The sequence below is a fragment of the Lentzea sp. NBRC 102530 genome (genome assembly GCF_030269365.1).
Lineage (GTDB): Bacteria > Actinomycetota > Actinomycetes > Mycobacteriales > Pseudonocardiaceae > Lentzea.
In genome coordinates this window covers 113,673-170,412 of sequence record NZ_BSTF01000010.1, presented here as the reverse complement: position 1 = coordinate 170,412, position 56,740 = coordinate 113,673, and the positions used below count along the sequence as shown (strand labels likewise).

Genomic DNA, 56,740 nt, shown 5'->3' with positions numbered 1-56,740 from the left:
GTGCGTTGCGTCATCACGACCCCGGCCACGTCGACGCCCGGTGTGGTGATCGCCAGCGCGAGCTTGATGGCCACCTCGTCGCGGGGACGGTCACCGCGCTGGACGGGCGTCGCGAACCACTTCTTCAGCTCGGCGCGGCCGTGCTCGGTGATCTCGTAGGGGCGCTGGCCCTCGCTCTCCGGCAGGGCGGTCACCAGGTCGTCGCGTTCCAGGCGGGACAACGTCGTGTAGACCTGCCCGATGTTCAACGGCCACGTGCCACCGGTGGCCGAGTCGAAGGCCGCGCGCAGCTGGTAGCCGTACATGGGTCCGCGCTTCAGCAGCGCCAGCAGACCGTGTTTGACCGACATGCCTACCGAGTATGCATACTGAGTATGTTCCTGGCAACGGTGACCGCGCCCAGGTACGTGCGGAGGGGGCTTTCATCAGGAACCCTGGACGGTGCCGGAGACGTCCGGCGGCGCTCAGGTGGACTGGGGGACGTCGTGGTCGACGCCACGGGGAAACGAACTGGGGAAGTGCACTTGCTGGGAGCATCGGGCCGGACCGGGGTCGCGCCGGGACTGCCCGCCGAGATCAGGAACTACGAACCGGCGGACGAGCCCTCGTGGCTGCGCTGCCGGGTGCTGGGCCTGCTGGAGACGAACCACTTCGACGACGTGTGGCGGTTCAAGCGCCGCACGGACCTCGAACTCGTCGCGCTGGAAGCCGGTGCGGTGACCGGAATCCTGGACGTGACGGTGCCGGCCGAGGAGGCCACGATCGAGACGGTCGTCGTGCACCCGGACCACCAGGGCACCGGGATCGCGACGGCGTTGCTGGAGGAGGCGGTGTCTCGGCTGGAGCGCTGCGGCGTGCGCACGCTCGACGCGTGGATCCTCGAGGACGGGGCCGCACTGGACTGGTTCGCGCGCAACGAGTTCGTGAAGGCCGAGGCGTACCTGCGCCTGCACGCGTCCGCCGACGAGGCCGACACGGCCGTGAGCGCCCGGTACGGGCTGGTGGTGTCCGGCGCCGTGCTGCACGCCCGGATCGAACGGGAAGCCGAGATGCGCCAACGGTTCGAGCGCGTCCACGTGTGCCGCAGGCTGGTGCGCGAGCTCAGGCTGTGATGCCGGTCAGTCGCGGGACCGTCGCCGTGCGCCCGGCGAGCAGCATGACCAGCGCCTCGATCGGCCCGCTGATCTCCGCGCCCTCGCCGGCGGACCAGTCGGTGTCGGTCGCGACGAGGCGGTGTCCGGCGAGCCGGCGCCGCGCGTGGAACGGGAACCCGATCCGCCACAGGTCGTCCGCCGAGACCCGTGCGGCGTCGATCGGCATGTGGCGTTCGATGCCCAGCGGGATCGCCATGTCCTGCGCGTGCACCATGCAGTCCATCAGGGCGTTCTTGAGGGTCTGACCGGGTGCGAGCGTGTGGTGCCCGACCGCGCCGCGCACGTTCGCGACGATCTCCGCCGTCGGTCTGCGCGCCTCGGCGCGGGCGGTCTGGTCGACCATGCGGTTGAAGCTGCCGCGAGCCCGGACGAAAGCCTTGAACGCCATGCCCACGCTGACGCGGTTCGCGAGGGAGAGGTGCCCGGCGACCTCGCGCACGGTCCACCCCTCGCACAGCGACGGGTAGGTCCACTCGACGTCCGTCAGGCCCGCGAGCAGGTCCGCCGTCGCCGTGCGCTCGGAGTCGATCGTCTCCCAGATCTGCGCCTCGTCCATGTCCCTCTCCTCTTGATTTAGTTCGATAGACTGACTACTTTAATCAGAGAATCTGACTAGAACAAGAGGAGCCAACGGGTGAACATCGGTCTGCTGCTCTTCATCCCGTCCCGCGCGGTGGAGAACCGGATCCTGACCGCGGTCGTCGAGGCGGGATTCGAGATCACCCAGGCGCAGGCGCGGGTGCTGATGCGCGTCGGCCCGGACGGAACGCGGCTGACCGAGCTCGCCGAGGCGGCGCAGGTGACCAAGCAGACCGCCGGGTTCCTGGTCGACCAGCTGGAGAAGGCCGGGTACGTGGAACGGGTGCCCGACCCCTCCGACGGCAGGGCGCGGCTGGTGCGCGTGACCGACAAGGCCCAGGAGGCCGTCCCCGTCGCGAACGCGGAGATGGCGAGGATCGAGGCGGAATGGGAACAGCACATCGGCAAGCGCCGCATGGCGCAGCTGAGAGAAGCTCTGGACATGCTCGGCGAGATCACCGATCCCTACCGCTGACCCGCGTGGTGCCGGTGGCCTTCGACCCGGTCGCGCCGACGACGGCGGCGGTCTACCGCGTGGTGTCGGCGGGGGAGACGGCGTTCGTCAAGGTCCTGCGCCGGCCGTACATCCCCGAGCAGTTCAAGGAGGCCGTCGGCGAGTTCCCCTGGCGCGACGAGGCCGAGTTCCTGCTGTCGGACTTCGAGCTGCCACCGGGGATGCGCCGGCCCCGCGTGCTGCGGGCGGACGACCTCGGCGACCGGATCGCGCTGTGGCTCGAGGACGTGCGCTGCGCCGACGCCGAGTGGGACCTGCCGCGGTACCGGCGGGCCGCACTGGCGCTCGGGAGGTGGGCGGGACGTCGCTTCGGTGGCGCGCCGGGGCGGTCGTTGCGCGCGCTGTACGAGGGCGGTCTGGTCAGGGACGCGTTCCTGCGGTCGCACCGCACGGCGCTCGCCCGCCGCGTGCCCGAGCTCGTCGAGCGGCTGGAGGCGCTGCCCCAGGCCACCGGGCACCACGACGCCTGCCCGCAGAACCTGTTGGTACCGCGGGAGGATCCCGAGACGTTCGTGGTGATCGACGTCGCCTGGCAGACCCCGAGCCCGATCGGCGCGGACCTCGGCCAGTTGCTCGTCGGGCTGACCCACACCGGGCAGACCCCGGTCTCGGCGCTGCCGCGGATCCGCGAGGTCGTCATCGACGCCTACCTCGACGGGCTGAGGCTCGAGAACCGGCGCGTGACGCGAGAAGAGGTCGTGCTGGGCTGCGACGGGATGCTCGCCGTGCGCAGCGCGTTCCACTCGGCACCCGAACTGGCCGAGTACCTCGTGGAACGCGCCCTGGCCCTCTAGGAGGCGAGCAGCTCCGACACCCTGCTGCGCACCTCGGGGGAGTCGAGGCCGCGCACCATCACGGTCGTGCGGCGGCGCAGCACGTCGTCCACTTCGGACGCCCACTCGGTGCGGCGGGCGTGCTCGACCTGCGCCCAGATGTCCGGGCCGTCCGGGTGCACCCGCTCCAGCAGCGCCGGGTTCTCCAGGCCCAGGGCGACGACCTCGTGCGACGTCGTGCCGTAGTGCGTGGCGAGGTGGCGGACCACGTCGTCGGGCAGCGCGTCGTAGGCGTGCCCGAGCACGGAGCCGACGGTGTCGGGCAGGGCAGAGCCGGGCAGCGCGACGCCGTCCAGCGGGCCCTCGAAGGTGCGGCCCAGTTCGGAGTTCACGCGGGCCAGGACGGTGGCGCCGATCTTGCGGAACGTCGTCCACTTGCCGCCGGCCACGCTGATCATGCCGCCGGAACCCGCGGTGATCACGGTCTCGCGCTTGGCGTGCGAGGTGTCGCCGGGGCCGCCGGGCAGCACGCGCAGGCCCGCGAACGTGTAGGCGATGCGCGAGCGGTCCAGGCCCGTCACCGCGACGCCCGCCTCGCCGAGGATCTGGTCGACGTCGGCGTCGGTGCAGGCCACCTTCGCCGGGTCGCCCTCGTACGCCTCGTCGGTGGTGCCGAGCAGCAGGTGGCCCTCCCACGGGATCGCGAACGACACGCGCACGTCGTCGACCGGGATCGTCAGCGCGGCCTTCCACTCGGAGTTCTGGCGCAGCACCAGGTGCGAGCCCTTGGACAGGCGGATCGACGGGTCGGCGGCCGGGTCCTCCATGCGCCGCAGCACGTCCAGCCACGGCCCGGTGGCGTTGACGACCACGCGGGCGTCCACCCCGAACTCGCCGAGTCCGTCGCGGAGGTCCACGCCCGTGACCTTCGCGCCGGTCTTGCGCAGGCCCACGACCGAGATGTGGTTGAGCAGCACGGCACCGGCCTCGGCGGCGGCGCGCGCGGCGGTGATCGCCACGCGGCTGTCGTTCATCTGGTGGTCGTAGTACATCGCGGCCCCGCGCAGACCGTCGGCGCGCAGGTCAGGCACCCACTCCACAGCCCTGCGCGCCGACAGCACCTTCCCCATGCCGTCGCCGAAACCCGACAGCGCGGAGTACAACGTGACGCCCGCTCCCAGCACGAACCGGCTGTGCGGGCCGCCCTTGTAGACGGGGACGAGGAACGGCAGCGGGCGCACCAGGTGCGGCGCGAGCCGGTCGCCCAGCGCACGGCGTTCCTTGTGGTTCTCGTGCACCATCGGCACCGCCGACGGGCCCATCGCGAGGTAGCGCAGGCCGCCGTGCACGAGCTTGGACGACGCGGACGACGTGGCGCCCGCGAAGTCGCCGCTCTCGACCAGGGCGACGCGCAGGCCGGACCGGGCCGCGGCCCAGGTCGTGGCGATGCCCAGGATGCCGCCGCCGATCACGACGACGTCGAACTTGCCGTGCTGGAGCTCTTCGCGAGCCCTGGAACGCTGTGCTGAGTCAGTCATCGTCCTCGTCCATCCACCCGACGGTCCGCTCGACCGCCTTCTTCCACTTCCGGTAGCCCTTCGCTCGAGCAGCCGGTTCCATCGACGGCTCCCACTCGGCCGCCTTGTGCCAGTTGGCCTTCAGCTCGTCGGTGCTGCTCCAGTAGCCCACCGCGAGGCCGGCCGCGTACGCCGCGCCGAGGCACGTCGTCTCGGCCACGATCGGGCGCACCACCGGCACGTCCAGCACGTCCGACAGGAACTGCATGAGCAGGTTGTTCGCCGTCATGCCGCCGTCGACGCGCAACGTCGTGAGGTCCACACCGCTGTCGGCGTTCATCGCGTCCACGACCTCGCGCGTCTGCCACGCCGATGCCTCCAGCACGGCCCGTGCCAGGTGCCCGCGCGAGATGTACCCCGTCAGGCCCGCGATGACCCCACGGGCGTCACTGCGCCAATGCGGGGCGAACAGACCGGAGAACGCGGGCACGAAGTACGCGCCGCCGTTGTCGTCGACCGTGCGGGCGAGCGTCTCGATCTCGGCGGCCGAGCTGATCAGCCCGACCTTGTCGCGGAACCACTGCACCAGCGCGCCGGTGACGGCGACGGCGCCTTCCAGCGCGTACGCGGCCGGTTCGTCGCCGATCTTGTACCCGACGGTGGTGAGCAGGCCGTTCTGGCTGTGCACCGGCTGGTCACCCGTGTTGATCAGCAGGAACGCGCCCGTGCCGTAGGTGCACTTGCCCTCGCCGGGGGCGAAGCAGGTCTGGCCGAACAGCGCGGCCTGCTGGTCGCCGAGCGCCGACGCGACGGGCACGCCCTCGTAGGTGCCGTACACCTCGGAGGAGGAACGGATCTCGGGCAGCACGGCGCGTGGCACGTCCATGGCGTCGAGGAGTTCCTGGTCCCAGTCGAGGGTCTCCAGGTTCATCAGCATGGTGCGCGAGGCGTTCGTGACATCGGTGACGTGCCGGCCGGTGAGGTTCCAGATCAGCCAGGTGTCCATGGTGCCGAACAGGACCTCGCCGCGGTCGGCCCTGCCGCGCAGGCCGTCGACGTGGTCGAGCAGCCAGCGGAGCTTCGGGCCGGAGAAGTACGTGGCCAGGGGGAGCCCGGAACGCTCGCGGAACCTGTCCTGCTCGCCCAGTCGCTTGATCACCGCGTCGGTGCGGGTGTCCTGCCAGACGATCGCGTTGTGCACGGGTTCGCCGGTCTCGCGGTCCCAGACGACCGTGGTCTCGCGCTGGTTGGTGATGCCGAACGCGGCGATGTCGGCGTACGTGAGCGACGCGTGAGAGAGGGCGTCGCGCACGACGGCCTGGACGTTCGTCCAGATCTCGGTCGCGTCGTGCTCCACCCAGCCCGGCTTCGGGAAGATCTGCCGGTGTTCGCGCTGGGCGACCGACACGATCCCGCCTGACTGGTCGAACACGATGCACCGGGACGACGTCGTGCCCTGGTCGATCGCAGCGATGTAGCTCACCTGGTCAGCACCTCTCTGTGCCGTTCGACAATGTCGAACGGTGTCAGGTTACTACCAGGAGAGGCCCCCGAGCTCCCTGGAAACGCTGCGAGCTGCCTCACGTACGTAGGAGACGAGCTCCAGGCGGGGTGGCCGGTCGGGGGAGTCGCACAGCCGCTCGACGGGCCCGGAGATGCCGATCGCGCCGACGACCACGCCCCGGCGGTCGCGCACGGGGGCGGCGACCGACGCCTCACCCTCGACCAGTTCGTGCAGGTCGTAGGCCCAGTCGCGGTCCTTGACCTCGTGCAGGGCGGACGCGAGCCGGTCTGCGTTCAGCGTGTGCCGGGTGAACGGCTGGAGGTCGTTGTTCGGCCAGTCGTCGCTGAACGCGACGAGGGCCTTGCCCAGGGCCGTCGCGTGCCACGGCAGCAACGCGCCGGAGTCGAGGGTCTGCCGGCTGTTGTCCGGCCGGAACACGTGGTGCACCACGAGCACGTGGTTGCCGTGCAGCACGCCGATGCGCACCGCCTCACGCGCGCGCATCGCCAGCGTGTCCGACCAGTTCAACGCCTTGGCGCGCAGTTCGTTGCCGTCGAGGTAGCTCGTGCCGATCTGGAACAGCGCGGCGCCCAGGCGGTACTTGCCGCCCTCGACCTCCTGCTCGACGAACCCGACCTCCTGCAACGTGCGCAGGATGCCGTGGACCGTCGGTTTCGCGAGGTCGAGGGCTCGGGAGATCTCGCCGACGCTCAGCTGGTGCGCGCCGCCGTGCGCGAGCAGCTTCAGGACCTCCGCCGCTCGCTGGATGGACTGAATGGGTCCGGGCACGCGCCCCACTCTAGCTGCGCACGTTCGACAATGTCGAACAACTGCTGGTTACGGCCGGTAGATGCCCAGGGCGGCGGCACGGGAGCGGAACTTGAAGTGGTTGGCCCGCTCGCGCACCTCGCCGTCCGTCGCGATCGAGATGGGCGGCCCGTGCACCTCGACGTTGAGCGAGGCCAGTTCGAGGTGCGTGTACATGCGCGAGTGCTCCAGGGCGCCGAGCAGGGCGCCGATGAAGAAGCGGGTCCGCGAGTACCGGCGGTCCGCCCGGACGTACCGCACGTCGAGCAGCCCGTCGTCCAGCCGCGGGCGCATGGTCGGCGCGAAGCCCTTCGGCCGGTACGGCCCGTTGCCGACGAAGAGCATCCAGACCAGGTGCTTGTCGCCGTCGATGGTCATCTTCAGCGGCTTGGCCCGTTGCAGGACGCGGAACATCGCGATCGCCGCCGCCGGCCACTTGCCCCAGCGCTTCTCGAGCTTCTCGCGGATGCGCACCATGTCGGGGTAGCCGCCGAGCGAGGCCGTGTTGACGAACCACTGGTCGTTGACCTGCGCCAGGTCGACGCGCACGCCCACGCCGTCCGCGACCGCCTGCGCCGTGTCGTGCAGGCCGGTGATGCCGACGTCGCGGGCGAAGTGGTTGAGCGTGCCGGAGGGGATGAGGACCATCGGCAGGTCGCGTTCGGCGGCCACCGCGGCCACGGCGGCCACCGTGCCGTCCCCACCGGCGACGCCGAGCGCCTTCGCGTCCGGCAGGTCGTCGAGGTCCGCGACCGACACGATCTGCGCCTTCGGCCACTCCTCGGTGATCTGCGGCGTCGGGTCCGGCCCGATGCCGGAGTTCGGGTTGACGACGACGACCAGCCCGTCGCCCTCCTGCAGCGACGTCAGGTCGGCGTGCTCGTAGGCCGACGCGGGCTCGTTCAGGCCGAGCGGCCACCACCGTCGCGTCAGGAACGCCGCGCCGACACCCACGGCCGCACCGGCCGCGACATCGGTCGGCCAATGAACGCCCGTGTGCACGCGTGAATAAGCCACGGCCGCCGCGATCGGGGCCACCACGACGCCTGCTTTGGGTGATTCCAGCGCCACCGCCGTGGCGAAAGCGGCCGCTGACGCGGAGTGACCGGACGGGAATGACGAGGACGTCGGCCGCTTCGACAGCCTGCGCGGCATCGCGAGCAGATCGGCGGCGGGCCGGCGGCGCGGGAAAAGTGACTTCCCGACCAGGTTCGCGCTGGCAGAGGCCCCGGCGATGGCCGCGACACCCCGCAGCGCACCCCGCCGGAACGGGCCTTTCCTGGCCGCCAGAATTGCCGCGATCACGAACCACAGCAGACTGTGGTTGGCGGCTTTCGAAAGCCTCTTCAAACCCCGGTCGAGCCTGCTCGGACGCAGAGCAGCCGAGGAGCTCATGAGCTTCTTGTCGAGAGCGCTGACCCGTTTCCACACCCCTCTGACACTAAACCGCAACCGGCGTGCCGCCCGAACGGATCACCCTGCTGCACCTCCACGTCGCCTACTGTTGAGGGATGCAGCGGCGGATCTTCGGCATTGAGACAGAGTTCGGGGTGACGTGCACCTTCCACGGGCAGCGTCGTCTCTCCCCGGACGAGGTCGCGCGGTACTTGTTCCGCCGGGTCGTCTCCTGGGGTCGTTCCTCGAACGTCTTCCTGCGCAACGGTTCCCGGCTCTACCTCGACGTCGGCTCCCACCCGGAGTACGCCACGGCCGAGTGCGACGACCTGGCCCAGCTCGTCACGCACGACAAGGCGGGTGAGCGGATCCTCGAGGACCTGCTCGTCGACGCCGAGCGCAGGCTCGCCGACGAGGGCATCGGCGGCGACATCTTCCTGTTCAAGAACAACACCGACTCCGCGGGCAACTCGTACGGCTGCCACGAGAACTACCTGGTCGCACGGGCCGGCGAGTTCTCCCGCATCGCCGACGTGCTGCTGCCGTTCCTCGTGACCCGCCAGCTGATCTGCGGCGCGGGCAAGGTCCTGCAGACCCCGCGCGGCGCCGTCTACTGCCTCTCGCAGCGCGCCGAGCACATCTGGGAGGGCGTCTCCTCGGCGACCACCAGGTCCCGCCCGATCATCAACACCCGCGACGAGCCGCACGCCGACGCCGAGCGCTACCGGCGCCTGCACGTCATCGTCGGCGACTCGAACATGTCCGAGGTCACGACCCTGCTGAAGGTCGGCAGCGCCAACCTCGTGCTCGAGATGATCGAGCAGGGCGTCCAGTTCCGCGACTTCTCCCTGGACAACCCGATCCGCGCGATCCGCGAGATCTCGCACGACCTCACCGGCCGCAGGACCGTGCGCCTGGCCGGCGGCAAGGAAGCCTCGGCGCTGGACATCCAGCGCGAGTACTACGAGAAGGCCGTCGAGCACGTCGCCAAGCGCTCGCCCGACCCGATGGCGCAGCGCGTCCTCGAACTGTGGGGCCGCACCCTCGACGCCGTCGAGTCGCAGGACCTGTCGAAGATCGACCGCGAGATCGACTGGGCCATCAAGAACCGCCTGATGAACAGGTACATGGCCAAGCACAACATGGATCTGTCCAACCCGCGCATCGCCCAGCTCGACCTCGCCTACCACGACATCCGGCGTGGACGTGGCGTGTTCGACCTGCTGCAGCGCAAGGGGCAGGTCGAGCGGGTGACCGACGACGGCGAGATCGAGGCCGCGAAGGACACGCCGCCGCAGACCACGCGGGCGAAGCTGCGTGGCGACTTCATCGCCGCGGCGCAGGCGGCCGGGCGGGACTTCACGGTGGACTGGGTGCACCTGAAGCTGAACGACCAGGCGCAGCGGACCGTGCTGTGCAAGGACCCGTTCCGTGCGGTGGACGAGCGCGTCGAGCGCCTCATCTCGTCGCTGTAGCGGCTGACCTTCGAGCGGGCGGGACCTCCGGGTTCCGCCCGCTCGGTCATGTCCGGGCACGGGCCGATCGGGGGTAGGAAGCGATCACCGGCTGGACGAGAGTGACCGCATGAGGATCATCGCGGCGGCGCTCGCCGCCTTCCTGTTGCTGCCGGGGGTCGCGCACGCCGACCCCTACTGGGAGCTCAAGCCGACCGGAACGGACGCGCGACTGAGAGGTCTGTCCGCCGTCAGCGGCCAGGTCGCGTGGACCAGCGGGTCCAAGGGCACCGTCCTGCGCACCATCAACGGCGGCAGGACGTGGGAGTCCGTCGGCCCTCCCGGCACGGAGGCGCTGGAGTTCCGCGACATCGAGGCCTTCGACGCGCGCAACGCGGTGGCGTTGTCGATCGGTGAAGGGGAGTCGTCGCGCATCTACCGCACGGCCGATGGCGGCAAGTCGTGGCAGGAGGAGTTCCGGAACACGGACCCGAAGGCGTTCTACGACTGCGTGGCGTTCTTCGACCGGTTCCGCGGGCTGGCGTTGAGCGATCCCGTCGACGGCAAGTTCCGGGTGTTGAGGACTTGGGACGGTGGGCGGTCGTGGCACGTGAACGACCCCAAGGGCATGCCGGACGCGCAGGCGGGCGAGTTCGCGTTCGCGGCGTCCGGGCAGTGCGTGACCACCAGCGGCAACCACGCGTGGATCGCCACCGGCGGCGGGGCGAAGGCACGGGTGTTGGAGTCGCGCGACGGTGGGCGGTCGTGGCGGGCCAGTGACGTGCCGTTGCCGTCCGGGGAGGCGGCCGGGGTGTTCGCGGTGGCGTTCAAGACGCCGTGGCGCGGGGTCGCGATCGGTGGGGACTACCTGAAGCCGACGGATCCGACGCCGGCGTTCGCCACCAACGACGGGCGTGGGTGGACGGCCGGGGAGCAGGCGCCGGTCGGGTACCGGTCCGGGATCGCCTACCGCGGCAACGGACTCGTCGCGGTCGGGCCGTCGGGGACGGACGTCTCGCAGGACGGCAGGAGCTGGAAGGTCGCGGACACCGGGAGCTTCGACACCGTCGACTGCGCCGGGTTCACCTGCTGGGCGGCGGGAGAGAAGGGGCGGGTCGGCATTCACCGCTGAGTCCGTCCCGCGTGGATTCGCATTGGGCCCGGTTGTGTTCAACCGGGCCCTTGTGCTGTCCGGGACCGCGTTACCGTCCAGGGCAGGCGGTGCCTGCTGGGGCTGGTGAATCGTCGTTTTCAGGCTGTCCTCCGGAGGTGAAGAAACCTGTCCGTGAAAAGGGGGATGGCAGTGAAAAGCAAGGTTGTGGCGTCAATCGTGGCAGTGTTGTCGGTGCTCGTGGCGGCACCTGCACAGGCGGAGGTGCCCTTGGTCGACGTCGTCGGGTACATGAGGAACAACAACGGCAGGTGCCTGGACGTCGAAACGGTCAACGGCGTCTCGGTACCCGGATGATTCATTCCTCCTGCCATTTCGGGAACAGCCAGATGTTCCGGTTCACCAAGGACCCGGTGCGCAACCGGTGGGAGATCAAGCCGGAGACGGCGAACACCTATTGCGTCGACGTCTTCGACAACGTCGGTCCCGATCTGTTCCGGCACCCTTGCCACCTGGGCAACAACCAGGCGTGGGCGCTGGACGGTGACTTCTGGGTGTCGTACCTCAACAACCACGTGCTCGACGCCTCGGGCACCGACACGCGTGCGCTCAACTGGCCGTACAACGGTGCGGCGAACCAGCGCTGGACGATCGTCCCGCAGAACTCGCCGCTCGTGCTTCAGCGCTGATCAGAGGCGGTTGGTAACGCTTGCGGGGTCGGCAGCGAAAGGGGATGTGTCGGCCGCACTTCGCGGGGGTAACCCCCGGTAGGTGAACGATGACTCTCGGAGGCGTTGCAGGGACGCCGAAGAGGTTTTGCCGAGCGTGAGGACCGGTGGTGCAGGGCCACCGGTCCTTCTCGTATCCGCAGTTTCCCCAGTCGCGCCAGAGACCCCACAACCGCCGTGTGTTCTGAACGGACCGTTCACGGCAGGTGGTGATGAGGTTTCGGCGCGCGCACGCGTTAGGGTTTGTCCGTGGCCATCGCACGCGCCGAACGCCTCGTCAACCTGGTGTTGTGCCTGCTGTCGACCCGTCAGTACCTGACAGCGGAGCGCATCCGCGCCATCGTCCCCGGCTATCACGAAGCGCCGACGGACGAGGCGTTCTTCCGCATGTTCGAACGCGACAAGTCCGAACTCAGGGACCTCGGCGTCCCCCTGGAGACCGGACGGCAGTCCAACGCCGAGGGGGCCGAGGACGGGTACCGGATCGCGCGGCGGGACTACGAGCTCGGCGACATCGACCTCGAACCCGACGAGGCCGCCGCGGTGGCGCTGGCGGCACGGCTCTGGGACTCGCCGCAGCTCACGGGTGCCGTGCACGGTGCGTTGATCAAGCTGCGGGCGGCCGGCGTCGACGTCGACCAGGACACGCCCGCCGCCGTCGAACCCAAGGTGCGGGCCAGCGAACCCGCCTTTCCGCCGCTGCTGCAGGCGGTGCAGGCGGGGCAGGCGGTCTCGTTCGGCTACCGCAAGCCGCCGCCCGGTGGGCAGAAGGAACGCACGGTCGAGCCGTGGGGTGTCGTCGCGTGGCGCGGCAAGTGGTACCTCGTCGGCTGGGACCGGGAACGTGAGGACACGCGGTGCTTCCGGCTGTCACGGGTCGTGGGCGCCGTACGGCCCGTGGGCAAGCCCGGCGCGTTCACGGTGCCTGAAGGAACAGACCTGATGAGTCTCATCGCGCGCACGGAGGCTGATCCGCACCACACGGCGCCCGCGCGGATCTGGGTCGCCAAGGACCGGGCGCAGGGTGTGCGCCGGCACGCGAAGGTCGTCGAGGAACGCGACGGTGGCGACGTCGTCGAGATCGACCTGAAGTTCCCCGACTCGGCGGCCAAGTGGCTCGCCGGGTTCGGGCCCGACGTCGTGGTGCTCGAGCCCGAGGTGCTGGCCAAGTCCGTGCGGGACCGCCTGCAGGGCGCACTGGAAGGAGCGCGGTGACCGCGTCGAACGAACGGCTGCCGCGTCTGCTCGCACTCGTGCCGTACCTGCTCAACCGGCCCGCCATCACCGTCAAGGAGGCCGCCGCCGACTTCGGCATCACGCCGAAGCAGTTGCGCAAGGACCTCGAACTGCTGTGGATGTGCGGTCTGCCCGGCTACGGCCCCGGCGACCTCATCGACCTGTCGTTCGAGGGCGAGACGATCACCGTGTCGTTCGACGCGGGCCTGGACCGGCCGTTGCGCCTGACCGCGGCCGAGGCGGCGTCGCTGCTGGTCGCGCTCAGGGCGCTGGCCGACACCCCCGGCGTGGTCGACGCGGACGCGGTGCAGCGGGCGCTCGCGAAGATCGAGGCGGCCGTCGGCAAGGCGCAACCCGCGGGCATGGTGGTCGGGCTCGGAGCGTTCGAACGGGGCGAGACCACCGAGGTCCGGTCCGCCGTGCAGGACGCCGTGAAGCGTGAACGGGCCGTGCGCATCCGTTACTACTCGCAGTCGCACGACGCGATGAGCGACCGTGTGGTCGATCCGATGCGTCTGCTGCTCGTGGAGGGGCGCGGCTACCTCGAAGGATGGTGCCGGTCGGCGCTCGGCGTGCGGTTGTTCCGGCTGGACCGCATCGACGAGGTGGAGGTGCTGGACGAACCGTCCGCGCCGCCGCCGCACGCCCAGTTGACCGATACATCGGAGGGGTTGTTCCAGCCGAGGGACGACCAGAAGATCGCCGTGCTGCTGCTCGAGCCGGACGCCCACTGGGTCGCCGAGTACTACCCGGTTGATCACGCGGCTGAGCTCTCGGACGGCCGCACGCGTGTCCTCATGCGCTACGACGACCCGTCCTGGATGGTCCGCCTGCTCCTCGGGTTGGGCGGTGACGTGCACGTAGAGCAGCCCGCGGAACTGCAGGCCGAGGTGGTGCGCCAGGCGGGCGAGGCATTGCGACGGGCAGATCACCTGCTGTCCACCTAAGACGTATAACGTGTGCTTGTGCCGTCCACACCGACCCTCGCGCTGGTCGTCGTCGCTCTGCTCGTGGTCATCATCGCCGCGATCCGAGTCATCCGATCCTTGCGTCGATTCGCCCGCACCCGCACTCTGGTGGGGGACAGGGTCGGAGATCGCGTCGGTCTGCTCAAGGCGCGGTCCGCGGCGCTGAAGGTGGCCTTCGCACAACGGCGCACCACGGAACAGGCCCGCACCAGGGCGAACCCCGCGTACGATCGTCGTGGCGGGGCAGACAGGAGGATCACCAATGGGTAACCTCGGACCCACCGAGCTGATCATCATCGCTGTGGTGATCATTCTGCTGTTCGGTGCGAAGAAGCTTCCCGACATGGCGCGTTCGCTCGGCAAGTCGGCGAAGATCTTCAAGGCGGAGACCAAGGGCCTGCGCGACCAGGACTCGTCGGACGACGCCCCGGTCCAGCAGCAGCCCGTGCAGCAGCCGGTCCAGCAGCTCCCGCCGGCCCAGCCGCAGCCGCCGGTGCAGCAGGCTCCCCAGGTCGCTCCTCCCATCGAGCAGACCACCCAGAACAAGGCCGCCAACAGCTGACCCTCCGGTCTCTTCTGACTTGTAAGGACGGTCAACGCGGTGGCAAGTCCGTTCCGGTGGTTCGCTGAGCGCCGGGAACGCGGCAAGCGCCGTCGGGGCAACGCCGACGGCACGATGTCGCTCAAAGATCACCTGTACGAGCTGAGGTACCGGCTCGGCATGGCGATGCTGATCGTGGCCATCGGCGCCATCTTCGGCTTCATCTGGTTCGAGGTGCGCCTCGGCCCGATCCCGTCGCTGGGGGACATCCTGACGGGGCCGTACTGCCAGCCCGACCTGGCGCAGTACCGGGCCGAGATCAGCAACAACGGCAAGTGCGCGCTGCTGCAGACCGAACCGTTCGAGATCTTCATGGTCCGGCTGCAGGTCGGCACGGCGGCGGGCGCGGTGCTGCTCAGCCCCGGCTGGCTCTACCAGATCTGGGCGTTCATCACGCCCGGGCTCTACCAGAAGGAACGCAAGTTCGCGCGGCTGTTCGTCAGCGCGGGCGCGCTGCTGTTCGTGGCGGGCGCGGTGCTCGCGTACCTGGTCGTGCCCGAGGGCCTGAAGGTCCTGCTCGGCTTCGGTGGCGACAACTGGGTCACGGCGCTCACCGGCAGCAAGTACATCAACTTCGTCATCACGATGCTGTTCATCTTCGGCGTCAGCTTCCTGATCCCGCTGGTCGTGGTCATGCTGAACCGCGCGGGCGTGCTCTCCTACGAGCGGCTTGCGAAGTGGCGGCGCGGCCTGATGATGGGCCTGTTCGTCTTCGCCGCGATCGCGACGCCGGGCACCGACCCGATCTCGATGGTCGTGCTGGCGCTCGCGCTGGTGCTGCTGTTCGAGATGGCGATCCAGATCGCGCGCGTGCACGACAAGCGCAAGGCCAAGCTGCGCAAGGACGAGGGCTGGGACCAGCTGGACGACGACGAGGCGGCGCCGTTCAACTACGTCGCGTCCGACGCCGAGGGCAACGACCCCGGTGAGAAGGCCATCGCCTCGGAACCCCCGAAGCGCGTGAACTACGACGACGCCACGTGACGCGGGCAGCGTTGCTCGTCTGCCCGGCGTCGGGCAAGGGGCGGGCGGCCCGGATGGCCGGGTCGACCGCCGCGGCGCTGAGGCCGCACGTCGCGGAACTGACGCAGCTGGTCGCGCACGACGCCGAGGGCACCCTGGCGATGGCGCACGAGGCCGTCGCGGACGGGGTCGACCTGCTCGTCGTCCTCGGCGGTGACGGGGCCGCTCACCTGGGCATCCAGGCGGTCGCGGGCACGCGGACGGCGCTGGGCATCGTCCCGGCGGGCACCGGCAACGACCTGGCGGCGGCCATCGGGTCGCGGTCGGTCGAGGACGTCGTGCACGGCACCCGCAAGACCCTCGACCTCGGCCGGTTGTCGACGGGGCAGTGGTTCGCGACGGTGCTGTGCGCCGGGTTCGACTCGGCGGTGAACGAGCGGGCGAACGCGATGCGCTGGCCCGCCGGTCCGCGCCGCTACGACCTCGCGATCCTCGCCGAACTCGCCTCGCTGAGGTCGGCGCCGCTGCGGGTGACGACCGAGGACGACGAGTTCGAGCTCGACGCCACGCTGGTCGCCGTCGGCAACACGCCCAACTACGGCGGCGGCATCCCCGTGTGTCCCGGCGCGGACGCCGGCGACGGGCTGTTCGACGTGACGGTCGTCGAGGGCGGCAGCCGGTCGACGCTGGTGCGGATGCTGCCGACGTTGCGCACAGGCAAGCACACCGAACACCCGGCCGTGAGGACGTTCCGCGCGCGCGAGGTGTCGTTGGCCGGGGACAACGGTTGGATCGCTTACGCCGACGGCGAACGCCAGGAGGCGCTTCCCGTCTCGGTTCGGACGGTTCCTGACGCTCTCACGGTCGTGGGTCGCTAAATTAGACGGCCAGTGACGCGGCCCAGCACGTGGGCGGCGTGTCCGCGCTCAGCAGGGCATGTCGCGGCACCGCCCCACGCCCCCGTACAACCAGTACGAGGGCGTGGGGGCGGCACCCCGACACACCCGTCTGACCACGAACGCACCGGCAACGTGCTGAGCCACGCCACTGGTTCGGTCCGTTTTTCGTTCTTCGGTAGGGATTCATGGAGACGCTGGAGTTTCAGTCCGAGGCGCGTCAGCTGCTGCAGCTGATGATCCACTCGATCTACTCGAACAAGGACACGTTCCTGCGCGAGCTGGTCTCGAACGCCTCCGACGCGCTGGACAAGCTGCGGCTGGAGTCGTTCCGCGACAAGGACATGAACGTCGACGTCGACGACCTGCACGTCGTGATCGAGTCCGACCCCGCCGAGCGCACGCTCACCGTGCGGGACAACGGCATCGGCATGACGCGCGAGGACGTCGTGCGGCTCATCGGCACGATCGCGAAGTCGGGCACGGCCGAGTTCCTCAAGCAGCTCAAGGAACAGCAGTCGGGCAGCACCTCCGACCTGATCGGCCAGTTCGGCATCGGCTTCTACTCGTCGTTCATGGTGGCCGACAAGGTCACCCTCGTGACGAAGCACCCGCACGCCGAGAAGGGCGTGCGCTGGGAGTCGTCCGGCGAGGCCACGTACACGATCGAGGACGTCGACGACGCGCCGCAGGGCACCTCGGTCACGTTGCACCTCAAGCCGTCCGACGACGAGGACCGCCTGCCCGACTACACCGAGCCGGCGAAGATCCGCGAGATCGTCAAGCGCTACTCGGACTTCATCACCTGGCCGGTGCGCCTGGGCGGCGAGGAGATCAACTCCCGCAAGGCGCTGTGGGCGCGCCCGGCCTCCGAGGTGACGGAGGAGGAGTACGCCGAGTTCTACCGGCACATCAGCCACGACTGGAACGCGCCGCTCGAGACCATCCGCATGCAGGCGGAGGGCACGTTCGAGTACCAGGCGCTGCTGTTCCTGCCCTCGCAGGCGCCGATGGACCTGTTCATGCGCGACGGCAAGCGCGGCGTGCAGCTCTACGTGAAGCGCGTCTTCATCATGGACGACTGCGCCGAGCTGATGCCGGAGTACCTGCGGTTCGTGAAGGGTGTCGTCGACGCGGCGGACCTCTCGCTGAACGTCTCGCGCGAGATCCTCCAGCAGGACCGCCAGATCCAGCTGATGCGCCGCCGCCTGGTGAAGAAGGTGCTGTCGTCCATCAAGTCGTTGCAGGGCTCCCGCCCCGACGACTACGCGAAGCTGTGGGGCGAGGTGGGCGCGGCGCTCAAGGAGGGCCTGCTCTCCGACACCGACAACCGCGACGCGATCCTGGAGATCTGCTCGTTCGCCTCGACGAACTCGGAGGAGTCGCTCACGACCCTCGCCGAGTACGTGGGGCGCATGAAGGAAGGCCAGGAGCACATCTACTTCATGACCGGTGACTCGCGCGTCGCCGTCGAGAAGTCGCCGCACATGGAAGCGTTGCGCGCCAAGGGGTACGAGGTCCTCGTTCTCACCGACCCGATCGACGAGATGTGGGTCGACTCGGTGCCGTCGTTCGACGGCAAGTCGCTCCAGTCCGTCGCCAAGGGCCAGGTGGACCTGGAGACGGAGGAGGAGAAGACCGCCAACGAGGCGAAGGCCGCGGAGTTCGGCGACCTGCTCACGTGGCTCGGCGAGCAGCTGGAGGCCGACGTCAAGGAGGTCCGCCTCTCGTCGCGGCTGACGACCTCGCCCGCCTGCGTCGTCGGCGACGCGCACGACATCACCCCCACGCTGGAGAAGATGTACAAGGCGATGGGGCAGGAGCTGCCGAAGATCAAGCGCATCCTCGAGCTCAACCCGGCGCACCCGCTGGTCGAGGGCATGCACAAGGCGTTCGCGGCGGGCGAACGCGACTCGCTGGCCGGCACCGCGGAGCTGGTCCACGGCCTGGCGCTGCTGGCGGAGGGCGGCGAACTGGCCGATCCGTCCCGATTCGTGTCGCTGGTGGCGGACCGGGTGCAGCGCACGTTCTGACATAACCGCAGGCAGAGGGCGATGTCGTGGAGACATCGCCCTCTGTTGTTTCAGTGTCGGTTGAAGTTGAGCTATCTCGACGGCAATTGTCGGGGTGATGTGAAAGCCTGATGGGGTGTCAAGTGCTTCGCGGTCCCCGGCCGAGGCCTACGCCGAATCCCGGCGTCGTGCCGAACGGCCCAAGCTGACCGACTTCCTGTCCGTGATCTCGTTCGAGCTGGACCCGTTCCAGCGCCAGGCCTGCGAGGCCCTGGAGGACGGTCATGGAGTGCTCGTCTGCGCCCCCACCGGTGCCGGCAAGACGGTGGTGGGCGAGTTCGCCGTGCACCTCGCGCTGACCGAGGGCCGCAAGTGCTTCTACACGACGCCGATCAAGGCGTTGAGCAACCAGAAGTTCGCCGACCTCACCGCGCGGTACGGGCCGGAGAACATCGGCCTGCTCACCGGTGACACGAGCGTGAACGGCGGCGCGCCGGTCGTGGTCATGACGACCGAGGTGCTGCGGAACATGCTGTACTCGGGTTCGTCCACTCTGGACGGTCTCGCGTACGTCGTGATGGACGAGGTGCACTACCTCGCCGACCGGTTCCGCGGGCCGGTGTGGGAAGAGGTGATCCTGCACCTGCCCGAGCACGTGCAGGTCGTCGGTCTGTCCGCGACGGTCAGCAACGCCGAGGAGTTCGGCGAGTGGCTGGTCGAGGTGCGCGGCGACACGGCGGTCGTCGTCGACGAGCACCGGCCCGTGCCGCTGTGGCAGCACATGATGGTCGGCAACCAGATGCTCGACCTGTTCGAGGGCGACCAGACGCACGCTCGGATCAACGCGCAGGTGCTGCGCAAGACCGAGGAGCTCACGCGGTACCACGTGCCGTTCAGCCGCGGCCGCAACCGCGGCGGCGGCAGCGGTGGCCGCCCGCCGCGCAACACCGGCTACAAGCCGCCGTCGCGCACCGACATGATCCAGCGGCTCGACAACGCGTCCCTGCTGCCGGCGATCGTGTTCGTGTTCAGCCGCGCGGGCTGTGACGCGGCGGTCGCGCAGACGGCGCGCGCGGGGCTGCGGCTCAACACGCCGGAGGAGTCCGAAGAGGTCCGCCGGATCATCGACGAGAAGACCCGCGACCTGCCCGAGGCCGACCTCATGGTGCTCGGGTACTGGGAGTGGCGGGAGGCGCTGGAGCGGGGCATCGCGTCGCACCACGCCGGGCTGCTGCCCGCGTTCAAGGAGACCGTCGAGGAGCTGTTCGTCCGCGGTCTGGTGAAGGTCGTGTTCGCGACCGAGACGCTCGCGCTCGGCATCAACATGCCCGCGCGGACGGTCGTGCTCGAGAAGCTCGTGAAGTACAACGGCGAGGCGCACGTCGACCTGACGCCCGGTGAGTACACGCAGCTCACGGGCCGTGCGGGCCGGCGAGGCATCGACGTCGAGGGGCACGCGGTCGTCGTGTGGCAGCCGGGCATGGACCCCAAGTCGGTCGGCGGCCTCGCGTCCACCCGCACGTACCCGCTGCGCTCGTCGTTCCGGCCGGGCTACAACATGGCCGTCAACCTCGTGCACCAGCTCGGAGCCGAGTCCGCGCGCGTGATCCTGGAGCAGTCGTTCGCGCAGTTCCAGGCCGACCGCTCGGTCGTCGGGCTCGCGCGCCGCATCGACCGCAACAAGGAGGCGCTCGCGGGCTACTCCGAGTCGATGACGTGCCACCTGGGCGACTTCGCGGAGTACGCGTCGCTGCGCCGCCGCATCGGCGACCGGGAGAAGCAGCTCGCGAAGCAGAACACCAACGCGCGCCGCATCGAGACGGCCAAGTCGCTCGAACGGCTGCGCAAGGGCGACGTGATCGCGGTGCCGTCCGGGCGTCGCAGCGGTCTCGCCGTCGTCATCGACCCCGGCATCGAGCCGCTCGGCGAGGCGCGGCCGCTGGTCGTCACCGAGGACCGCTGGTCCGGCCGGCTCACGTCGGCGGACTTCCCGGCGCCGGTCGAGGTGCTCGGGCACGTCCGGCTGCCCCGGCAGGTCGACGTGCGCTCGCCCAAGTCACGGCGCGACCTCGCGTCCACGATCCGCAACACGGGCATCACCGTGCCGTCCCGGGGCCGCCGGCAGACCACGGCGGACGACGACCCCGAGCTCGCGACGCTGCGCCGGGCCCTGCGCGCGCACCCCTGCCACGGGTGCGACCAGCGCGAGGACCACGCCCGCTGGGGAGAGCGCTACCACCGGTTGCTGGCCGAGACCGAGCAGCTGGAGCGCAAGGTCGCGGCGACGACGCACTCGCTCGCGCGCCAGTTCGACCGCATCCGCGCGTTGCTGCGCGAGCGCGGCTACCTGAGCGAGGCCGAGGAGGTCACCGCCGACGGCAAGCGCCTGACCAGGCTCTACAGCGAGTCGGACCTGCTCGCGGCCGAGTGCATCCGGGGCGGCGTGTGGAAGGGCCTCAAGCCCGAAGAGCTGGCGGCGGTCGTGTCGTCGCTGGTCTACGAGGCGCGCCGGGACGGTCCCGTCGAGGCGCGGCTCCCGCAGGGCCCGGTCGCGGACGCGATGCTCAAGACCGTGCGGCTGTGGGCGGAGATCGAGGACGACGAGCGCCGTCACAAGCTCGAACGCATCACCCGCCAGCCCGACCCCGGCTTCGCGTGGCCGGTGTACCGCTGGGCGCGCGGCGAGTCGCTCGAGAAGGTGCTGAGCGCGGCCGAGGCGGGCGGCAACGAGCTCGGCGCGGGCGACTTCGTGCGCTGGTGCCGGCAGGTGATCGACCTTTTGGACCAGATCCGTGAGGTGGTCGGCCGACAGGACCCGGTCGGCGCGGCCGCGGCCAAGGCCGTCGACGCGCTGCGGCGCGGAGTTGTGGCGATGATGTGACATGAGCCTGACGAAGGTTTTGCGAGTCGGAGTAAAGACTGACCTGCACGGTGTGATTGGATTTCGCCGCAACGTCGTACACACGGAGGTCGACAGATGAGCAGCCCGTACGGACCGTCCGGAGGGAACGATCCGCAGCAGCCCTGGGGCCAGCAGCCGCAACCGCCGCAGCAGCCCTATGGAGGCGGTTTCCCTCCCGGCACCCCGTCCGGCGGGTTCCCGGCCCAGCAGCCGGGCCAGAACCCCTACGGACCGCCGCAGCCCCAGCCTGGCCAGCAGCAGCCGTACCCGGGCTTCGACCCGTCGCAGCAGCAGACCCAGCAGTACGGCCAGCCGCAGTCGAACCCGTACGGCACGCCCGCGCAGGACCCGTACGGCCAGCAGACGCAGCAGTACGGCATGCCGGGTCAGCAGCAGCCCAACCCGTACGGCCAGCAGCCGGGCTACGGCCCGCCGATGCCGCCGAAGAAGAAGTCCAGCGCGGGCATCTGGGTGGCCGCGGTGGTCGTCGTCCTGCTCGTGGGCGCGGTGCTGTTCACCGGGTTCGTGACGCCGGCGTTCTTCAAGAAGAAGATCTTCGACAACACGGCCGTGCAGACCGGCATCGTCCAGATCCTGAAGGACGAGTACAAGATCTCCGACGTCGGCGCGGCCAGCTGCTCCGGTGAGAACGAGGTCAAGCCCAACACCTCGTTCGAGTGCAAGGTGCAGGTCGGCGGCAAGGACAAGAAGGTCAAGATCGTCGTCAAGACCGAGGACGGCGAGTACGAGGTCGGCCAGCCGACCGGCTGATCTTCGTCCGCACTTCGCGCTAACCTCCCCCGAGGTCACCTTGGGGGAGGTTTCGTGTCTTCGCAGTACTTCGTCGTTCGCGCCGAGGAATCGCAGCGCTGCCCGGTCGCGGTGGTGCGGGTGTCGCCGGACGGCACCGAGGAGGCGTTCACCCGCTCACTGGCGTGGGGTCCGTCCGACCTGCTGGCGCGGTACGGCGGTGAGCCGACCGTCTTCGAGATCACGGCCGACGATGTCGAGCAATTGGTCGTGGACATCATTGAGGGCGTGCGGGCCGAACGGTACGAGGTGCCGTACGGCGAAGGAACGAACATCTACGCGTGGTTCGCGCGACCGTCCGACGTCTTCGACCTGGACAAGGCCTGCGCGATGGTCCGCGATCACGGCAACGGCACGAGGGAGAGGTTCCTCCCTCCCGGGACCTGGACGCACGACCGGTGGTCCGTCAGCGTCCCCGAGAGCTACTACCACATGGTGCGGCAGTGGAGGAATCCGCGATCCGCGGTGCGAGTGGCGATCAGCGCCGAGGAGGCGGACCGGCTGGCGTCGCGCGGCATCGCCTGGACTCCGACTCCGTTCGTCGTGCCGGCCGGCGAAACGCACCGGCGGCGCAGCGCGCGGGAGCACGCCGACGGCCGGGTGGAGGTCCTGACCGAGGACCTGCGCTGGGAGCCGTTCGAGTGGAACGGTGAACGCGAGGCCGTCGGCCGGGCCAGGGAGGCGATGATCATCCACCTGGAGGTCCTGGAGCGGACACGACCGGTCCCGCCGCGCGGCGAGGACGGCTACGACTACTCCGTGCTGTTCGAGGACTTCGAACAGGTGGGTGACCTGATGCTCGCCAGGAACCTGGTGCGGCTCCCGGACGGGGATCCGAAACGCGCGCAGGAGTGGAAGCCGTTCGAAGGCTGGCGCGACAACTCCTGGGTGCGCGCCAGGAACGACGAGCGCGCGTGGTTCGACGCGGAGCTGCCGATCACGAAGGCCGAGGCCGACGAGTGCGTGCGGCTGCGCGACGAGTGGTCGCGACTGCGGTGGCGCGTGTACGGGCGGCTGGAAACTGAGGTGCGCCAGCCGTCGCCCTGAGCGACGATCGCGGGCGTGACGGACATCCGAGTTCTCGCCGACGACGCGCAGTACCGCGCCCACAACACGCTCTTCCGCCGGGCGATGCACTGGGGCCCGCCCACCGACGAGAAGTGGGAGATCGGCAGGCTCACCTACGAGCCGGGCCGGGTGATCGCCGCGTTCGACGGCGACACCATGGTCGGCACCACCCAGACGTTCGCGAACTCGATGGTGGTGCCCGGCGGCGCCGTGGTGCCGCACTCGGCCGTGTCACGGGTAGGCGTGCGTGCGGACTACACGCGCCGTGGCGTCCTGAGCGGACTGATGCGCGAGCAACTCTCCACAGTGCCTGATCCGGTGGCGACACTCCGCGCGTCGGAGGGACGCATCTACGGCCGTTTCGGCTACGGCCTCGCCGGGCGCGTGCGGTTCCTGCGGATCGACGCGCGCAAGGCCGTCATCCCGGGCTCCCCGGTCGGCAGCGTGCGGATGGTCGACCCCGACACGTCCGACGAGCTCGTGCCCCAGCTGCACCAGGCGTTCGGTCTCGACCGGCCTGGGCAGATCTCGCGCTGGCCCGGCTGGTGGGCGATCCACCAGGACCGCAAGGGAGAGGCCGAGAACCTCGTCACCGTCGTCCACAGTGGACCGGACGGCGACGACGGCTACGTCAGCTACAAGGTGAGCGAGGACGACGACTTCAAGCACCACATGCAGGTCGAGGACTTCGCGTGGGCCAACACCGACGCGTGGCGCGACCTCTGGATCTACCTGACCCGTCTCGACCTGGTCGACACGATCACCGTCGACGCCGCGCTCGACGACCCGGTCAACTGGCTCTTCGAGGACCCGCGCGTGGTGTTCACGAAGGACGTCTTCGACCAGATCTGGCTGCGCCTGGTGGACGTGCCGCGCATGCTCGCCGCCCGCACGTACGGCGCCGCGGCGCCCGTGGTGATCGAAGTGCACGACAAGCTGTTGCCCGCCAACGAAGGCCGCTACCGGGTGTCGTCCGACGGCGTCGAACGCGTGGACGCGCCTGCCGACATCACGATCCCCGTGGACCTGCTGGGCGCGGTGTACCTGGGCGACACGAGGTTCTCGGACCTCGCCGCCGCCCGCCGGATCGAGGGGTCGCGGTTCGACGAGGCGGACGCGTTGTTCGCGAGCCCCGTCGCCCCGCTCTGCTCGACGTTCTTCTAGGCGAGGGCCCAGCGGGACGGGCGTCCGTCCTCGTCCCGCACGATCCACGTGCCGTCACCCGGGAGTTCGATGTCGTAGGCGTCCTCCGGGACGGCGAGCCGGCCGAGCACGGCGCCGGTGGTGAGGTCGAGGACGTGGAAGGCCCGTGTCTCGTCCTCGTCGGTGTGCTGTTCGACGATGACGACCGCGCGCGTGCCGTCCAGATACCCGCCGCCCCAGCCGAACACCAGGTCGACGTCCTCGTCGGTCTCGGGCGGGGGCAGGTCGTCGAGCTCGACGGTGCGCGTGCGGTCACCGGACGGGAAGACGTGGAACGCGGCGTCGTTCTGGTCGTGGTCCACCGTCATGAACGCGCTGCCGTCGGGGGAGAAGCCGGACGCGACGCGGTCGGTCCACGGGTAGGCGTGGACCTCGAGCGTCGTCCCGTCGAGGCGGCCGAGGAACAGGCAGGTGCCGTCCTGGCCCTCGCCGACGTCGAGCAGCACCCGTACACCGTCCGGGTGGGGCAGGTGGCCCGCGCCCTGACCGACCGTCGGCAGCGGCACCTCCGCGACGAGCTGCCCGTCGGACGCGCTGAGCACGAGCCAGCCGTCGCCCTCGCCGCGGCCGAGCATCTCGTCCGGGCGGAAGACCCAGACGTGCTCGCCGTTCGCCGACAACCACCCGCTGCCGCGGGCGATCGACGTCGTCGCCGACGGCGGGGCGAACGCGTGCCGCCACCGGACGGCACCACCGCTTTCCCGCAGCACGACCTCGGCCGGGGTGACCTCGACGGCCGGCCCAGCCTCGGGTTCGGGGGAGTCGACGGGCCGCGCGTTCAGAATCGCCACGTGCGGATGCTAACCAGGGGTCAGGGACGTCGTTCCATGGCGTTCACCAGACGCGGCACCGAACTGCCGAGACCCCAGCGCTGCGTGAGTTCGCGCAGCCGCTCGGGGTCGGCCGGCACCCGCGGCACCTCGTCGGACCGGTCGAGCACGACGGGCGCGTCCAGCGCGGTGCGGACGACCACGGGCGCGACGGCCAGGTAGTCCTCGGCGGCGATGAGGGCGTTGCGGGCCTTGGTGGTGAGCTTGCGGTCCATCGGGTCGGTGACGGCCTTCAGCACGGCGTCGAGCGAGCCGAACTCGGTGATGAGCTTCGCCGCCGTCTTCTCGCCGATGCCCGCCACTCCCGGCAGGCCGTCGGACGGGTCGCCGCGCAGCACGGACATGTCGGCGTAGGCGGAACCCGCGTTCTCGACGGGCAGCGAGTACTTGGCGGCTAGCTCCTCCGGGCCGAGGACCTCGGCCTTGTTCCAGCCCCGGCCGACGTAGACGACGTGCACGGGCGTGGGCTCGAAGCGCACGACCTGGAACATGTCGCGGTCACCGGTGACGACCTCGACGGGGGAGGTGGTCTCGCGGTGGGCGAGGGCGCCGATCACGTCGTCCGCCTCGTGGCCCGCCGCCTCGCCGGTGCAGATGCCGGCCGCGTCGAGCACGTCGAGGATGATCGGGATCTGCGGCGTCAGCGTGTCCGGCACCTCTTCGGAGCCGTCGGCGGCGTCCTCGGCCACGCGGTGCGCCTTGTAGGACGGCAGCGCCTTCACCCGGAACTCCGGGCGCCAGTCGGCGTCGAGGCAGGCGACCAGGCGGGCGGCACCGCGTTCGGTGATGACGCGGGCGATCGTGTCGACGAACCCGCGCACGGCGTTCACCGGCGTGCCGTCGGGAGCGGTCATCGAGTCCGGCAGCGCGTAGTACGACCGGAAGTAGAGGCTCGCGGAGTCGAGGAGCACGAGGGGATTGGCCACGAAGGGACAAGTTACTAGTGCGGTGGGCGGTGACGCTGGTAGGGCGGGAGGCGGCGCGCCGGGTGTGAGGGTGCGCGCTCGGTGTGAGGGGCGCGCTGGGTGTGACGGGTGCGCTGGGGTGTGGAGGGTGTGGAGGGTGCGCGCTCGGCGTGAGGGGTGCGCTGGAGTGCGAAGGGCGCGTTAGGTGCGAGGGGTGCGCTGAACGCGAGGAGTCCGCTTGGGCTGAGGGGTGCGCTTGGGCTGAGGGGTGCGCTGCGGTGTGAGGGGCGCGCTGGACGCGAGGGGCGCTAGGTCTGAGGGTGCGCTGGGTGCGAAGAGCGCGCTGGGTGTGGAGGGTGCGCAGAGGTGAGGGGTCGGTCGGGGTTGGCGGAAGGGCTCGGGGCTGGCTGGCGCTCGCAGACGGGGCGCTGGTGTCGCGGTCGCCCACGTGAACGCGCGCGGCGGGCGGAAGGGTCCACGCACTAGGATTTCGGGCATGGCAACGATCACCGGACCCATCGACGTGTCCGCGCTGCGTGCGCGGCTTGACCGTGCGACCGCGGCCGCCGAGCAGGCGGGCGTCGACGCCCTCCTCATCTCGCCCGGCTCGGACCTGCGGTACCTGATCGGTGCCGGTGGCGACTCCTTCGAACGCCTCACCTGCCTCGCGCTGCCGGTCGGGGGGACGCCGCGGCTCGTCGTGCCGAAGCTGGAGCAGCCGGGGTACGCCGCCATCCCGACGGACGAGCTCGGGGTCGAGGTCGTCACGTGGGTGGACGGCGAGGACCCGTACGCGCTGGTCAAGGCCGCGCTCAAGGGCAAGAACACGGCTGTGGCGGACATGATGCCGGCGCTGCACACGATCAAGCTGAACAACGCGATCGGGGGCACGCAGGCGCTGGCCGGGCCGATCATCCGCGAGCTGCGGATGCGCAAGGACTCGGCTGAGATCGACGCCCTGCGCAAGGCCGGGCAGGCGATCGACCGGGTGCACGCGCGCATGGGTGAGTTCCTGCGGGTGGGACGCACGGAGCGGGACGTCGCCAAGGACATCGCGGCGGCGATCGTCGAGGAAGGCCACACCGTGGCGGACTTCGTGATCGTCGGGTCCGGGCCCAACGGGGCCTCGCCGCACCACCGCGACTCCGACCGCGTCGTGCAGGCGGGCGAGGTCGTGGTCATCGACATCGGCGGCCCCGTCGCCGAGGGGTACAACTCCGACTCGACCCGCACGTACGTGATGGGCGAGCCGGCCCACGACGACGTCTGGGAGACCTACGCCGTCCTCGAAGCAGCGCAGAAGGCCGCCGTGGAGGCCGTCAAGCCCGGTGTGACGTGCGAGGAGATCGACGCCGTCGCGCGCAGGGTCATCACCGACGCGGGCTTCGGCGAGTACTTCGTGCACCGCACCGGCCACGGCATCGGCCTGGACGTGCACGAGGAGCCCTACATCGTCAGCGGCAACTCCCTGCCGCTCGAAGCGGGCATGGCCTTCAGCGTGGAGCCCGGCATCTACCTGCCCGGCCGCTGGGGCGCGCGCATCGAGGACATCGTGGTCGCCACGCAGGACGGCGTCGAGTCCTTCAACAACCGACCTCACGAACTGGTGGTGCTTTGACCCTCGAACAGATCGACAGAGCGATACTGAAGGAACTCGCCTCGGACGGCCGGTGCAGCTTCACCGACCTCGCCGAGCGCGTGGGCCTGTCCGTGTCGGCCGTGCACCAGCGCGTGAAGCGCCTCGAACAGCGCGGCATCGTCAAGGGCTACGCGGCCCGTCTGGACGGCGCGGAGATCGGCCTGCCGATGTCCGCGTTCATCTCGCTCTTCCCGATCAACCCCTCCGAGCCCGACGACTACCCGAAGCGCCTCGAGCACCTGCCGGAGATCGAGGCCTGCTACTCGGTGGCGGGCGACGCCTCGTACGTGCTGCGCGTGCGGGTGTCCTCGCCGGTGGCCCTGGAGGAACTGCTGCAGAAGATCCGCGAGTCGGCCAACGTGTCGACGCGGACGACGGTGGTCCTGTCGACGCCTTACGAGGACAGGCCCCCGGCGGTCTGAACCCGTCCGTCGGCCAGGACGAGCACCCGGTCGGCGATGGCGTGCACGGCGTCGTGGTGCGTGGCGATCAGCACCGCGGCGCCCTCGTCGGCCACGCGCCGCAGCAACCCGACGGCGGCCACGGCACTGACGGCGTCGAGGTGCGCGGTGGGTTCGTCCGCGAGCAACGCCGAGGGCCGCGCCACCACGGCACGGGCCAGCGCGGCCCGTTGCTGCTGACCGAACGACACCTGTCCCGGATACCGGGCGCCCAGCCCGGAGATCCCCAGCTCCGCCAGGAGTTCCGCCACCCCGGCGACCTCACGTCCGGCCAGTCGCAACGGCAGCGCGACGTTCTCCTCCAGCGTCAGCTCGGACGCGAGCCCCAGCGACTGCGGCAGCACGGCGCACGCCGACCACGACGCGAGCCCCGGCAGCACCGACCCGCTGTCCGGGAAGTCGAAGCCGCACAACAACGACAGCAACGCCGTCTTGCCCGATCCGGACGGCCCGCTCAGCGTCACCAGCTCACCGGCCGCCACGGCCAGGTCCACCCCGCGCAGCACGGACACCCCGCCGAACGCGCGGTGCACCCCGTCCGCGCGGATCATGACGCGGCCAGCGGGATGCACAGGTCCGCCAGCGACACCAGGCGTGGGTCGTGCGACGCCACCACGGCGGGCACCGGCAACGACTCCAGGACCTCCAGCACCAGGTCGGCCGACCGCACGTCGAGCTGCGACGTCGGTTCGTCCGCCACCACCACGGAAGCACCGCGGGCCAGTGCGCACCCGAACGCCAGACGTTGTTGCTGCCCACCGGAGAGCGCGCCGATCCGCCACGTCGCGGACCCGCCCAGCCCCAGCCGGTCGAGCAACGAGTGGTCGTCCGCCCCGGCCGCGCGGAGGTTCTCCCCGACGGTCAGGTGCGCGATCAGGTTGTCCGCGGGGTTCTGGAACACCACGGCGATCTCCTTGCGCCGCAACGCCCTCAGCTCCGCCCACGACAACGCCGACGTCGGCACGTCCCGCACGAACACCTCGCCGGCGGACGGGCGTTCCACCAGCGACAGCACCCGCAGCAGCGTCGACTTCCCGGACCCCGACGGTCCGGAGAGGACGGTCAGCCCGGGTGCGATCGACAGCGACACGTCCGACACGGCCCGCACCGGACCGTAGGACACCCCGACGCCACAAGCGCGGATCACCTGAGCAACTCTCCCATCCGTGCGGTGCGCACACCGCGCAACGCGAGCCAGGCCGCGACCACGACCACCAGCGCGCCACCCGTCAGCATGGATCCCAGCAACGGCACCAGGTCCGGCAGCATCGGCGCCGGGTTCATCCACGGCGCGGGATCGAGGCGCGGAACAGCGGCCCCGGCGCTCGCGAACGACGCGACCACGCCGATCCCCATCGCCAGCAACGCCAACGCGCCCACCTCGAGCAGATGACTCGACCACAGCACGGACGGGCGCATGCCCATGCGGGTCGACAACGCGCCGGACACCGCGTTCTGGCGCCGCCGCACCTCCACGGCCAGCAGCAGCGCCACGGCGGCGACGACGGCCAGCACGACCCCGATCGCCGCCACGAACCCGAACGTCCACTCGACGGTCAGGAACGGCAGTCCGTCCAGCACCCGCGCGCGGTCCGCGACGTTCGTGTAGTGGATGCCCGCGTCCTGCAACGCGGAAGTCAGGGCGGGCAAGGGGAGCGACGACCACAGGTGCCACGAGCCGACCTGCTCGACGGCGGGCACCGAGTCCTTCACGACCACGTACCCGCGCGTGCCGAGCTTGGGGAACGACGGCAGCTGCGCCACCGGCTTGAGCAACGGCAGCCCGGCGATCTGGATCTCCTGGTTCGCCGACCGCCCGATCCGCAACGCCGGCGCCACCTCACCCTCGCGCTTCAAGCCCGAGAGCAGCGATCGCACCGCCGGCGCGTCGTCCAGCACGGCCGCGTCCGTGAACGTGGCCGGGTCGACCACCAGCGCGCCCGTGCTCACGCCGACCAGAGTGGTACTGCCCTGCAACGAAGACGGCAGCGCCACCCGGCCCAGCGCGACGTCCTGCGACACCTGCACCGTGCTGTTCGCGCCGACGAACACCCCCGACTTCGAGTCCAGCGCCGACTGCTGGGCACCGGCGACCGCACTGCCGACGGCGATCGTGCCGACCGCCAGCACCCCGACCAGCAGCACACCGGTCACCGGCCCGACGGCGGCCGCGAGGCGGCGCAACGCGAGTTGCGCGGCCGGTACCCGCCACCACTGCACGCGGTGCGACCACCCGAGCGACCAGCGCAGCAGCCGCGTCGCGAGCAACGCCGCCGCCAGCACCACGAGCAACGGGAACGCGAGCGCCGCCACGTCGACGCGCGGCAACGTCCCCAGCTTCGGCGAGGTGCCCAACCCGTTGGCGGACAGGCGGAACCACGCGAGCACCGCGAGCCCGGCGACCACGAGCTCCCACGGCACCAGCCCGAGCCGCCGCGACCGCGCCTGTCGCTGGAACGTCCGATGCGCCCGCCAGGAAGCGACGAGCACCGTCACCGCGAGGCTCAGCACCACCACGGCCAGCACGAAACCCAGGGCCAGCCACAAGGTTCCCGGCGCCAGCACGACACCCGGCGCGTACAGCGGCAGCAACAGCCGTGCGGCCAGCAACCCCAGGGCGCCGCCGGCGACCAGTGGCAGTCCGAGTTCCAGCACTCCGCGCAGGCCCAGCGCCAGCGGGCTCGCCCCGCGCACCCACAGCAGCCGCAGCTCGGAATGCCTGCGCTGCGCCCACTGCACGGTCACGGTGCCGACCCCGGCGAGCCCGACCAGCACGCTGATGACCACCAACGGCAGCAGGGCCGACGACACGTTGCGTTCGGAGGTCCGCGCCGCCGTGATCGCCCCGGACAGCAGGTCCGTGCGCGTCAACGGCAGTCCCGATGCGGACAACCGCGCGTTCCCGCTGTCCCGCAACGCTTCCGCCTCGGCGATCGTCGCGGGCGCGTCGGCGGCGAAGCGCAGCGTCACCGTCGCGCCCTGCGCGAACTCCTCCGGCAGCTTCGCGAGGTCGTCCACCGAGGACACCCAGATCACCGACGTGCTGGCGCCGTCACCGCCCAGCGGGTTCGGCACCACGGTCTGCGCCTCGGAGCACCACCAGCCGTCCACCGGCTGCGCGAGGTCGGCGTAGATCGCGCTCACGACCAGCGGTGACCCGGTCAAGCGGTCGCCGATCTCCACCTTCGCGGCCGTGGCGATGGACTGCGGCACCCACAGCCCGCTGCCGCCGCCCTGCACGACCGCCAGGTGCGCCTGGGCGTCCGGCCGATAGCCGAACCTGCCGTAGGTCGCGAGACCGTTGAAGTCAGGCCTGCCGATGCGCGAGTAGGCGCCGCCGAGATCGCTGCGCGCCGCCATCGTCACGGCCGTGGACAGCGGCAGGCCGTCCCCGTCGAGCGCCGGGTGCACGGAATGCGGGCACATGCGGCTCTGCTGGTAGGCGAGCGCGGCACTGCCGGCGGCGGAGGAGTGCAGGGCGGCCGCGGCCACCACGAAGCCCAGCAGCAACGTCGTCGCGATGCTCACCAGCAACGTGAGCGGGCTCGACAGCGCTGCCCCGGGCGCGGCTCTCCACGGCAACTGCACCTGCGCACGCTAACCGGCGACTCAGGATTTGGGGAGGCTTTCGGTGGTAACAGAACGCATGACGCCGAACCTGGCTCCGAACGGGTCCACGAGCACCGCGATCCGGCCGACGTCGTCCAGGTCGCGGGGTGCGAGCAGGACCGGTGCCGAGGCCGCCGCCCGGTCCACGTCGGTCACCTCGAAGTACGGCAGCCAGAACGCCTGGGTGTCGGCGACGATCGCGCCGAACATCCGGCCGGGATCGGCGCCGGCGGGCTGCAGGAACTGGCCGGGCGCGCCGGGGACCAGTTCGATCTCCCAGCCGAAGAGCGCGCGGTAGAACGCCGCCGACGCGCTGGGCGCGGGGGAGTGCAGCTCCAGCCAGGTGAGCGAGCCGGGCGTGGACACCGCGCCCAGCCCGGCACCGCTCGGCGTGCCCGTCTCCGCCATCCAGACCCCGACGTCCGTGCCGTGCGGATCGGTCAGCCGGGGGGCCGCGCCCGGTCCGGACGCGGCGAAGCAGACGGTCCACGAGGCCGCCTGCGCGCTCACGTGCCCCGCCACCGCCAGGCCACCGCAGGTGAACACGCCACCGCCCGGCGAGTCGACCGGGTGGTACCCCCAGCCCAGCACCGCGCCGTAGAACTCCGCCGCGGCCGCCTCGTCGGACGAGCCCAGCTCGAGCCAGGCGGGTGCGCCGGGGACGAACTCAGTAGTGATCAACTATGCCCACCTCCAGCGGATACCTACCCAGTTCACCGACACGTCAGTCTCGAAGTGGTGCAAGGAGTGGGTGTGGTCGGCGCTCAGGTCGATCGTGCGGTGCGGTTCCCGCTCCTCCCAGTCCTGCAGGTACACGTGCGGGTCGACGGGCATGGCCGCCGGGTCGAAGTGCACCTCGATCAGGCTCTGCGCCAGGAAGCACCGCACGCCGTGCGCGTACTCGATGCTGTCGAGCTTCGTCGGGTCGTGCGCGGTGTACTCGAAGACCCAGGTCTCGCCCTCCCGCAACGACCGGTCGAACAGCAGCTCGTCGACGACGAGGCGCTCGGACTCGTCGCGGGTGGACCGGCCGCGACGGCAGTTGCGGACGGCTTCCTGGCGCAGCTGCGCGGTCTCCACCGAGTCGTCGCAGAAGTAGTGCGCGTGGAAGCGGTCGACGCCGTCGGTGCGGGCGCGGACGACGACCTTCGCCTCGACGCGGGACGCGTGCCGGTCGGCGTCGACGAACACCCTGTCGTGGCGGGAGAGGATCTCCAGGTCGTTGGCGTTGAAGCCGGGCATCATGCCGGGCACGACGGCGGGCCAGCCGCTCGGTCCGGTGTGCTCCAGCAACGTGAGCAGCGACCGCGGCGGCAGCTCGAGGAGTTCCTCCAGCACCGCCACGGCCGCCAGCGACTTCGGGGACACCGGCCGCACCCTGCCCTGCTGCCAGTCGCTGAGCGTCGACAGCGCGACGGCCACGTCCTGCTGCGCGAGGCGCAGCCGGAGCCGTTCCAGTGTGAGCCCGCGGCGGCGGATGGCCGCGCGCAGTGCCGAGTGGAACGGTCCGATCCGCAGCAGCGCTTCCAGACTGGGCGTCGTTGTCACGGACTTGACTCTAGTGACTGACGGGTGACTAGAGCGCGAATCCCTCCGGGAACGGATCCGTCTCGTCCAGGAAGTACTGGCCCATGCCCGTTATCCAGGCACGACCGGCCACTGTGGGCACCACGGCCGTGCGGTCGCCCAGCGAGACCTCTTCCAACAGCCGGCCGATGAACCTGGTGCCGATGAACGATTCGTTGACGTAGTCCTCGCCGATCTGGAGCAGGCCGCGGGCGTGCTGCTGGGCCATTCGGGCGCAGGTGCCTGTGCCGCAAGGGGAGCGGTCGAACCAGCCGGGGTGGATCGCCATCGCGTTGCGCGAGTCGGCGCCGTCCTCGCCGGGCGCGGTGAACTGCACGTGCTTGCAGCCGCTGATCGCCGGATCGGCCGGGTGCACCGGGCGGTTGGTCGCGTTGATCTGTTCCATGATGGACAGACCCGCCGCGAGGATCGTGTCCTTCTCGGCCCTGTCGAACGGGATGCCGAGCTGCTCCAGCGGCAGGATGGCGTAGAAGTTGCCGCCGTACGCCATGTCGTAGGTGATCTCGCCGAGTCCGGGGACGGTGACCTTCGCGTCCAGTTCGTGCGCGTACGCCGGCACGTTGCGGATCGTCACGAGCCTGGTGCGCGTGTCGTAGTCGGCGAGCACCAGCCCGGCCGGGGTGTCGAGGCGCACGGTCGTGACGGGCTCGGTCACCTCGACCATGCCGGTCTCGACCAGCACGGTGGCGACGCCGATCGTGCCGTGCCCGCACATCGGCAGCAGGCCGGAGACCTCGATGAACAGCACGCCCCAGTCGGCGTCCTGGCGGGTCGGCGGTTGCAGGATCGCGCCGCTCATCGCGGCGTGCCCGCGCGGTTCGTTCACCAGGAGCCTGCGGATGTGGTCGTGGTTCTTGATGAAGTTCAGCCGCTTCTCGGCCATCGTCTCGCCGGGGATCACGCCGACGCCGCCGGTGATGACGCGCGTCGGCATGCCCTCGGTGTGCGAGTCGACGGCGCTGAAGTACTTCTTGAACCTCATGACGTCGCCAGCTTCATGTCCGCGTCGACCTGGGCGAGCTGCTCGGCGCTCAGCGGGCCGCGCGGGGGACGGCACGGGCCGCCGTACCGGCCGACGTAGTCCATCGACCGCTTGATGGCCTGCACGAACTCGGTGCGCGAGTCCCAGCGGAACGCCGGCACGAGCTTCTCGTACAGTGCGCGGGCTTCGTCGAGCCTGCCCTCCTGGGCGAGGGTGAAGAGCTGGACGCTCTCGGCCGGGAACACGTTGGGGTAGCCCGCGAACCAGCCCGTGGCGCCCATCAGCAGGCTCTCCAGCACGACGTCGTCCGCACCCGCCACGACGGTGAGGTGCGGGGCGGCGGCCCTGATCTCCAGCACCCTGCGCACGTCGCCGGAGAACTCCTTGACCGCCACCACGTTCTCGATCTGGCCGAGCTCGGCGAGCAGGTCCGGCGTCAGGTCGACCTTGGTGTCGATCGGGTTGTTGTAGACCATGATCGGCAGTCCGGCCTTCGCGACCTCGCGGAAGTGGTGCACGACCTCGCCGCGGTTGGCGCGGTACATCGTCGGCGGCAGGCACAGCACGCCGTCCGCGCCGTCCTCGGCCGCGAGTTCGGCCCAGTGCCGCGCCTGGTGCGCGCCCACGCCGTGCACGCCGATGACCGCGATGCCCTTGTCCTTGACCGCCGCGATCGCCGTCCGCGCGACCTCGCGGCGTTCGGCGTCGGTGAGCGAGCTGTACTCGCCGAGCGATCCGTTCGGGCCGACGCCGCGGCAGCCGTTCTCGACGACCCAGCGGCAGTGCTCGGCGAACTTGTCGAGGTCGGGGCGCAGTCCGGCCGGCGCCTCGGGGTCCTCGGCGTACGGGAGTGCGGTGGCGACGATGACGCCGTCCAGGCGTTCCGTCCCAGAACGAGTGGTCACTGTTGTTCCTCCGGGAGTTCTGCGAGTTCGCCGAGGGGGATGGGGATCGCGATGACGCGGCGTTGCCCGTCGAACGGGACGCCGGTGAGGTCGGCGGCGTTGCGGGCGCAGATGCGGCCCTGGCACCTGCCCATCGCGACGCGGCTGGTGAGCTTGAGCTCGCGCATGGTGGTGGCCCGGCCGAGGTCTTTTCGCCGGACCTCCTCGCAGCGGCAGACGGTGGTGTCGTCGTTCAGCCACGTCTGCCAGCCGGGTTGGACGGCGTGCGCCCTGTCGAGGGCCGCGGCGAAGAGGCGGCCGTTCCTGATCGCCTTGAGGGCTCGTGGTGGTGGCTGCCGGCCGGCTGCCGCTGCGCCGGCGACGACGCCCTCGGCCTCGGACAGGTCGGCGCCGCCGATGCCGGTGACCTCGCCGGCCGCGTAGACGTTCGGGACGGACGTCCGCTGGCGTTCGTCGACGTCCAGGAAGTCGTTCGTCCGTGCGGCCTCGGGGACGAGGTCGGTGCGCGGGAGGAAGCCGTAGCCGACGCAGACGAGGTCGGCGTGCTCGGTGCGGTGGCTGGTCGGGCGCCACTGGCCGTCGAGCTTCGCGACGGTGACCCTGCTGCCGTGCTTGGCGATCACGGCCGTGCGCGTCTCCAGGTGGGGCAGAACCCTTCGGTAGCTCGCGAGTTCAGCGATCTTGTGCCGGTTGGCGGCGATCGCCCTGGCCTCGCGCAGCCACTTCGTGGGGGAGGAGGCCTCGTAGACGCCGACGATCGTGGCGCCGAGGTCCTGCAGGGCGGTGGCGACCGGCAGCAGGAACGGCCCCGAGCCGCTGACGATGACGCGTTCGGCCAGGGTGACGCCCTGCTTGGCGAGCGCCTGGGCGGCGCCCGCGGTGATGACGCCGGGGCCGTCCCAGCCGGGGAACGGCAGCGGGCGGTCGTAGGCACCGGTCGCGATGACCAGCGAGTCGAAGGTCAGTGGCGGGTGGCCGCGCAGGTGCAGCGTCTGGTTCTCCACCATCCACGCCTCGGTGTTCTTGAGGTGCGTGACCCCGTCGTGGCTGAACCTGGCCCTGCCGCGCAGGTACTGGCCGCCCGCCTCGGGTTCGGAGTCGACCAGGGTGACGTCCGCGCCGGCGTCGGCGGCTGTTCTCGCGGCGGCCATTCCGGCCGGGCCTGCGCCTACTACTACGACCCTCATGGCTGCCTGTCCTGGGTGGTGATCACGTCGCCGTCGCGCAGTTGATGCCGGCACGCGCGGACCTCGGGCACGCCGTTGATCTCCGCGACGCAGCCGAAGCACACGCCGATGCCGCAGAAGAACCTTCCGGGCAGCAACTCCGCGACGTGCGCGACCTCCTTGTGCAGGCCGTTGAACGTCACCTTCACACCATCACCTCCGGCCGGTCGACGCGGAACGGTTCGGGGTCCGTGATCGGGGTGGCGCCGGTGAGCAGGTCGGCGAGCAGGTGACCGGTCGCCGGGGCGAGGCCGACGCCCGCGCCCTCGTGTCCCGTGGCGTGCCACAGGCCCGGGGTTCTCGGGTCTTCGCCGATGATCGGCAGGTGGTCCGGGGCGTAGGGGCGGAAGCCGCCGTACGCGCGCATCACCGGAACTGTGCTGAGCATCGGGAACATCGCGATGGCTCGTTGCGCCAACGCTTTCAGCACCCTGCTCTCGATCGTGTCGTCGAAGCCCTTGCGCTGGCGGCTCGACCCGATCAGCACCGTGCCGGCCTGAGTGGACTCGACCACGCCGGACGTCTGGAGGTCGGCGTCGCCGCTCGCCACCGCGCCCACGTAGTCGGCGTCGTAGACCTTGTGCCGGATCCGGCCCGGGATCGGCGTCGTGACGAGCACCACGCCTCTTCTGGGGAGGACGTTGACGCCGAAGTTCCGTGCCCACGGGCCCGTTGCGTTGACCACGGCGCCGCAGCTGATGGTCTCGCGCGTCGTGGTCACGCTGCGGCCGTCCGTTGTGGACACTTCGGCCTGGCGGAACGGTATGCCGCGCAGGAGGGTTCGCGTGGCCTTGACCGGGTTGAGCTGCGCGTCCTGCAGGTAGTGGACGGCGGCGGTGATCTCGGGGTTCAGGTGGGGTTCGTGGTGCAGGGCGTCTTCTGCGCTGATCTCGCACGCGTCGATGCCCGCGGCGCGCTGGAAGGCGGCGAACTTCTGGAGCGGGGCGACGGCGTTCTCGGTGGTCGCCACGACCAGTCCGCCCTTTTCCTCCCATTCGGCGTCTTCGGCGAGAGCGGGCCAGAGCCGGCGACTCGCCCGGGCGAGTTCCAGTTCCGGGCCGGGTTCCTTGTCGCTGACGAGGACGTTCCCCTCGCCGGCCGCGCTGGTGCCGGAGGCCGGTCCGTGGCGGTCGACGACGAGAACGGTCAGGCCGCGCCGGTGCAACGCCTGGGCGCACGCGGCCCCGATGATGCCCGCGCCCATGACCACGACGTCCGGGTGCATCGCCACCTCCGTTCAATAGAATGAACGTTAGTGCTTCGGATACTCCAGCACCAGTACCGAACTGACTTCGCCGTCGACCGTCTCGTACAGGTGCGGGGTCGAGCCGGGGAAGCAGACGTAGTCGCCGGGGCCCAGTTCGTAGGGCTTCTCGACCGGTCCCACCTTGAGCTTCCCGCTCGTGACCAGCACGTGTTCCTTGCCGGGGTGGCCCTCGGTGGTCTGGGTCTGGCCTGGTCTCACCCGCTGGTCGTAGATCTCCAGGACGGTGTCGCCGATGTCCATCCGGCGCATCAGGCGCAGGTCCACGGCGTTGCTGCTGAGCGTTTCGACGTCTCTCGCCCTGACGAGGACCACGTCCGGGGGTGTTCGTTCGGTGACCAGTTCCGAGACGGGGACGTCCAGAGCGTTCGACAAACTGAACACTGTCTCGATGGTCGGGTTGCCCGTGCCGCTCTCCAGCTGGGAGAGGGTGCCCTTGGCGATGGAGGACCGCCTGGCCAGTTCGGACAGGGACAGTCCCCGTTGCTCGCGCAACGCCCTGAGGTTGGCGCCTAGCACCTGACCCGCACTCATGGTTGCTGATCGTTGCATAGGCTTGCGGGCATGACTGCGTACACGGAGGCGGAGGGGCAGATCCTCCGCACGGCCGTTTTCGGTGCCATGGTGCTGGTGTCCACTGCGGACCCCGGGGCGGTGGACGTGGAGAGCCACGCCGGGGTCCGGGCGATCACGCTGCTCTCGGACGACCTGCGGGCGATCGTGTCGGCCGCGCCGCCTTCGTTGCCCGCCGGGTCGGCCGCGGACGTCGAGGCCGGGGTGCTGGCGGCTTTGCGGGAGTCGGTGGTGATCATTTCTGGGCGTGAGGCCCGGGATGTGGAGATCTTCCGGGCTGCTGTCGCGGAGATGTGCCGGTCCGTGGCTGGGGCCGACGGGGATGTGGCTCCGGCTGAGCGGGAGATGGTGTCGAAGGTGGTCGAGGCGCTGCGTTGAGCGTTGGTGCGTGTCACCTTTGTGCGGTGGTTGCGTTGGGGTGCAAGGACTATGACGAGCACGGCCCATGCATCGCCGCCGGCGCGCCGATGGGGATTGGCTGAGTTGGGCGGGCACGTCACCGATACCGGCTGGACGGTGCAGCCGAGACGGACGTCTCGCCTGCGGCATCGCGTTGGTTCTTGGCGGGCTCGGCTGCGTCGTCGCGATGCTTGCGCTCGGTCGGCCCAGCCTGCGGCTTCGTTCCAGTAGGGTGCCGTCCATGGGGGTGGAAGACCAAGGGTGGCAAGGGTTTCATACTACGGCTGGAAGGACCTCGCGGCCGTGCGGGCACGGCTGGAGGCGGGCGCGGACCCGGACGGCGGGCTGCGCTGGGGGACGCCGTTGCACACGGCCGTCGAGTTCGGCACCGCTGAGGTGGTCGCCGAACTCGCCGGCCGGGTCGCGGACGTGGACCAGGTGGTGCGGGGGCACACGGCGTTGTGGGCGGCGGTGCACACGGGGCAGCGCGAGAGTGCGCGGGTGTTGCTCGCGGCGGGCGCGGATCCGTTGCGGCCCATGATGTCCGGGTGGTCGCCGGCGCGGCTCAGCCTCACCACACCACACGTGATCCCGTCGGACGAGGTGCTGACGCAGTCCGAGTGGGAGACCGCGGCGGAGTGCGGCAGGCTGGTCGTGGCGTTGCAGGACTTCCCGTTCGGGGACGGCTACAGCCTCGCGTGCGTGGCGGGGATCGGTGCCGCCGACGCGGTCCGGCTGCTGGACGCCGAGGTGGTGCCGGCGGACGAGGCCCAGGAGTTGCTGGAAGAGCGGTCGGAGTTCGTCGCGGCCGTCACCGACGTGCCCGGTGGGTGCGTCCTGATGCAGCCGGAGTACTTCCTCGCCTCGACTCCCGTGGTGATGAGGGCGTTGACGGCGGGCACGGTCGGGTACGGCATGTACGCGAACCCCAAGAGCGGCAACCAGGGCAACAGCCACCGCGACGGCGCGGTCGTCGGCTGGGACCTGCATCCCGGCGGTGGGCCCGACGAGGACGGTGACACCGCGGAGGTGCTGATGAAGCACCTCTACACCGGGCGTGCCGTGGCGTTCTGCTGCGCGTACGCGGGGCTGCGGCCGGCGAACGCGAAGGCGTTCACCGAGCCGGACCAGTGGATCGTCCTTCCCGACCGGGACTACTGGAGCGCATGATGGAGTGGTGCTGGAGGCGGTGCGCAGGAAACTGAGCCGGGGGCTCTTCGGGATGGTCGTGGGTCCCGAGGGGGAGGAGCACGCGCAGCGCATCCACGGTTCGCCCGGGCCGCGGCTGTTCGCCGACGACCGGCCCATCCGGCACGTGCACGCCGACAACGCCATGTTCATCGGCGGGCTGCGGGCGTTGCTGCTGCAGTCGCTGCACCCCCTGGCGATGGCGGCGGTGGCGCAGCACTCCGACTACAAGACGGACCCGTGGGGACGCTTGCAGCGCACGAGCCTGTTCATCGGCGTGACGACCTACGGCACGGCCGAGGACGCACGTGCGGCGGTGGCCCGGCTCGCGCGGATCCACACGCACATCCACGGGGTCGCGCCCGACGGGCGGCGGTACCGGGCCGACGACCCGCACCTGCTGGCGTGGGTGCACGTCGCCGAGGTCGACAGCTTCCTGCGGTGCCACCAGCGGTACGGGGAGAAGCCGCTGGACGACTACGACGGGTACGTCGCCGACATGGCCGTGCTCGCCGAGGAGATGGGGATCCCCGACCCGCCGCGCACGGTCGCCGAGTTGGAGGCGCGGCTCGACTCGTACCGCGCCGAGTTGAAGGGCACCGCGCAGGCGCGCGAGGCGGCGTGGTTCCTGCTGTTCAAGGCGCCGTTGCCGCTGCTCGCGCGCGGTCCGTACGCGATCCTGGCCGCGACGGCGGTGGCGTCGTTGCCGGTGTGGGCGCGGATGCCGTTGCGGCTGCCCTACCTGCCGATCGCCGAGGCCACCGGGGTGCGGTTCGCCGGGCACGCGTTGATGCGCGGCCTGCGGTGGGTGACTGGTTAGGCCCTGTCCTGCAGGAAGTCGACCACCAGCGGGGTCGCCACGCTCGCGAACTCCTCGAAGTAGCCGTGCCGGGCGCCCTCGAGGAGGTGCATGCGCGCACCGGGGATGCGCGCGGTGATCAGCGGGGCGTTGGCCGTCGGGTTGAAGATGTCGTCGGTGCCGTGCACTACGAGCGTCGGCGCGCTGATGGACGGCAGGACGTCCCACGCGTCGTGCTCGGCGCTCGCGAAGAGGTGCCGCTTGCGCGCGTGGGGAGGCATGTTCGGGTCGCCCAGCGTGCTGTACGGGCCCTGGTACGCCGGGGTGTACATGAGCTCCTCCAACGCCCGGCGCGCCTTCATGGGCTCGACCTGCGCCAGCGACCTGCGCACCTCGGCGCTGCGCTCGACGCCGTGCGCGCCGCCGGGGGAGGTGCAGCCGAGCACGAGCTTGTCGACGTGGGCGCTGTGGTCGGCGGCGATCCACTGCGCGATGCGGCCACCCATCGACGTGCCGTAGACGTGGGCCCTGTCGATGCCCGCGTCGGCCAGGATCGCGACGCAGTCCTGCGCGAACATCCGGGTGCTGTACGGGACGTCCGGCTTGTCGCTGGAACCGGTGCCGCGGTGGTCCGTGACGATCGTCGTGAAGTGCTCGGAGAAGCCCGGGCGGACCTGTGACCACCAGCGGGACGAGTTCGCCTGGCCCGCGATGAGCAGCAGCGGAGGCCCCGAGCCCTCGACGTCGTAGAAGAGCCTGGTTCCGTCTGCGGCACGAGCGTGGGGCACGGCGAGAAGTCTAGAACCTTGACTTCGCGGTAGATGGTCTAGTCCAATTCGGGGTGGACCCCCTGCCGGCCGCCACGTGTGAGGGATGGAGCTACCCATGCTGCTGTTCGCTCGAATATCCGCGGTGGCCGCCCTGGTGCTCGGTACCGTGATCGTCAGCCTCGCCCCTGCCAGCGCCGCCGGAGTCACGGCGACGTTCTCGAAGAACGGCTGGAGCACCGGGTACACCGCGACGGTGACGATCAAGAACGAGACCAGCGCGGCCATCACGTCCTGGAAGGTCGAGTTCGACTACCCGTCCTCGACCTCCGTCGGGGCCTACTGGGACTCGCTGCTCACCAAGAGCGGCAACCGCAACACGTTCGTCAACCGCGAGTACAACGGGACGGTCGCGCCCGGTGCCAGCGTGACCTTCGGGTTCAACGCCGCCGGGACCGCCGATCCCGCGAACTGCACCATCAACGGTGCCGCGTGTACTGGTGGAACCGGGCCTACGACGACGTCGTCGACCACTTCCACGACGACTACTACGACCACCACCACGACGACCACGACGACCACGACCGGTCAGCCGCCCACGGGGCAGTTGCCGCGCAAGGTGCTCGTCGGGTACCTGCACGCCAGCTTCGCCAACGGGTCCGGGTACATCCGGATGAAGGACGTGCCGGACGAGTGGGACGTCATCAACCTGTCGTTCGCCGAGCCCACCAGCGCGACCTCGGGTGAGCTCAGGTTCGCGCAGTGCCCGGCCGCGGAGTGCCCGAACGTCGAGTCCGAGGCCGAGTTCATCGCCGGCATCCGGGCCCAGCAGCAGAAGGGCAAGAAGGTCAACATCTCCATCGGCGGCCAGAACGGCCAGGTCCGGCTGGAGACGACGGCCGCGCGCGACGCGTTCGTGCGCTCGGCGTCGGCGATCATCGACAAGTACGGCCTGGACGGTCTCGACGTCGACTTCGAGGGCCACTCGCTCTCGCTCAACCCCGGTGACCTCGACTTCAAGAACCCGACCACGCCCGTGGTCGTGAACCTGATCTCGGCGCTGCGTTCGCTGAAGGCCCGCTACGGCGCCAGTTTCGTGCTGACGATGGCGCCCGAGACGTTCTTCGTGCAGGTCGGCTACCAGTTCTACGGCGGCACGGGCACCGGCGACGCGCGCACGGGTGCGTACCTGCCGGTGATCGAGGCGATGCGCAACGACCTGACGTTGCTGCACGTGCAGGACTACAACTCCGGGCCCGTGATGGGCCTCGACAACCAGTACCACAACATGGGCGGCGCGGACTTCCACGTCGCGATGACCGACATGGTGCTGGCCGGGTTCAACGTGCGTGGCGACGCGTCGAAGTTCTTCGCGCCGTTGCGGCAGGACCAGGTGGCGATCGGCCTGCCCGCCGCCCAGTACGCGGGCAACGGGTTCACGTCGGTCGCGGACGTGCAGACCGCGCTCGACTGCCTCACCAAGGGGACGCGGTGCGGCAGCTACAAGCCGCGCGGGGTGTACCCGAACCTGCGTGGGCTGATGACCTGGTCGATCAACTGGGACAAGTACAACAACTACGAGTTCTCCAAGGCGCACAGGGCTTACCTGCCCCGGTAGCTTGTGGGTCGTGTGCCGGGGGCGGCCAGTGTGGCCGCCCCCGGTTCTCGCGTCACGCCAGAGTCGACCAGAACTGCAGTTCGTAGGCCTGCAGGAGACGGCCGTAGCGCCAGGCGTGCTTCGGCTGCCAGCCCGCGTCCAGTGCGGCCTGGACGGCGGCGACCGCCCGGTCCTCGAGCTGGGGCGCGGGCGTGGCGAAGAAGTCGACGAAGGCAGTCGCTTCCTCGGAGAAGCCGTAGTGCTCCCGCAGGCCCTTGGCCATGCGGGCGCAGTAGCCGCCCCACGCGGTGAAGTTCGCGAGGATCGCCAGGATCACGTCGGTCGGCTCGCCGTTGAGCGCCATCCACGCCTGGTAGGCGGGGTAGGACTGGCAGCCGGGGAACGGTTCGTAGGACTGGAAGTCCTTGGCGGACATGCCCGCCGCCTCGGCCAGCGGCTGGAGCATGGGGAGGACCAGCTCCTCGCCGCCGGCGAGGAGGGTGAAGAACGCCCGTGCGTTCGGCTCCTCGGCCTTCGCGGCCAGGGAGAGGAATGTTCGCCAGTCCGACGACACGATGTGGCTTTCCTCGGCGGCGAAGGTCGCGATGACCGAACGCGGCGCTTCGCCCGTTTCGATCAGCTTCACCACCAGGTTGTCGTGCTCACCGGGGTGCAGCTCGGTCCGGATGCGCTTGACCAGCTCTTTTGCGTTCATGGTGCGATTCTTCCGCAGGTTGGAAATCGTTCGCCAGAGTGGCTGGTCATCGGGGAACATGCTCGCTCGTGGCTGAACACACCTATCGGGTGCTCGTGCGCGGGCGCTTCGCCGAGTTGACCGATTCGCAGCGCGTCGCGTTGAAGGAGCGTCTGGGCGGCTTCGACTTCCTGCGGGATGCGGGGTTCAGCGAGGAGGGTGCGTTGACCTATGACGAGAAGCTCGACTTCTTCAGCTATCGGGTGATTCTGGTGGCTGAGGAGAAGCCGGACGAGGCCGGGTTGAGGCGGGCTGCCGGAGCGTTGGACGCGCTGGGCGTGGACTTCAAGGGCTTGAAGGCCAAGGTGACCGACATGGACGAGATGAAGATCAACCGGCCTCGGCGGTTGGGCTGACGCTGGCCGGGCTTGTGCGAGTTGGTTCCCGTTCCAGCGGGGTTGGTCGCGTTTTGTTGGTCGGGCTGCGGTTGCGAGGGTGCTCGCGCGGGTCGGTTCGACCACGTGGGGTGCGATTGGGGCTTGACCTCGAGCCTCTGGCGGGGGTTCGCGGCCTCCAAAGCCGGGATTGAGAGCGCCCCGGCCGGACCGAACAGGGTGGCACCCCGCCCCCTCAAGGCAAGCCGCCATCGCCAAGGCAGGCCGAACCGGCTCGGTGACGAGAAGCAGCCCGTTCGGGCTCGCTCCGCTTCGCCACGCCAGGATTCGTAGGTGGCTGGGGTGCGATGTCGGCTGTCCGGTGAGCGCGCGCCTGGCCAAGACGGTGGTCGCCTTGCGTTGGCGACTGCGGTTTGCGTGCTGGTGCCAAGAGAATCCCCTTGCCCCGGCTTTGGGCCGGGGCAAGGGGATCGGGCGATTCTTCTGGTGCGGAGGAGTTACGGGTTCGGGTAATGCGCCAGGTAGGCCTCAGTCGAGCCTGCCGTGGCCGTGCCGCCCGCGTTGTTGACGATCCGCTGGATGGTGCCGTTGCCTCCCAGGGAGACGGTCACCATGCTGTGCAGCTTCACGCCGGGCGTGTTCGGGATCTCGAACGCGCGGTCGGCCGTCACGGAGGCGTTGAAGCGCATGAAGATGTAGCTGCCCAGGCCCCACGCCTCGTGGGAGGTGACGTTGTTCGCCACCTTGTAGGCCGCGTAGCCGCGGGTCGAGCCGTTCATCCAGGCTTGCTGGTTCGGGGCTTCGTAGGGCATTTCGTTCTGGTAGAAGTACGTTCGGCCGCCTTGGCCGTTCCAGATGGTCTGGTACTTCTGGTAGTGCTCCACGAAGAGGCCGTACATCGTCACGTTGTTGCCGTTGACGATCAGGCCCGTGTCGGCCGTGTTGAGGTCCCAGCCGACGCCGATGGAGTGGTCGCCCCGCCAGAGCCAGAGGTGGTCGCCGATCACGTTGTGGCTGTTGATGACGAGCGAGTTCGTGGCGCGGCCCACCGCCGAGCCGCCGATGCGGACGTAGAAGTCGTGCAGCGACGTCGGGTTGGCGGAGTGGTTGGCGTTGCTGCCGGGCGCGCCGATCTGCGCGAGCAGCGGTGAGTTGGTCGGGGCCGCGTCGACGAGCAGGCCCGCGATCTTCACACCGTCCACATCGGCCACGTCGAGGGCCATGTTGCCGTTGGTGGGCATGACGGTCGCGAGGCCGAGGCCCATCACGACGGTGTCGGGGCGGGTCACCCGGATCGGCTCGGACACCTGGTGGATGCCCGGGGTGAGGAGCAGGTGCTTGCCGGCGGCGAGTTGCGCGTTCATCGTGGCGGCCGAGGTGCCCGGCTTCGCGATGTAGAAGTTGGACAGGGGGATGTTCGTGCCCTGCTGGGTGCCGGACGCCCAGGTGGTGCCGCTCGAGTTCGAGCGGAGTGCCGGGACGAACACGTTGTAGTTGCCGCTGCCGTCGACGTTCAGGAACGGCTTCTCACGCACGACAGGGGTCTGCGCGACGGTGGTGTACGGGGGTTCGGGGAACGAGGTCTGCGGTGCGTTGCGAGCGCCGACGAAGACCATGTTCCAGTTCTCGCCCGTCCAGGAGCCCCACTCGGTGTTGCGGGACAGCCACTGCTGCTGCGAACCCGAACGGACCTGGCCGGTGACCACCGAGTCGGCGAGGAAACCGCCGCTGGACCAGCCGTTGTCGTCGAGCTGCATGTTGCCGTAGGTCTTGGTGCGGCGCATGGCCGACGCCTGCGAGACGGCCCAGGTGTTGGTGCCGCCGGGCGGGCGGATGGCCAGGTTCTCGGCGCCGCGCCAGAAGTTGTGCGTGGCGTTGCCCTGGAACCAGTCCGCCTCGACGTGGACCTGGCCGTTGATCGTGACGCCGTCGGGCAGCATGCCCAGGCCGAGGACCTGGGTGAAGAAGCCGATGTTGACGTCGACGTTGTAGTTGCCCGGCTTGAACATGATCGCGTACCGGCGGGCGTCGTACTGGCCCTCTTCCTGCTGCCGGAACACCTCGTTCAGGCGTGCCTGGATCGTCGCCGCCGGCATGGACGGGTCGAAGATCAGCACGTTCGGGCCGAAGTCCGGGTTGCCCGGCTGCTGCGGGCCGCCGGACAGGCGGAAGAGCTGGGCGTTGGTCCCGTTGCAGGTGTACTGGACCAGCTGGACGTCCTGGGTCGACGCGCCGGGCACGTCGAGGCACTTGGAGCTGTTGCGGTTCACGAACCGGTAGGTGTCCGTGCCGACCTGTTCAGGACGCCATTGCTGGTTGTTCGCGGTGAAGGACTGCCACATGTGGACGGCCGCGTTGTCCGCGGTCGAGACGTTCGAGACGTCCCAGACCTGGCCCTGGCCGACGGTGTGGTAACCGTCGCTCGTGGGCGTGAAGGTCCAGGTCTGTCCCGTGCATCCTTGTTGGCGGAGCTGTGCGCCGTTGGCCGTTCCCAGCGACTCCACGCACTTTCCGCTGCCGACGTTCGTCACTTGATAAGCGGTTCCGGGCACCACGTCGGCCTGCGCCGCGACCGTCCACACAGGAACGATCGCCGCTGCTGCCAACGCTGCCACCAGCAGGGGGGTTCTCACGGGTCACAGGGTGGGGGTGGTTTGTTGCAACCGTCAACGAACCTAACCGTTTCCGGTCCCGTTCCGGTATTGACAAATGATTTTGTCAAATGAGACCGTGCTAGGCGTGGAGCTGTCGCCGTTGCGTCGATCGTTGCTGGAGTTGCTCAAGTCGCCCGCCTCGGCGACGCAGCTCGCGGCGGCCTTGCAGCTGCCCCGGCAGCGGGTGAACTACCACGTCAGAGCCCTGGAGCAGGCCGGGCTCGTCGAGCTCGTGGAGGAGCGGCAACGGCGCGGGTGCGTCGAGCGCGTGTTGCGCGCGCGGCCCGGGCGGGAGATCGCCGCGGACGTCCAGGACCAGTTCGCCGCAACGCACCTGGTGTCGGTCGCGGAGGACACCGCTCGCGAGGTCGGGCGGATGTCGGGGGCGGCGGCCGACGCGGGAAAGCGCTTGCTCACGTTCACGGTGGAGACGACGGTCCGCTTCGGCGCGCCCGGCGACGTCCACGGGTTCACCAGCGACCTGGCCGAAGCGGTGCGGCAGATCGCGTTGAAGTACGACACCGAGACAGGCCGCCCGTACCGGGTGGTCGCGATGGGCCACCCCGGAGTTGCAGATGATCAGCGGTAGTGGTGAGGAAGGCGTCCGGATCGAGATCACCGTCGCCGCCCCGGTGGACGAGGTGTGGCGGTCGTTCCGGGACAAGGAGAAGCTGCGCCACTGGCACGGCTGGGACATCCCGGAGCTCGACGCCGAGATCGACCAGATCTACTTCCAGAACGTCGAGGAGGACGGCACGACGCTGGTCGTCCAAGGCCACGACACGTTCGCGCTGACGGCCGTTCCCGAGGGCACGCGGGTCGTGCTGACCCGTGCGCCCCTGGGCACCTCGCCCGAGTGGGACGACTACTACGACGAGATCACCGAGGGCTGGATCACGTTCCTGCACCAGCTCAAGTTCGCCCACGAGCACCACCCCGGCGAGCAGCGCAGGACGTTGTTCTGGCCGTCCGAGACCGACCTCGGCGTGAGCGGCAAGCCGTTCTTCGAGTCGGAGAACCAGCGCGGCGTCGTCGTCGAGGAGTGGGGGCCGGGGCTGCTGGTCACCAGCGCCAAGATGACGGTCGTGACGACCTACGGGTTCTCCGACGACGAGCTGGAGGCCCTGCGCGCGAAGGGGCCTCAGGCCGCCGGACCGAAGTAGCGGGTCAGGAACTCGTTGCGGAAGACGCCTTTCGGGTCGTGCTCGCGCAGCAACGACCGGAAGGCGTCCCACTGCGGGTAGCGCGCGGCCAGCAGCGCCGGCGGCACGGTGAAGAGCTTGCCCCAGTGCGGCCGCGGCGCGATGGCCTCCTCCAGGCGGGGCAGCAGCCGCAGCACCTCACGGGTGTTCGGCACCCACGTGAAGTGGATCGCGATGCTGTCCCGGTCGTAGGCGGGGGAGAGCCACTGCGGTTCCTCGTCGACCGTGCGGATCTCGCAGGCCTGCACCAGCGGTGAGATCACCGTGGACATCTCCGCCAGCGCCCGCAACGCCGTCACGGCGCGCGTGCGGGGCACGAAGTACTCGGTCTGGAGCTCCTCGCCGACCGACGGCGTGAACTCGGCCCGGAAGTGCGGCAGCCGCTCGTGCCACGGCCCCGGCACGCCACCCTGCACGGTGCAGCGGGAACCGGGCTGGCCGGGCACCGGGTGCACCGGCTCGGTCGCGGGACGGCCGGGGAAGCGGAACGCGGGCTCGCCCACCCGGTGCTTCGCGAAGATCGTCGCGCCGCCCTGCCAGTCGACGAACGCGCTCACGCTGTAGGCGCCGCCGAAGATCTGCTCCATCTGCACCAGCAACGTCGTCCACGCGACGTCCTCGTACACCGTCTGCTCGACCTGGAACGACGGCTCCACGTCGAGCGTCACGGTCAGCACGACGCCCAGCCCGCCCATCGACACCGCCGCGCCCGCGGACGTCAGCTCGACGACCGACCCGTCCCCGCGCAGCACCTCGACCGACCGCACCGCGCCCGCGAGCGACCGCGACCCCGAGCCGTGCGTGGCCGTGGCGATCGCACCGGCCAGCGTGATGTGCGGCAACGACGGCAGCGTGTGCAGGGCGAGGCCCTCCGCCTCCAGCCTCACGGCCAGCGACGCGAGCGTCGTCCCTGCGCCCACCCGGACCGTGCGGCCGGACACCTCGAAGATTTCCGGCATGGCCGCGAGCGACACCAGCACGCCGGTCGTGTCGGCGACGGGGCTGAACGAGTGCCCCGACCCGACCACGTGCACGGCCGATGAACCGCGCACGATCGCACGCAGGTCGTCGGCCGTCGCCGGACTGACGACCTGGGCCGAGGAGAACGTGACGTTGCCAGCCCAGTTGGTGCTCATACGGACACGGTAAGCGCCGACGCCAGCAATCGTTGCGTGTACGGGTCCTGCGGCGCGGCGAACACCTCCGTGCCCTCCTCGACGACGACGCCCCGGTGCAGCACCGCGACCCGGTCGGCGAGGTGCCGCACCACCGCCAGGTCGTGGCTGATGAACAGGCACGCGAACCGCAACTCGCGCTGCAGCGATTGGAACAGCTCCAAGACCCTGGCCTGCACGGTCACGTCCAGCGCGGACGTCGGTTCGTCGGCGATCAGGAGGTCGGGACCGAGCGCGACGGCCCTGGCGATGCCGACCCGCTGGCGTTGCCCGCCGGACAGCTCGTGCGGGTAGCGGTCGCGCAACTCCCTCGACAACTGCACCGCGTCGAGCAGCTCGTCGACCTTCGCGGCCAGCTCCCTGCCGCGCGTGCGGGTGTGCAGCACGAGCGGCTGGGCGATCGAGCGGGCGATGGTGGCGCGCGGGTTCAGCGACGACAGCGGGTCCTGGAACACGAGTCCGATGCGGCCGCGGCCGGCCTTGCGCAGGGTGGCGACCTCGGTGCCGGCGATGGCGATCCGGCCGGTGTAGCGGGTGAGGCCGGTGACGGCGCCCGCCAGGGAGGACTTGCCGGAGCCGGACTCGCCGACCAGGCCGAGGGTCTCGCCGCGCCCGATGGAGAGGGACACGTCCGAGACGGCGCGGAACTTGCCGTAGGTGACGGAGACGCCGGAGAGTTCGAGCACGGGCGCTTCGACCTCGCGCACGGGGAGTTCGCGCGTGTCGAGGCGCAGCACCGAGTCGAGCAACGTGCGGGTGTACTCCTCGCGCGGCTCGCGGAACACCTCCCGCACCGGCCCGCTCTCCACGACCCGTCCGGCGTTCATCACCACGACCCGGTCCGCGAGGTCCGCGACCACGCCCATGTCGTGCGTGATCAGCAGGATCGCCACCCCGAGCCGGTCCCGCAGGTCCCGCAGCAACCCGAGGACCTCGGCCTGCACGGTCACGTCCAGCGCGGTCGTCGGTTCGTCGGCGATCAGCAACGACGGTTCGTTCGCCACCGCCATCGCGATCACCACGCGTTGCAGCTGGCCACCGGACATCTCGTGCGGGTAGGCCCCGAACCGGTCGGCGGGCAGGCCGACCAGCTCCAGCAGCTCGATCGCCCGCGCACGGGCGGCGGACCGCGAGACCGCGCGGTGCACCCGCACGGCCTCGACGATCTGGCTGCCGACGGTGAACACGGGGTTCAGCGCGCTCATGGGCTCCTGGAACACCATGCCCGCCTCGTTGCCCCGCACGGACCGCAGTTCCTCCGCGGACAACGAGTACAGGTCGCGGCCGTTCAGCACGGCCCGCCCCGACACCGAGGCCGTCGCGGGCAGCAGCCCGAGCAACGACATCGCCGTCACGGTCTTGCCCGAGCCCGACTCGCCGACCACGGCGAGGACCTCCCCGGCGGTCAGCGCGAACGAGACGTCGCTGACCGCCGGGGAGCCCGTGCCGAAGTCCACCGAGACGTTCTCGACGGACAGCAGCGCACTCACTTCGAGATACCCACCTGCAGGTAGTTCGGGTAGGCGGGGAAGTCGGCGATGAAGAAGTTGCCGACCTTCGAGCCGTGGATGAACGAGTTGCGGGTGTAGATCAACGGCACGACCGGCGAGTCCTGCAGGATCCTCTTGTCGATGGCCGCCCACTTCTTGCCGGCCTCGGCGGGGTCCACGGTGGACTGCGCCTCCTCGATCAGCTTGTCGACCTCGGGGTTGGAGTACCGCGAGATGTTGTAGCCGCCCTTGCCGATCTCCGAGGTGGCGAACAACGGCTGGATGTTCGCGTTGGCGCTGGGGAAGTCCGGCTGCCACGACGAGAGCGTGAGGTCGTAGGTGGGGTTCTCGGAGAGGTTCGTCTCGGTCTCGAACGCGTCGGCCTCCAGCGTGCGCAGCGTGACCTTGATGTTCGCCCGCGCCAGCGCCGCCTGGATGGCCTCGGCCTTCTCGGTCTGGTTGTTGGACTTGTTCAGCACCAGCGAGAGGTTCTCCAGGCCGTTCGGGAAGCCCGCCTCGGCGAGCAGCGCCTTGGCCTTGTCCGGATCGCCCTCGGGCTTCGAGGGGTAGAGGTCGAACTGCTCGCGGCCCTCGATGCCCTGCGTGATCAACGTCGTGGCGGCGTCCCCGGCCAGCGCGGCCGTGCCGGCGGAGGCGATCTGGTAGGCGGACCTGTTCACCGCGTACTGGAACGCCTGGCGCACCTTGACGTCGTTCAGCGGCGCCTTCTGGGTGTTCAGCGCCACGTAGGCGACCGCGCCCGACTTCGACGTCACCACGCGGGACTTGGCCGAGGCGTTGGCCTGCAGTTGCGCGAGCTGCGCCGGTGAGGCGAACGACGCGCCGAACGCGAACTGGTCGTCACCGGAGTCCGCGGCGAGGCGCTGCGAGACGACCGAGGCGTCCTGGCCGAGCTGGAACACGACCTCGTCCGGCAGACCCGCGCGGACCTGGTCCTTGGAGCCGTCCCAGTTCGGGTTGCGGGAGAGCTTGACCTCGACGCCCTTGGTGTAGGTCTGGATCTGGTACGGGCCCGACGCGATCGCGTGTTCCTGGTAGTCGGGCTCGGCGCCCTTGCCCTTCGGCACCGGCGCGAACGCGGGCGTCGAGGCGATCCACGGCCAGTCGCCGTACGGGCGGGTCAGCTTGAACGTGATCGTCTTCGGGTCGGGCGTCTCGATCGAGTCGAGCTCCTTGCCCTCGAACGGTCCCTTGTAGTCGGCGCCGCCGAGCAGGTCCTTGTGGTAGCCGAGGCCACCGCCGAACGCCGGCGCGAACGAGCGTTCGACGCCCCACTTCACGTCCGCGGACGTGATCGGCGTGCCGTCGCTGAACTTCAGGCCGTCCTGGAGCACGAACGTCCAGGTCCTGCCGCCGTCGGTGGTCTTGCCGGTGTCGCCGAGGTCGGGCACGACCTTCGCGGGCTGCCCGACGGCGTTCTGCCAGCCGGTCAGCCTGCGGTGCACGAGGCCCAGGGTCGTGATCGCGAGGCTCTGCGACTTGGCCGGGTCGAAGTTGAGCGTGCGCGACTCGGACAGCACGCGCAGCGTCCCGCCCTTGTCGGGCTTGGCCGCCGCGTCACCGGAGGGCTTCTGGTCGTTCGCGCCGCAGGCGGCCGCCCCCAGGGCACCGACGAGCACGACCGCAAGAAGTTTCTTGCTGGACAACGGACTTTCCTCCCTCAGGTGAGCCGTGCTCGGGGATCGAGCACGCCGTAGGACAGGTCGACGACGGCGTTGGCGACGACTACGAGAAAACCGGAGAACAAGGTGCAGCCGAGCAACGTCGGCAGGTCGCGGTTGTGGACCGCCTCGATCAACAGGCCGCCCAGACCGGGCAGGCTGAACACCCGTTCGGTGATCACCGCGCCGCCCAGCAACGAGCCGAACTCGATGCCGGTCAGCGTCACGACGGGCAGCAACACGTTGCGCAGCGCGTGTTTCCCGACGACGGTCCGCTCCGGCACGCCCTTCGCGCGGGCGGTGCGGATGAAGTCCTCGGACATCGTTTCGAGCATCTGCGAGCGGGTGAGCTTCACGTAGTGGGCGCCGTGCGCGAACGCCAGCACGCACCACGGCAGCACCAGCCCCCACGCCCACCGCACCGGGTCGTCGGCGAACGCGGTGTAGTTGCCGACCGGCACGACGTCGAGCTGGAAGCCCAGCACGAGGATCCCCAGCAACCCCACCAGGTACACCGGCGCGGACACGCCGATCACCGACCCGGCCAGCGCGACCCGGTCGAACCAGGTGTCCTTGCGCAGGGCGGCGAGCACGCCGATCGCGACCCCGGCCACGACCCAGAGGACCGCGGCGCCGATCGCGAGCGAGAACGTCACCGGCAGCCGGTCGCCGATCAGCTCCAGCACGTCGGTGTTCTGCCGGAACGAGTAGCCGAAGCACGGTGCGGCGCAGTGGATCGCGGTCGCGCCGGTGCCGAACGTCCGCCCGGTGAAGATCCCGCCGAGGAACGTCAGGAACTGCTGCCACCACGGTTCGTCGAAGCCCATGAACTCCCGCGCCAGCGCGAGGTTCTCCGGCGTGCACGGCTTGCCGCACGCCAGCAGAGCCGGATCCGATGGGACGAGGTAGAACACGACGAACGTGCAGAAGGCGACGATCAGCAGCACGAGCACCATGCCGCCGAGCCGGGTGAGCGCGTACCTCATCGCTTCGTCACCGACTTCGGGTCGAGCGCGTCGCGCAGCCCGTCGCCCAGCGCGTTGAAGCCCCAGGTGACCGCGAACAGCGCGAGTCCGGGAATCAGCAGGTACACCGGGTCGACCTGCACCCAGTCGATGGCGGCGCTGATCGACCGGCCCCAGCTCGGCGTGGGCGGCAGCACCCCGACGCCGAGGAACGACAGCGCGGCCTCCAGCCCGATCTTGCCGGGCACTGACAACGTTGCCATGACGAGCACGGGGCCCCAGAGGTTCGGCAGCAGCTCGGTGCGGAAGATCTGCCACGGCGACGCGCCGAGCACCCGCGCGGCCTTCACGAAGTTGCGGTCCTTCAACGTGAGCACCTGCGCCCGCACGATCCGCGCGGTCGACGGCCAGCCGAAGAACCCGATCACCACGATCAGCAGCAGCGCCCGCGGGAACTCGGCCGGCACCACGGCGCCCAGGGCGATCATGAACACCAGGTACGGGAAGCCCAGGAACACGTCGGCGGTCCAGGTGATGACCCGGTCCGCCCAGCCGCCGAGGTACCCGGCCGCCGCGCCGATCAGCAGCCCGAGCGCGATCGACACCACCGTCGCCGCGAGACCGATCAGGAACGACGTGCGGGCGCCGTGCACGACGATCGCGAACAGGTCGCGCCCGGTCAGCGGTTCGACGCCGAACCAGTGCTCGGCGCTGATGCCGCCGAACGAGCCCGCGGGCAGGCCGGTCGCGGGGTCGAGCGCGGTCGCGTCGTAGGTGTACGGGTCGTGGCCCTCGATGGCGGTGAGGACGTCCGCGAAGATCGCGACCAGGCCGATCACCACGACGGTGACCGTGCCGGCGAGCGCCCAGCGGTCGCGGGCGAGCACCGATCTGATCGCGGCGGGCACCGACCGCGCGACGGGAGTGGACAACTGCGTGACCTGCTTCTTCTGCCGTGTTGATCTGTCGCGGCGAGACAGTAGGCCGATCAGGTGGCGGAGTCGTCCACGTCCACTGGCTGGGACTGTGTTAACACTATCGCTTCAGTGTTGACCGAAATTGAATTGCCGGTGATGGCAGGGTTGATCCACGTGGACACCGATGTGCAAAGGCTCCGAGAGATGTCCGGGCTGGTCACGCCGATGGCACTGCGCGTGGCCGTGACCCTGGGACTGCCGGACCGCCTGAGGGACGAACCCGCCACCGCAGCCGAAATCGCACCGGAGCTGGAGGCCGATCCCGTCGCTCTCGACCTGCTCCTGGCCCACCTGACAGTCCTCGGGGTGACCGAGAGAACAGCCGCCGGCTACCGCACCACCGACTTCGGCGCGCTGCTCGGCGCCGACGCCGGCAACGGCCTGCACGGCTTCCTGCACCAGGACTCCCCGGCGGGCCGCGCCGACCTGGCGTTCGCGGACCTGCTGCACAGCGTCCGCACCGGCGAGGCGGCCTACGAGGCCCGGTACGGCCAGGGTTTCTGGGCCGACCTGGCTGAGCGGCCGGACCTGCGCGGCGCGTTCGACCGGCAGATGAACCGCCGCATGGCGGCCTGGATTCCGCAGTTGGTGGCGGCGGTCGACTGGTCGCGGTTCGGCACGCTCGTCGACGTCGGCGGCGGGAACGGCCGGACGCTCGCCGCGATCCTCCAGGCGAACCCCGGTATGCGCGGCCACCTGGTCGACCTCGCGGAGACGGTCGAGGGAGCGGCGGAGATGTTCCGCGAACGGGGGCTCGACGCCGAGGTGACCGGGGGCAGCTTCTTCGACCCGTTGCCTGCCGGGGACACGTACCTGCTGGTCGACGTCCTGCACAACTGGGACGACGAGAGGGCGCACGAGATCCTGGCGCGCTGTGCCCTGGGCACCAGGGTGCTCGTCGTGGAGTCCCTCGGCGAGAGCACGGAGTTCGACCTCGTCATGCTCGTGCACTTCGGCGGGCGGGACCGGGGGCTCCACGACCTCGAGCGGATGGCCGCGAGTCACGGGCTCACGTTGGAGTCCGTGACTCAGGTGAGCGGGCGCAGCCTGCTGGAGTTCACTCGCTGAGCGCGGCGATCCGTTCCTGCGCCTCGGCGAGGTCGTCGGCGGTCGGCGCGTCGTCCTGGGTCAGCGTGCGACGCCAGTAGCCGGCGAACTCGATGTCCTTCTTGGACACTCCGAGGCCGACGAAGTGCCTGCGCAGCGCGCGAACCGCGGACGCCTCGCCGCCGAGCCACACCCAGGCGTCAGCGGGTACGTCGGCGGCCGTGACCACCGAGACCAGGTCCTCCCCGGCGCTGCGGTGGATCCACCGCACGCCGGGGACGTCCTGTTCCTCCGCCGGATCGGCGACCTCGACGAACACCTGACGTCGTCGGGTGTCGGGCAGGAGTTCGAGCAGCGAGGCGATGGCGGGCAACGCCGTCTCGTCGCCCGCGAACACCAGCAGGTCGGCCTCTCCCAACGGCCGGGCGTAGTCGGGGGACGGGCCGAAGCGTCCGATCACGTCCCCGATCTGCGCCTGTGACGCCCACTGCGAGGCCGGACCGTTGTCGCCGTGCAGTACGAAGTCGATCGTCAGCACGCCGTCGGTCAACGAGCGGACGGTGAAGCTGCGCATCCACGGCCGTTCGTCCTCGGGCATCGCCATGTACGCCTGGTACCAGGTGCCCACGTCCGGCGCGTTCGAGACGTGCGCCGACCGGCCTGGCTTGGGAAAGAGCAGTTTGAGCTGCTGGTCCGGCCAGGTGCCGAGCTCGCCGAGGCCGGGGCCGGTGAACGTCAGGCGGGTCATCCGCGGGGTGAGCGGGACGACCGAGGTCACCCTCAGCCGGCTCACGACAGGTACTCCTTCAGGTGCCGGGCGGTGAGGGTGTCCGAAGTGGACACGAGGTCCCCGGGGGTGCCGGAGAAGACGACCTGGCCGCCGTCGTGCCCGGCGCCGGGGCCCAGGTCGACGATCCAGTCGGCGTGCGCCATGACGGCGAGGTGGTGCTCGATCACGATGACGGTGTTGCCGGCGTCGATCAGCCGGTCCAGCAGGCCGAGGAGCTGGTCGACGTCGGCGAGGTGCAGGCCGGACGTGGGTTCGTCGAGCACGTAGGTGGAGGCCTTCTCGGCCATGTGGATGGCGAGCTTGAGCCGTTGCCGTTCGCCGCCGGACAGCGTGGTGAGCGGCTGGCCGAGCGACAGGTACGAGAGGCCGACGTCGTGCAGGCGGCTCAGCACCGCGTTCGCCTGGCCGGACGGGAAGAAGTCGCGGGCGTCGGCGACGGACATGCCGAGCACCTCGCTGATGTTCTTGCCCCGCAGGGTGTAGCGCAGCACCTCGGGGGTGAAGCGCTTGCCTTCGCACTTCTCGCAGACGGTGGCGACGCCCGCCATCATCGCGAGGTCGGTGTAGACGAGCCCGATGCCCTTGCAGTTCTCGCAGGCGCCTTCGGAGTTCGCGCTGAACAACGCGGCCTTCACACCGTTGGCCTTGGCGAACGCCGTGCGCACCGAGTCGAGCAGGCCGGTGTAGGTGGCGGGGTTCGATCGGCGGGACCCGCGGATGGGGGACTGGTCGACCGTCACCAC

At 70.1% G+C, this 56,740-nt stretch carries 57 protein-coding genes (2 of these 57 only partly in view); 28 read left to right on the top strand and 29 right to left on the bottom strand.

What is annotated here, in order from left to right:
• A protein-coding gene (locus QSK25_RS26315; RefSeq protein ID WP_285642106.1) for a PadR family transcriptional regulator crosses the window boundary here: on the bottom strand, positions 1-350 show its 5' portion. It extends 190 nt beyond the left edge of the window; only the first 350 of its 540 coding nucleotides appear in the window; the start codon lies at positions 348-350; the stop codon falls past the left edge of the window.
• Positions 351-524: 174 nt separating this feature from the next.
• Between QSK25_RS26315 and QSK25_RS26310 the strand changes: the two genes are divergently transcribed.
• Positions 525-1,112 (top strand): GNAT family N-acetyltransferase, encoded by a 588-nt coding sequence (locus tag QSK25_RS26310; RefSeq protein ID WP_285642105.1) that lies wholly within the window; start codon positions 525-527, stop codon positions 1,110-1,112.
• On the opposite strand, the gene QSK25_RS26305 is transcribed toward QSK25_RS26310, so the two are convergent.
• Positions 1,102-1,710 carry a maleylpyruvate isomerase family mycothiol-dependent enzyme gene (locus tag QSK25_RS26305; protein ID WP_285642103.1) on the bottom strand — a complete coding sequence of 203 codons (609 nt, stop codon included), beginning with the start codon at positions 1,708-1,710 and terminating at the stop codon, positions 1,102-1,104. The two genes, QSK25_RS26310 and QSK25_RS26305, sit on opposite strands and share 11 nt — an antisense overlap.
• 78 nt (positions 1,711-1,788) lie before the next feature.
• On the opposite strand from QSK25_RS26305, the gene QSK25_RS26300 reads away from it, so the two are divergent.
• A complete protein-coding gene (locus QSK25_RS26300; protein WP_285642102.1) occupies positions 1,789-2,208 on the top strand; it encodes a MarR family winged helix-turn-helix transcriptional regulator in 420 nt (139 codons plus the stop codon).
• Positions 2,209-2,213: 5 nt separating this feature from the next.
• Positions 2,214-3,041 (top strand): hypothetical protein, encoded by an 828-nt coding sequence (locus tag QSK25_RS26295; protein ID WP_285642101.1) that lies wholly within the window; start codon positions 2,214-2,216, stop codon positions 3,039-3,041.
• Here the strand turns inward: QSK25_RS26295 and QSK25_RS26290 are convergent.
• From QSK25_RS26290 to QSK25_RS26275, 4 genes are read right to left on the bottom strand one after another with little or no spacing between them, the layout of a single operon-like run.
• Positions 3,038-4,558: a glycerol-3-phosphate dehydrogenase/oxidase gene (locus QSK25_RS26290; protein WP_285642100.1), complete on the bottom strand. Its 1,521-nt coding sequence runs from the start codon at positions 4,556-4,558 to the stop codon at positions 3,038-3,040. The genes QSK25_RS26295 and QSK25_RS26290 overlap by 4 nt on opposite strands.
• A complete protein-coding gene (gene glpK, locus QSK25_RS26285) occupies positions 4,551-6,020 on the bottom strand; it encodes a glycerol kinase GlpK (RefSeq protein WP_285642098.1) in 1,470 nt (489 codons plus the stop codon). The genes QSK25_RS26290 and glpK overlap by 8 nt, the downstream gene beginning before the upstream one ends.
• 51 nt (positions 6,021-6,071) lie before the next feature.
• A complete protein-coding gene (locus tag QSK25_RS26280) occupies positions 6,072-6,830 on the bottom strand; it encodes an IclR family transcriptional regulator (protein WP_285642096.1) in 759 nt (252 codons plus the stop codon).
• A 48-nt stretch (positions 6,831-6,878) separates the two neighbouring features.
• On the bottom strand, positions 6,879-8,243 hold the full coding sequence (locus tag QSK25_RS26275) for a bifunctional phosphatase PAP2/diacylglycerol kinase family protein (protein WP_285642404.1): 1,365 nt from the start codon (positions 8,241-8,243) through the stop codon (positions 6,879-6,881).
• Between the two features lie 116 nt (positions 8,244-8,359).
• Here QSK25_RS26275 and pafA point away from each other — a divergent pair, with 116 nt between their 5' ends.
• From pafA to QSK25_RS26200, 15 genes are all read left to right on the top strand, one after another.
• Positions 8,360-9,718 carry a Pup--protein ligase gene (gene pafA / locus QSK25_RS26270; protein ID WP_285642094.1) on the top strand — a complete coding sequence of 453 codons (1,359 nt, stop codon included), beginning with the start codon at positions 8,360-8,362 and terminating at the stop codon, positions 9,716-9,718.
• A gap of 109 nt (positions 9,719-9,827) precedes the next feature.
• Complete coding sequence (locus QSK25_RS26265) at positions 9,828-10,829, top strand: beta propeller repeat protein (protein ID WP_285642092.1); 1,002 nt, start codon at positions 9,828-9,830, stop codon at positions 10,827-10,829.
• A gap of 198 nt (positions 10,830-11,027) precedes the next feature.
• On the top strand, positions 11,028-11,165 hold the full coding sequence (locus QSK25_RS26260) for a hypothetical protein (RefSeq protein ID WP_285642091.1): 138 nt from the start codon (positions 11,028-11,030) through the stop codon (positions 11,163-11,165).
• Complete coding sequence (locus QSK25_RS26255; RefSeq protein WP_352236358.1) at positions 11,162-11,497, top strand: RICIN domain-containing protein; 336 nt, start codon at positions 11,162-11,164, stop codon at positions 11,495-11,497. Before QSK25_RS26260 ends, QSK25_RS26255 begins: the two co-directional genes overlap by 4 nt.
• 288 nt (positions 11,498-11,785) lie before the next feature.
• On the top strand, positions 11,786-12,751 hold the full coding sequence (locus QSK25_RS26250; protein WP_285642089.1) for a helix-turn-helix transcriptional regulator: 966 nt from the start codon (positions 11,786-11,788) through the stop codon (positions 12,749-12,751).
• Entirely contained in the window at positions 12,748-13,719 is a 972-nt protein-coding gene (locus QSK25_RS26245) for a helix-turn-helix transcriptional regulator (protein WP_285642087.1), read from the top strand. Before QSK25_RS26250 ends, QSK25_RS26245 begins: the two co-directional genes overlap by 4 nt.
• 18 nt (positions 13,720-13,737) lie before the next feature.
• A complete protein-coding gene (locus tag QSK25_RS26240; protein WP_285642085.1) occupies positions 13,738-14,010 on the top strand; it encodes a bacteriophage holin in 273 nt (90 codons plus the stop codon).
• Positions 14,003-14,302, top strand: a complete 300-nt coding sequence (gene tatA / locus QSK25_RS26235; protein ID WP_285642083.1) for a Sec-independent protein translocase subunit TatA — start codon at positions 14,003-14,005, stop codon at positions 14,300-14,302. Before QSK25_RS26240 ends, tatA begins: the two co-directional genes overlap by 8 nt.
• A gap of 114 nt (positions 14,303-14,416) precedes the next feature.
• Positions 14,417-15,325, top strand: a complete 909-nt coding sequence (tatC, locus tag QSK25_RS26230; RefSeq protein WP_285642403.1) for a twin-arginine translocase subunit TatC — start codon at positions 14,417-14,419, stop codon at positions 15,323-15,325.
• Complete coding sequence (locus QSK25_RS26225) at positions 15,322-16,182, top strand: diacylglycerol/lipid kinase family protein (RefSeq protein ID WP_285642082.1); 861 nt, start codon at positions 15,322-15,324, stop codon at positions 16,180-16,182. The genes tatC and QSK25_RS26225 overlap by 4 nt, the downstream gene beginning before the upstream one ends.
• Before the next feature lie 206 nt (positions 16,183-16,388).
• Positions 16,389-18,233, top strand: coding sequence for a molecular chaperone HtpG (gene htpG, locus QSK25_RS26220; RefSeq protein ID WP_285642080.1), 1,845 nt, complete (start codon positions 16,389-16,391; stop codon positions 18,231-18,233).
• Between the two features lie 115 nt (positions 18,234-18,348).
• Complete coding sequence (locus tag QSK25_RS26215) at positions 18,349-21,093, top strand: DEAD/DEAH box helicase (protein ID WP_285642079.1); 2,745 nt, start codon at positions 18,349-18,351, stop codon at positions 21,091-21,093.
• A 96-nt stretch (positions 21,094-21,189) separates the two neighbouring features.
• Positions 21,190-21,885, top strand: a complete 696-nt coding sequence (locus QSK25_RS26210) for a DUF4333 domain-containing protein (protein WP_285642078.1) — start codon at positions 21,190-21,192, stop codon at positions 21,883-21,885.
• 54 nt (positions 21,886-21,939) lie between these two features.
• Entirely contained in the window at positions 21,940-22,971 is a 1,032-nt protein-coding gene (locus QSK25_RS26205) for a hypothetical protein (RefSeq protein WP_285642076.1), read from the top strand.
• Between the two features lie 15 nt (positions 22,972-22,986).
• Positions 22,987-24,156, top strand: coding sequence for a GNAT family N-acetyltransferase (locus tag QSK25_RS26200; protein WP_285642074.1), 1,170 nt, complete (start codon positions 22,987-22,989; stop codon positions 24,154-24,156).
• On the opposite strand, the gene QSK25_RS26195 is transcribed toward QSK25_RS26200, so the two are convergent.
• A complete protein-coding gene (locus QSK25_RS26195) occupies positions 24,153-24,986 on the bottom strand; it encodes a hypothetical protein (protein WP_285642072.1) in 834 nt (277 codons plus the stop codon). The two genes, QSK25_RS26200 and QSK25_RS26195, sit on opposite strands and share 4 nt — an antisense overlap.
• A 20-nt stretch (positions 24,987-25,006) precedes the next feature.
• A complete protein-coding gene (locus QSK25_RS26190; RefSeq protein ID WP_285642070.1) occupies positions 25,007-25,951 on the bottom strand; it encodes a 5'-3' exonuclease in 945 nt (314 codons plus the stop codon).
• A 475-nt stretch (positions 25,952-26,426) separates the two neighbouring features.
• On the opposite strand from QSK25_RS26190, the gene QSK25_RS26185 reads away from it, so the two are divergent.
• Positions 26,427-27,548 (top strand): M24 family metallopeptidase, encoded by a 1,122-nt coding sequence (locus QSK25_RS26185; RefSeq protein WP_285642069.1) that lies wholly within the window; start codon positions 26,427-26,429, stop codon positions 27,546-27,548.
• On the top strand, positions 27,545-27,991 hold the full coding sequence (locus tag QSK25_RS26180; protein WP_089911942.1) for an Lrp/AsnC family transcriptional regulator: 447 nt from the start codon (positions 27,545-27,547) through the stop codon (positions 27,989-27,991). Before QSK25_RS26185 ends, QSK25_RS26180 begins: the two co-directional genes overlap by 4 nt.
• On the opposite strand, the gene QSK25_RS26175 is transcribed toward QSK25_RS26180, so the two are convergent.
• Genes QSK25_RS26175 through QSK25_RS26125 form a run of 11 tightly spaced genes read right to left on the bottom strand, consistent with a single transcriptional unit; the run spans position 27,964 to position 38,137 of the window.
• The gene (locus QSK25_RS26175; RefSeq protein WP_285642064.1) at positions 27,964-28,581 is read right to left on the bottom strand and encodes an ABC transporter ATP-binding protein; all 618 of its coding nucleotides are present in this window, start codon (positions 28,579-28,581) and stop codon (positions 27,964-27,966) included. The two genes, QSK25_RS26180 and QSK25_RS26175, sit on opposite strands and share 28 nt — an antisense overlap.
• On the bottom strand, positions 28,578-29,177 hold the full coding sequence (locus QSK25_RS26170; RefSeq protein WP_285642062.1) for an ABC transporter ATP-binding protein: 600 nt from the start codon (positions 29,175-29,177) through the stop codon (positions 28,578-28,580). Before QSK25_RS26170 ends, QSK25_RS26175 begins: the two co-directional genes overlap by 4 nt.
• Positions 29,174-31,618 carry an ABC transporter permease gene (locus QSK25_RS26165; RefSeq protein WP_285642059.1) on the bottom strand — a complete coding sequence of 815 codons (2,445 nt, stop codon included), beginning with the start codon at positions 31,616-31,618 and terminating at the stop codon, positions 29,174-29,176. Before QSK25_RS26165 ends, QSK25_RS26170 begins: the two co-directional genes overlap by 4 nt.
• A 21-nt stretch (positions 31,619-31,639) precedes the next feature.
• A complete protein-coding gene (locus tag QSK25_RS26160; RefSeq protein ID WP_285642058.1) occupies positions 31,640-32,320 on the bottom strand; it encodes a VOC family protein in 681 nt (226 codons plus the stop codon).
• Positions 32,321-33,187, bottom strand: coding sequence for a hypothetical protein (locus QSK25_RS26155; protein ID WP_285642057.1), 867 nt, complete (start codon positions 33,185-33,187; stop codon positions 32,321-32,323).
• A gap of 28 nt (positions 33,188-33,215) precedes the next feature.
• On the bottom strand, positions 33,216-34,208 hold the full coding sequence (locus QSK25_RS26150) for a proline racemase family protein (RefSeq protein ID WP_285642055.1): 993 nt from the start codon (positions 34,206-34,208) through the stop codon (positions 33,216-33,218).
• Positions 34,205-35,113, bottom strand: a complete 909-nt coding sequence (locus QSK25_RS26145) for a dihydrodipicolinate synthase family protein (protein WP_285642054.1) — start codon at positions 35,111-35,113, stop codon at positions 34,205-34,207. The genes QSK25_RS26150 and QSK25_RS26145 overlap by 4 nt, the downstream gene beginning before the upstream one ends.
• Positions 35,110-36,300, bottom strand: a complete 1,191-nt coding sequence (locus QSK25_RS26140) for an NAD(P)/FAD-dependent oxidoreductase (protein WP_285642053.1) — start codon at positions 36,298-36,300, stop codon at positions 35,110-35,112. The genes QSK25_RS26145 and QSK25_RS26140 overlap by 4 nt, the downstream gene beginning before the upstream one ends.
• Entirely contained in the window at positions 36,297-36,488 is a 192-nt protein-coding gene (locus QSK25_RS26135) for a 2Fe-2S iron-sulfur cluster-binding protein (protein ID WP_285642052.1), read from the bottom strand. The genes QSK25_RS26140 and QSK25_RS26135 overlap by 4 nt, the downstream gene beginning before the upstream one ends.
• Entirely contained in the window at positions 36,485-37,564 is a 1,080-nt protein-coding gene (locus QSK25_RS26130) for an NAD(P)/FAD-dependent oxidoreductase (RefSeq protein WP_285642051.1), read from the bottom strand. The genes QSK25_RS26135 and QSK25_RS26130 overlap by 4 nt, the downstream gene beginning before the upstream one ends.
• A gap of 27 nt (positions 37,565-37,591) precedes the next feature.
• Entirely contained in the window at positions 37,592-38,137 is a 546-nt protein-coding gene (locus QSK25_RS26125; protein ID WP_285642050.1) for a helix-turn-helix domain-containing protein, read from the bottom strand.
• 30 nt (positions 38,138-38,167) lie between these two features.
• On the opposite strand from QSK25_RS26125, the gene QSK25_RS26120 reads away from it, so the two are divergent.
• The 3 genes from QSK25_RS26120 (at position 38,168) to QSK25_RS26110 (ending at position 40,583) form a co-directional block, all read left to right on the top strand.
• Entirely contained in the window at positions 38,168-38,554 is a 387-nt protein-coding gene (locus tag QSK25_RS26120; RefSeq protein WP_285642048.1) for a hypothetical protein, read from the top strand.
• 282 nt (positions 38,555-38,836) lie between these two features.
• Entirely contained in the window at positions 38,837-39,745 is a 909-nt protein-coding gene (locus tag QSK25_RS26115) for an ankyrin repeat domain-containing protein (protein WP_285642047.1), read from the top strand.
• Positions 39,746-39,752: 7 nt separating this feature from the next.
• Positions 39,753-40,583, top strand: a complete 831-nt coding sequence (locus QSK25_RS26110) for an oxygenase MpaB family protein (protein ID WP_285642045.1) — start codon at positions 39,753-39,755, stop codon at positions 40,581-40,583.
• On the opposite strand, the gene QSK25_RS26105 is transcribed toward QSK25_RS26110, so the two are convergent.
• Positions 40,580-41,350 carry an alpha/beta fold hydrolase gene (locus QSK25_RS26105; protein WP_285642043.1) on the bottom strand — a complete coding sequence of 257 codons (771 nt, stop codon included), beginning with the start codon at positions 41,348-41,350 and terminating at the stop codon, positions 40,580-40,582. The two genes, QSK25_RS26110 and QSK25_RS26105, sit on opposite strands and share 4 nt — an antisense overlap.
• Positions 41,351-41,447: 97 nt before the next feature.
• Here QSK25_RS26105 and QSK25_RS26100 point away from each other — a divergent pair, with 97 nt between their 5' ends.
• Positions 41,448-42,947: a chitinase gene (locus tag QSK25_RS26100; protein ID WP_285642041.1), complete on the top strand. Its 1,500-nt coding sequence runs from the start codon at positions 41,448-41,450 to the stop codon at positions 42,945-42,947.
• A 52-nt stretch (positions 42,948-42,999) separates the two neighbouring features.
• On the opposite strand, the gene QSK25_RS26095 is transcribed toward QSK25_RS26100, so the two are convergent.
• On the bottom strand, positions 43,000-43,641 hold the full coding sequence (locus tag QSK25_RS26095; protein ID WP_285642040.1) for a thiaminase II/PqqC family protein: 642 nt from the start codon (positions 43,639-43,641) through the stop codon (positions 43,000-43,002).
• A 68-nt stretch (positions 43,642-43,709) separates the two neighbouring features.
• Between QSK25_RS26095 and QSK25_RS26090 the strand changes: the two genes are divergently transcribed.
• A complete protein-coding gene (locus tag QSK25_RS26090) occupies positions 43,710-44,036 on the top strand; it encodes a DUF6204 family protein (protein WP_285642039.1) in 327 nt (108 codons plus the stop codon).
• A gap of 476 nt (positions 44,037-44,512) precedes the next feature.
• On the opposite strand, the gene QSK25_RS26085 is transcribed toward QSK25_RS26090, so the two are convergent.
• Positions 44,513-46,648 carry an RICIN domain-containing protein gene (locus QSK25_RS26085; RefSeq protein WP_285642038.1) on the bottom strand — a complete coding sequence of 712 codons (2,136 nt, stop codon included), beginning with the start codon at positions 46,646-46,648 and terminating at the stop codon, positions 44,513-44,515.
• A 106-nt stretch (positions 46,649-46,754) separates the two neighbouring features.
• Here QSK25_RS26085 and QSK25_RS26080 point away from each other — a divergent pair, with 106 nt between their 5' ends.
• Together QSK25_RS26080 and QSK25_RS26075 are read left to right on the top strand one after the other, a co-directional pair.
• On the top strand, positions 46,755-47,258 hold the full coding sequence (locus tag QSK25_RS26080) for an ArsR/SmtB family transcription factor (protein WP_285642037.1): 504 nt from the start codon (positions 46,755-46,757) through the stop codon (positions 47,256-47,258).
• On the top strand, positions 47,245-47,832 hold the full coding sequence (locus QSK25_RS26075; RefSeq protein WP_285642035.1) for an SRPBCC family protein: 588 nt from the start codon (positions 47,245-47,247) through the stop codon (positions 47,830-47,832). The genes QSK25_RS26080 and QSK25_RS26075 overlap by 14 nt, the downstream gene beginning before the upstream one ends.
• Here QSK25_RS26075 and QSK25_RS26070 read toward each other — a convergent pair.
• The 5 genes from QSK25_RS26070 to QSK25_RS26050 are packed head-to-tail and all read right to left on the bottom strand — an operon-like array spanning position 47,811 to position 54,115.
• Complete coding sequence (locus tag QSK25_RS26070) at positions 47,811-49,007, bottom strand: FAD-binding protein (RefSeq protein ID WP_285642034.1); 1,197 nt, start codon at positions 49,005-49,007, stop codon at positions 47,811-47,813. The genes QSK25_RS26075 and QSK25_RS26070 overlap by 22 nt on opposite strands.
• Positions 49,004-50,536, bottom strand: a complete 1,533-nt coding sequence (locus tag QSK25_RS26065) for an ABC transporter ATP-binding protein (RefSeq protein WP_285642033.1) — start codon at positions 50,534-50,536, stop codon at positions 49,004-49,006. Before QSK25_RS26065 ends, QSK25_RS26070 begins: the two co-directional genes overlap by 4 nt.
• Entirely contained in the window at positions 50,533-52,203 is a 1,671-nt protein-coding gene (locus tag QSK25_RS26060; protein ID WP_285642032.1) for an ABC transporter substrate-binding protein, read from the bottom strand. The genes QSK25_RS26065 and QSK25_RS26060 overlap by 4 nt, the downstream gene beginning before the upstream one ends.
• Positions 52,204-52,217: 14 nt before the next feature.
• Entirely contained in the window at positions 52,218-53,204 is a 987-nt protein-coding gene (locus QSK25_RS26055) for an ABC transporter permease (protein WP_285642031.1), read from the bottom strand.
• Positions 53,201-54,115, bottom strand: a complete 915-nt coding sequence (locus QSK25_RS26050; protein ID WP_285642029.1) for an ABC transporter permease — start codon at positions 54,113-54,115, stop codon at positions 53,201-53,203. The genes QSK25_RS26055 and QSK25_RS26050 overlap by 4 nt, the downstream gene beginning before the upstream one ends.
• A gap of 189 nt (positions 54,116-54,304) precedes the next feature.
• On the opposite strand from QSK25_RS26050, the gene QSK25_RS26045 reads away from it, so the two are divergent.
• Positions 54,305-55,228, top strand: a complete 924-nt coding sequence (locus QSK25_RS26045) for a methyltransferase (RefSeq protein ID WP_285642026.1) — start codon at positions 54,305-54,307, stop codon at positions 55,226-55,228.
• Here the strand turns inward: QSK25_RS26045 and QSK25_RS26040 are convergent.
• On the bottom strand, positions 55,218-56,000 hold the full coding sequence (locus tag QSK25_RS26040; protein WP_285642025.1) for a siderophore-interacting protein: 783 nt from the start codon (positions 55,998-56,000) through the stop codon (positions 55,218-55,220). The two genes, QSK25_RS26045 and QSK25_RS26040, sit on opposite strands and share 11 nt — an antisense overlap.
• On the bottom strand, positions 55,997-56,740 hold the 3' end of the coding sequence (locus QSK25_RS26035) for an ATP-binding cassette domain-containing protein (protein ID WP_285642024.1). It continues 1,515 nt past the right edge of the window; the window shows 744 of its 2,259 coding nt (coding positions 1,516-2,259); its start codon lies off the right edge, out of view — the gene reads right to left on this strand; it ends in the stop codon at positions 55,997-55,999. The genes QSK25_RS26040 and QSK25_RS26035 overlap by 4 nt, the downstream gene beginning before the upstream one ends.

Excerpts from the sequence above, each read along its gene's own strand:
- QSK25_RS26210 (WP_285642078.1), top strand. The coding sequence starts at position 21,190 with ATGAGCAGCCCGTACGGACCGTCCGGAGGGAACGATCCGCAGCAGCCC.
- QSK25_RS26055 (WP_285642031.1), bottom strand. The coding sequence starts at position 53,204 with ATGAGGTACGCGCTCACCCGGCTCGGCGGCATGGTGCTCGTGCTGCTG.
- QSK25_RS26095 (WP_285642040.1), bottom strand. The coding sequence starts at position 43,641 with ATGAACGCAAAAGAGCTGGTCAAGCGCATCCGGACCGAGCTGCACCCC.
- QSK25_RS26045 (WP_285642026.1), top strand. The coding sequence starts at position 54,305 with ATGTCCGGGCTGGTCACGCCGATGGCACTGCGCGTGGCCGTGACCCTG.
- QSK25_RS26275 (WP_285642404.1), bottom strand. The coding sequence starts at position 8,243 with ATGAGCTCCTCGGCTGCTCTGCGTCCGAGCAGGCTCGACCGGGGTTTG.
- QSK25_RS26175 (WP_285642064.1), bottom strand. The coding sequence starts at position 28,581 with ATGATCCGCGCGGACGGGGTGCACCGCGCGTTCGGCGGGGTGTCCGTG.
- QSK25_RS26075 (WP_285642035.1), top strand. The coding sequence starts at position 47,245 with ATGATCAGCGGTAGTGGTGAGGAAGGCGTCCGGATCGAGATCACCGTC.
- tatC (WP_285642403.1), top strand. The coding sequence starts at position 14,417 with ATGTCGCTCAAAGATCACCTGTACGAGCTGAGGTACCGGCTCGGCATG.
- htpG (WP_285642080.1), top strand. The coding sequence starts at position 16,389 with ATGGAGACGCTGGAGTTTCAGTCCGAGGCGCGTCAGCTGCTGCAGCTG.
- QSK25_RS26255 (WP_352236358.1), top strand. The coding sequence starts at position 11,162 with ATGATTCATTCCTCCTGCCATTTCGGGAACAGCCAGATGTTCCGGTTC.
- QSK25_RS26150 (WP_285642055.1), bottom strand. The coding sequence starts at position 34,208 with ATGAGGTTCAAGAAGTACTTCAGCGCCGTCGACTCGCACACCGAGGGC.
- QSK25_RS26290 (WP_285642100.1), bottom strand. The coding sequence starts at position 4,558 with ATGACTGACTCAGCACAGCGTTCCAGGGCTCGCGAAGAGCTCCAGCAC.
- QSK25_RS26305 (WP_285642103.1), bottom strand. The coding sequence starts at position 1,710 with ATGGACGAGGCGCAGATCTGGGAGACGATCGACTCCGAGCGCACGGCG.
- QSK25_RS26140 (WP_285642053.1), bottom strand. The coding sequence starts at position 36,300 with ATGAGGGTCGTAGTAGTAGGCGCAGGCCCGGCCGGAATGGCCGCCGCG.
- pafA (WP_285642094.1), top strand. The coding sequence starts at position 8,360 with ATGCAGCGGCGGATCTTCGGCATTGAGACAGAGTTCGGGGTGACGTGC.
- QSK25_RS26100 (WP_285642041.1), top strand. The coding sequence starts at position 41,448 with ATGCTGCTGTTCGCTCGAATATCCGCGGTGGCCGCCCTGGTGCTCGGT.
- tatA (WP_285642083.1), top strand. The coding sequence starts at position 14,003 with ATGGGTAACCTCGGACCCACCGAGCTGATCATCATCGCTGTGGTGATC.
- QSK25_RS26070 (WP_285642034.1), bottom strand. The coding sequence starts at position 49,007 with ATGAGCACCAACTGGGCTGGCAACGTCACGTTCTCCTCGGCCCAGGTC.
- QSK25_RS26185 (WP_285642069.1), top strand. The coding sequence starts at position 26,427 with ATGGCAACGATCACCGGACCCATCGACGTGTCCGCGCTGCGTGCGCGG.
- QSK25_RS26125 (WP_285642050.1), bottom strand. The coding sequence starts at position 38,137 with ATGAGTGCGGGTCAGGTGCTAGGCGCCAACCTCAGGGCGTTGCGCGAG.
- QSK25_RS26265 (WP_285642092.1), top strand. The coding sequence starts at position 9,828 with ATGAGGATCATCGCGGCGGCGCTCGCCGCCTTCCTGTTGCTGCCGGGG.
- QSK25_RS26120 (WP_285642048.1), top strand. The coding sequence starts at position 38,168 with ATGACTGCGTACACGGAGGCGGAGGGGCAGATCCTCCGCACGGCCGTT.
- QSK25_RS26130 (WP_285642051.1), bottom strand. The coding sequence starts at position 37,564 with ATGCACCCGGACGTCGTGGTCATGGGCGCGGGCATCATCGGGGCCGCG.